Below are 57262 nucleotides of genomic sequence, written 5' to 3'. Positions count from 1 at the left end.
GTGTTGCTGCACAAAGATGGCCTGGCGCCTGATACCTTATTGACCGGCTTGTTGTGCCACGAGATTGGCGCAGCTGACACTCTGCAGATCGTCAGTCATTTTATGCACGCCACACCTACTGTGTATGCCCGTTATGCACCGCTGGTGTTTACCGCCGCCGAGCAGGGCGACACAACAGCCCTTGGCATAGTGGCACAAGGTGCAGCTTTTATTAATCAGATAGCGCTGAAACTGTTTGAACTGTCGCCACCACGTTTTTCGATGATTGGTGGTTTGGCTTATAAGCTGGTGCCTTATCTGGACAACAAGGTGCAGCAGGCGTTAACACCGGCTTTGGCAGCCCCCGAATTTGGTGCTGTCTGGTTTGCCAGACAACAACAAAACTTATTACCTGCCGCAGCGGCGGCGCAATCCTAAACAAGAGCCCTAAAACAGCATCCTAAAACAGAATCCTGAAACAGAAGTGAGTAGCAGATGAACAGTACCATTATGGCGCAGGAAGCCGCCGAAGCTCCAGCCCGGATCCGTGAACAACTGGCCGCCAACAGCGGCACTATTGCCGGTATTGTGCAGCAAATTCAACAACGTGCGCCTAAGTATGTCTATATGGTTGGCCGTGGATCTTCTGATCACGCCGGTGTATTTGCCAAATATCTGATTGAAATCGAATTGGGTTTACCTGTGGTGCCTGCTGCGCCTTCTATTGCCAGTGTTTATCACAAACAACTGCAGTTGCAGGACGCGCTGGTGCTGGTGATTTCGCAGTCGGGCCGCAGCCCGGATATTCTGGCGCAGGTTGAAATGGCCAAAATGGCCGGTGCTTATGTGGTGGCTTTGGTGAACGACACCAGCTCGCCACTGGCCGAACAAGCGGACGCTGTGGTGCCACTGTTTGTCGGACCGGAAAAAGCAGTTGCAGCTACCAAGAGCTATCTGGCCACTTTAAGTGCTTTATTACAGCTGGTGGCGGTATGGTCGGCGCAGCCGCAGTTATTGGCAGCAGTTGAATCTTTGCCGGCCTTGCTGGAACAAGCGCAACAATTACCGGCGCAGTTAACACCAGAGTCTGTTGCTACTGTAAAACATGGGGTAGTGCTTGGCCGTGGCCCTGGTTATGCCATAGCACGTGAAATTGCGTTAAAACTGAAAGAAGTTTGTGGTATTCATGCCGAAGCTTTTTCCAGTGCCGAGTTTTTACATGGTCCTGTGACTTTGGTAAAAAACCAGTTTGCCATTATTGATGTTGCTGTTGCTGACGAAGCGCTGGCAGCGCATCAGGCGCAGGTGTTGGAAGTACAAAGCCGCGGCGCTGCTGTGGTGCATTTAAATCACGGTGCTTTAACTTCTCATCCAAGAGTATTGCCACTGCTGGTATTACAACGTTTTTATCTGGATGTGGAAGCTGTTGCGCGTAGCCGTGGGGTGAACCCTGATGCGCCTCCTGGCCTGAATAAAGTGACTAAAACAGTGTAATTCTTTATAAAAACAGTAGTTTGCTAAGAATAAAAACAGAGAAATGTGGCAGCCATTTTTTGGCTGCCAGTGCTAAAAGCAGGTAGGTAACAAGTGACAATACAACATCTGGCCGTAGCAAAGTTGTTTGACGGTGAACATTGGTTGCACAATGTGCAGGTCAGTTTTGAAAACGGCAACATCAGCCAGATTGTTGCCGCTGATGCAGCTTCTGTATTACCGCTGACCTTAGCGCCTGGTTTTATTGATATTCAGGTGAACGGCGGTGGTGGTGCTTTGTTTAATACAGCACCCACTTTAGAAACGCTCAGAACCATGGTCAAAGCCCATGCCGGTTTTGGCAGCACCGCTTTATTGCCAACAGTGATCACCGATTCTGTTGCCCTGATGCAGCAAGCTGCTGATGTGATAGCAGCTGCTATTGCTGCTAAAGAGCCGGGTGTGTTGGGTGTGCATTTTGAAGGACCACATTTATCGGTACCAAAAAAAGGCGTGCATCCACAGCAACATATCCGGCCTTTGTCTGAAGCAGAACTCGCAATTTATCGCCGCACCGACCTTGGCGTGAAGCTTGTTACAGTGGCGCCGGAAAATATCAGCGCCGCACAAATCCGCCAGTTGGTGGAGCTCGGTGTGTTGGTGTTCTTGGGCCATTCCAATGCCGACGCTGCCACTGTCAACGCTGCTTTAGCGGCCGGCGCTTGTGGTTTTACCCATTTATACAACGCCATGTCACCACTGACCTCGCGTGAACCCGGTATGGTCGGTGCTGCTTTGGCAAGCCCGGATGCCTGGTGTGGCATTATTCTCGATGGTCATCATGTGCATCCGCTGGCGGCCAAACTGGCGCTGGCAGCCAAACCACGCGGCAAGTTGCTGCTGGTCACAGACGCCATGTCGCCGGTAGGCACCACCGACACTGAGTTTGCCTTTTTTGACGGCAAAGTGTTTCGCGATGGTAATAAACTCACCATCGAAACCGGTCAGCTGGCAGGTTCAGTGTTAGATATGGCGGCAGCTGTGCAATATGCCGTGGCTGAGCTTGGTGTGGCGCAAGGCGAAGCACTACGTATGGCGTCTTTATATCCGGCGCAGTGTATTGGCACAGAACTTCATATGGGCCGGATTGCGCCGGGCTATCGTGCTGATCTGGTGCTTTTGAATGAACAAGGTTTAGTACAACAATGCTGGATTGGCGGCGCCGCTCAGCTGTAATAGCGCGCTGCTGCACAATACAAAAACACACAACGATAAATCAGGTGCAGCTTTTAGCTGTAACCGGATAACAATAACAGCAACAAACAACAGAGGTAGATATGGAAATGGCGATAAACAACACACAGGGCAGAAATACCTTGTTGCCGATGGTCATCATCGGCACCTTGTTTTTTGTATTTGGGTTTGTCACCTGGTTAAACGGTTCTTTAATACCGTTTTTAAAAATTGTCTGTGATCTCAATGAGTTTCAGGCGTTGTTGGTGACATTCGCCTTTTATATTGCTTATGTAGTGATGGCCATTCCGATGTCGATGGTATTAAACCGCATTGGCTATAAAAACGGTATGGTGGCGGGTTTGGGCATTATGGCGGTTGGCGCTGTGCTCTTTATTCCGGCGGCACAAAGCAGCTTTTATGGTTTGTTTTTAATAGCTTTGTTTACCTTGGGTACCGGCCTCACCATTTTACAAACCGCTTCTAACCCTTATATCGTTTGTATTGGCCCACGCGAAAGTGCCGCTATGCGTATCAGTTGTATGGGGCTGGTGAATAAAGGTGCCGGTATTGTGGTGCCTTTGGTATTTACCGCATTAATTTTAACCGGCATGGACCAGTTTACCCCTGAAGCTTTGGCTGCGTTAACGGCAGAAGAAAAAGCCAGCCGTATTGCCGAGTTATCGAACCGTCTGGTGCAACCTTATATCTATATGACGGCCGCTTTAGTGGCCTTAATGGCTTTCGTAAAATTTTCGCCGCTGCCAGAGCCGGATCTGGAAGACGCTGTCATTGGCGACGCCAAAGCACAACCTCAAACCTCAGTGTTGCAATTCCCACAGCTGGTATTGGGTGTGATTGCGTTGTTTTTTTATGTGGGTGTTGAAGTCATTGCCGGTGACACCATAGGTTTATATGGTCAGAACCTGCAGGTGGCAAACTTCGGTACTTTAACTTCTTATACCATGGCTTTTATGGTGTTGGGTTATCTGGTGGGTGTGAGCTGTATTCCGAAATATTTGTCACAAGCCCGTGCTTTACAAGGCTCGGCAATTTTTGGTTTGTTGTTCACTTTGGGGGTGATGTTTGGCTCCGGTGACAGCCATCTGATTGCGCAGCTGTTATTTGGCTGGACTGGTATTCCAACAGTGCCGGACACTGTGCTTTATCTGGCGATGTTAGGTTTTGCCAATGCGCTGGTGTGGCCTGCGGTTTGGCCTTTGGCGCTGGATGGTTTAGGTAAATTTACCGCCACAGCTTCAGCTCTATTGATTATGGGTATTGCCGGTGGTGCTTTGTTGCCGCTGCTGTATGGTTATTTTGCCCACAGCTCAGGCGACAGCCAGCTGGCGTATTGGGTGATGTTGCCTTGTTATGCGTTTATCCTGTTTTATGCTTTTAAAGGCCATAAAATCCGTCAGTGGTAACATTTTTGATTCAACAACAACGCCAGTGGAAACACTGGCGTTGTTGTATTTAAAGCAGGCCGCTTTGGCGCTGCTTTTTTCTAAACCCAGCCTTGCTAAAACCAGCTTTACCCTATTGATAAAAAAGAGAAGTTTTGATGACCACCACACGTTTTGTCGCCCTTGATGCACTGCGCGGTTTAATTTTGGCGCTGATGATTCTGGTCAATACACCAGGCTCCTGGTCGGCGGTGTATAGCCCGCTGTTACATGCCGACTGGCATGGTTTTACTTTTGCCGATCTGGTGTTTCCGGGCTTTTTATTTGTAGTGGGCGCGGCGATGTTTTTTGCGTTAAAAACTCAAGCCTGGAGTGCGGCTTCAGTTAAAAAAGTACTGCGCCGCACGCTGCTGATGTTTGTGCTTGGCCTTGGTTTAAATTTTTTATGGACACCGGATTTGAGCCAAATGCGGCTGATGGGGGTATTGCAGCGTATTGCTTTATGTTATGGCTTGGCGGCTTTATTGGTGCTGGCATTAAAACCCTGGTTTACCGGTGCTAAACAGCAATATCTGATGCCTTTGTTTGGTGCTTTGTTGTTAGCGTTTTATTGGTTGTTATTACAGCTTGGCGGCCCAGCGCCTTACAGTCTGGAAGGCAATATTGTTGGGGTGATAGACAGGGCTTTATTGGGTGAACATCGGTTATATCAGGGTTTTGGTATGCCCTTTGACCCTGAAGGTTTACTCAGTACTTTAGGCGCTGTGGTGAATGTGCTGCTGGGTTATTGGGTAGCGGGTGAACTCAGTCAACGCCAGCCCAAAGCAGGGATGTTGTGGTTATTGGCGGTTGGCGCCTTGATGTTGCTGTTATCGCAGTTGTTAGCACCAATCTGGCCGGTGAATAAAGCCTTATGGACCGGCAGTTATGTGCTGCAAAGCACTGGCTTGTTATTGGGGCTGCTGGCGTTAATGGTGTGGCTGGTGGATATCCGCAACTTTGCTTTTATTGCAGAGCCGCTGCGGGTTTACGGTTCTAACCCTTTGTTTATTTACATTTTGTCCTGGTGCTGGACAGTGCTGCTGAGCAAAGTGCTGGTATGGCAGGTCGCTGGGGTTGGGAGTACGGGCGGCACAGAAAACACCATGTCGGCTTATCAGTGGTTGTATCAGCTGTTACAAAGCGGCCTTGCCGACAAACCGGCTTCGTTGCTGTTTGCGTTATTGCATGTCGGCTTGTTCTGGTTCATTTCTTATGTTTTGTATCGCAGGCAGATTTTTATCAAAATCTAAAAAAACAAAAGGCGCTTGAAAGCGCCTTTTGTTTGAATCTTGCGAAGCTTTAAACAGCACCAGTTAATAGCGGTATTCCCAGCTTGCTGCAACACTCAGGCTTTTTTCCTGCTCTGGCCGCAGTGGCGATTTTTGCAAAAACCTGGTTTGTAACTGCAATAAACCGTTGAACAAAGGCCGGCGATGTTCCAGTTTTAACTGCCAGCTACTGTCGTTTTGCAAAGCCTGATAATAGGTGGCATATGCCAGCTGTGCCGCAAAGCTTTGGCCACCAGGCAGCTGATATAAATAACCTGAACTCAGCACTTTGGCGTCCGCGCCATAACCACTGCCAATAATACGGCCATAACGGCGGTAACCTTCAGGGTACAAGTTGCCCTGATAAGCACAGTTGCCGGGCTCCAGACTGTCTTCACATTGTAAATAACTGTCGCTGTATTCCAGGTTCAGACTGTGCAAAACGTCGTTTTGCCCCCAGAAGGTACGCACGCCATACAGTTGCAAGGCTTTATCCGGCAGGCCTGAACTGTTGTCATCATCAGCAATTTCGCCATACAGCGTCAGTGGCAGGCCAAAAGTATTCAGGTGATAACTCAGGTCCACCGCCGCTCTTTGGTCGGCCGGAATTTCGTCTCTTTTGTCGTAGCTGACTAAATCCCATAAAGTGCTGAATGAGTTGCTGCGGCCTTTGCCACCCCATTGCAAAGTGCGGCTGACACCAAGCTCCAGCGCGCTAAAAGGCCGGATGGTGGCGCGGCCACCCCAATATTTGATGCTGGCAATCTGGCTACTGTGTTGCCCTTCAGCAACAAAGGTGCTGATGTTCCATGGGCCCAGCCAGTTCAGCCATGGACGTTCGTCGGCGCGCCAGCTGTGGCGGCTTAACCGCACAGAAGGCATAGGGCGGGCGTTATTGCTCAGCAATAAACTGCTTTGTTGGCCCGGCCCCCACCACTGTGAATTTTGATCAAAAGACAACACCCAGTTGCCCATAATGGCCGCCAGATAACTGCCGTCATAAGTGGTTGTTTGTTCTGCTCTACCGTCTTGAGCCTTGCCATCTTCAGTTTTACGTTGATTCAGTTGTAACCGGCCAGCCCAGCGGTCGTCCTGATATTCACTGAAAAAAGACACTGCGGCTTTTTCAAAATAATCTTCACCGAAGTTTTGCGCAGGACTCGCTGCTGAATTCAGCTTCAGTTTGAGCCCATTGGTTTGTTTAGCTCGGTTGGCGGCCAGAGCTGATGTTAAATGCAAAGCCGCAAAACGCAGTTCCGGGCTTAAGGCATTGATATCCAGTTGATTTAAATCAATGGCGATGTTTTTCCACATAATAGGGTAGGTGTTCACCGGCCCTGTCAGTACACCGGCTTGTGCCAGAGTTTGTAAACTCTGCCGCAAGCTATTATCCGAGGTATCCAGCCATGGTGTGGCCGCCACTGAACCGCTAAGCGCTAAAGCGCAGGCAACAACAAGTTTTTTCATGGTAGCAATTTGGCCTTTAACGCAACATCAACATGGGCGGGTACAAAACGCGACACATCACCGCCATGTTTGGCCACTTCTTTTACTAAGGTTGAGGAAATAAAAGTGTTTTTTTCCGAGGGTGTCATAAACAAACTGTCCAGATCCGGGTTCAGCTGGCGGTTCATACTGGCCAGCTGAAATTCGTATTCAAAATCAGCAACAGCACGTACACCCCTTAATAAAATTTGCGCTTGCTGATCTTTGGCAAACTGCGCCAATAAACCGGAAAAGCCCAATACTTTGACATTGGGATAGGCTTTAAAGGCTTCTTCGGCCAAAGACACCCGTTCGCTCAGGCTGAATAACGGTTGTTTACTGGGGTTGGCGGCCACCGCCAGAATCACTTCGTCAAATAACCGGGCGGCACGTATCACTAAATCGGCATGACCATTGGTCAGCGGATCAAAAGTCCCTGGGTAAATCGCTTTAGTTTTCATAAAGATGAGTGCAATCCTATGGCTGTGTGCCGGGGTGTAAAGGCTGTGACTAGAGTTTTTCATCGGTTTGGCGTTACTATATCAAAATAATTCAAAAAAAAATAAGCCCATGCAGGTTATGGACAAGAAGCTACGCACCAAAGATAAAATTCTGCAGGCCAGTATTGAACTGTTTAATCAGCAGGGCGAACGGCAGGTGACCACCAATCATATAGCCGCCCACCTTGGCATAAGCCCTGGTAATTTGTATTACCATTTCAGGAACAAAGAAGACATAGTGCGGCATATTTTTAAAGAATATGCCAAGTTGCTGGATAGCAGATTACAACCACCCAGCCGGCCTTCTGAAGCGCTGGATGCTTTAGCACAATATCTGGATGTGGTGTTTGAGCTGATGTGGCGTTTTCACTTTTTTTACGCCAACTTGCCGGACATTTTAAGCCGCGACGACGCTTTGCAGCAGGATTATCTGCAGGTGCAAAAAGGTGTATTGAGCAAAGTGATTTCGGTACTCACAGCACTAAAAAATGCTGATGTCATTGCTATTGATGATGCCGATGTGCCGAATTTTGCCCACACTATCAAGCTAGTGGTGACTTTCTGGATCAGCTATTTAAAAACCCAGGCGCCGCATGCCGCTATTGACCAGCAGCAGGCTTATCAGGGCGTGTTAAAAATTCTGTTGTTGTTTAAACCTTATGCCACAACCCAGGCCATGCCACGGATAGATAAACTGCAGATGCATTATCAACAACTGGCCGGGCAGCCTTTGTTGGCTTGATTGCCTGATAGTGTTGGCTTGATAGCCTGATAGTGTTGGCTTGATAGCCTGATAGTGAAGGCCTGATAGAGACGGCCCGATAGAGTTACACTTCAGGTTTGGCGGTTAAAACCAAACCTGAAGTGTGGCGTTTTTCCTGTTTTCCCATCCAGACTTCCGCTTAAACCGCCTGTGCCAGCCACCGCTGCTCCGACCTTTGACAAAAAAACAGCATTCGCTGAAATAAAGGCAGCAAAAGGCGGTTTTCACTATTACAATGGCGGCGTTTTTATCAGATAGCCTCAACCCCCTACAGGAGGGCTTATGCGAACGACCTCTTTCCTTACCCATATCCAACAACAAATTGATGATGTAAAAAACGAAGGTTTATACAAAGCCGAACGTATTATTACCTCACAACAATTTTCTGACGTCACAGTTGGCGGCCAGCAGGTTTTAAACTTCTGCGCTAACAACTACTTAGGCTTAGCCAATTCCAAAGAACTGATTCAGGCAGCGCAACATGGCCTCGACAGCCATGGTTTTGGTGTGGCTTCAGTGCGTTTTATCTGTGGTACCCAGGACATTCACAAACAACTCGAAGCGAAAATCAGTGAATTTTTAGGCACCGAAGATACTATTTTGTACTCCAGCTGTTTTGACGCCAACGGTGGTTTGTTTGAAACCATTTTAGGCGCTGAAGACGCGGTAATTTCTGACGCGCTGAACCACGCTTCTATTATTGATGGTGTGCGTTTATGTAAAGCCAAACGCTACCGTTATGCCAATAACGATATGGCTGAATTAGAAGCTCAGCTTAAACAAGCAGATGCCGATGGCGCCCGTTATAAGTTAATTGCCACTGACGGTGTGTTTTCGATGGACGGTGTGATTGCCGACTTAAAATCTATTTGTGATTTAGCCGACAAATACAACGCCCTTGTGATGGTCGACGACAGTCATGCTGTTGGTTTTGTGGGTAAAAAAGGTCGCGGCACTCACGAATATTGCAACGTGTTAGACCGCGTCGACATTATCACCGGCACTTTAGGCAAAGCTTTGGGTGGCGCATCCGGTGGTTACACTTCAGGCAAAAAAGAAGTGATTGAATGGCTGCGTCAGCGTTCACGCCCTTATTTATTCTCCAACAGTCTGGCACCTTCTATTGTTACTGCTTCTATTAAAGTGCTGGAAATGCTGGCGCAAGGTGACGAACTGCGCGCTAAGCTGTGGGATAACGCCGCATATTTCCGTGAAAAAATGTCGGCAGCAGGTTTCACCCTGGCCGGTAAAGACCACGCCATTATTCCGGTGATGTTGGGGGATGCCAAAGTAGCGTCAGAGTTTGCCCGCCGTATGCTGGAACAAGGCATTTATGTGGTGGGTTTCTCTTTCCCGGTAGTGCCCAAAGGTCAGGCGCGTATCCGCACCCAGATTTCGGCAGCACACACGAAAGAACAACTGGATAAAGCCATCAACGCTTTTATCCGTATTGGTAAAGATATGGGCGTCATTGCCTGAGGAAAGCCCGATGAAAGCATTAGCAAAATTAAAAGCAGAACCGGGTATTTGGCAAACCGAAGTGCCAATGCCTGAAGTTGGCCCTAATGATGTGCTGATTAAAATTAAAAAAACCGCTATTTGTGGCACCGACGTGCATATCTACAAATGGGATGAGTGGGCGCAAAATACCATTCCACACGGTATGGTGGTTGGCCACGAATATGTTGGTGAAGTGGTTGGCATGGGCTCTGAAGTACGTGGTTTTGTTATCGGTGACCGGGTTTCAGGGGAGGGCCATTTAGTTTGTGGTCATTGCCGTAACTGCCGTGCTGGCCGGGTGCATTTATGCCGTAACACCATAGGTGTGGGTGTCAACCGTCAGGGCAGTTTTGCTGAATATCTGGTGATCCCGGCTTTTAACGTCTTTAAAATTCCGGACAATATCCCTGATAGCATCGCCGCTATTTTTGACCCTTTTGGCAATGCGGTACACACAGCTTTATCTTTTGATTTAGTGGGTGAAGATGTACTGATCAGCGGCGCCGGCCCTATTGGTATTATGGCTGCAGCTGTCGCCCGCCATGTTGGTGCCCGCCATGTGGTGATCACTGACGTCAACCCGTTCCGGTTAGCGCTTGCCAAAAAAATGGGCGCCACCCGCACTGTTGACGTCAGCAAAGAAGACTTAAAAACCGTGATGGCCGAACTTGGCATGACCGAAGGTTTTGACGTCGGCCTGGAAATGTCCGGTGTGCCTTCAGCGTTCAGGTTAATGCTCGATACCATGAACCATGGTGGCAAAATTGCCATGCTGGGTATTCCGCCTTCAGATATGGCGGTGGACTGGAACAAAGTGATTTTTAAAGGCCTGGTGATCAAAGGCATTTATGGTCGCGAAATGTTTGAAACCTGGTACAAAATGGCGAGTTTAATTCAGTCAGGTCTGGATTTAAGCCCAATTATCACGCACGAAATGCCGGTGGCAGAATTCCAGCAAGGTTTTGACATTATGTGTTCAGGCCAGTCGGGTAAAGTGGTTTTAAACTGGGATTAACAGTAAAGCGGCACGGCGTCTTTTGTTAAAGGTGCTGATCAAGCTAAAAATGCAAAAGCAGCCTAAGGGCTGCTTTTTTACTTTAGTCTCAGCCGAAAGGCTGCTTTTTTATGCCGTTGGCTTAGCCATAGCCGCTTTAAGTTCTATGGTATTGCCTTGTGGGTCTTTCACATACACCGAAGGGCCAAAACCAGTGGCGCCATAACGGATTTCAGGTTCGCTGATATCAATACCAAAGCGGGCAAAATGTTGTTGTAAAGCAGCAGGTTCAAAAGGGTTTATCAATAAACAAAAGTGCGCCAGATTATGGCCTTCAGTGCCTGGCGCCTGCCCTCCAAGCTTACCAAGTTCACCATCCACACTGATTAAATCAATCAGTTGTTGCCCGGCTCTGAGCTGATATAAACCAAGCTCCGGCAGTTCCCGTTCCAAAGTACAACCCAAAGCCTGCTGATAAAACATCAACATCAATTCGGGGTTTTGTACTCTGAGTACCAGATGATCCAGCTGCTGAATAAAAAACATAACATCACACCGGTTTGGGAGAGGCTGTATGCAGTGTTGTGCTTATTCAGCCAGCTGGCAAGGTAAAATCAGATGCTGTCTGGCGGTTGTAGCAGTGCCAGCCATGTTTCAGGTTCGGCCAGCAGAAACTGATAACTTTTATTGTCGGCTGTGGTTACTTCAATACCCTGAGTAGCCAGCGGAATAAAACCACCCCCTTTGCCATGGCACAATTCAGTTTTGACTATATCAGTGCGGCTAATGTGATAGGGGCCTAACGCAAAAGCCTGATTAAAAGGTTCAAAAGTGAGTGTGTGCGCATTGAGACTCAGTTTGCCATCACTATGGCCAACCCCTTGTTGAGCCGTGGCGACAATGGAATGAAGCTGCGGTGTTGGATTGCTGCTATACACTATTGTTCTTCCTGGTAAGGGTGAGGACTCTTGATGTTAATACGCAAGAGCCAAAGCAGCCAATGGGTAAAAGGTCAGCAGATGTTTCCGTCAGGCTTGCAACGCTGAAAGTGACTGTGCTGCCACAGCGAATATCAGAATGAACTATCCGCGGTGGTTTTTTGGGGTCCTTCAACCAACATCACATCCACATTGCCTTGTTCAATGGCCTGAGATAAATCAGTTTCCAGTTGAGTGGCAATATCGGTATAAGGTTTGTTTAACTGCACCAGACCATAAGCGCGATTGCGACCATGTACTTTGCCCAGATACAAAGCCATATCGGCCAGTTGTAAGGCTTTGGCCCAACCCATACTTTGTTCATTCAGGCTGGCAAAAGGATAAGTTAAAAAACCGGCGGAAGCCGTAACGCGGATTTGATGTTCACCAAAATGCACCGCTTTGTTGCCAATGGTATCCAGCACCCGCTGGGTAAAAGCTGCTAAAGCCTTAATATCAACCCGGCGTAATAAAATCAGGAATTCTTCACCACCCCAACGTAATACCATATCGTCATTACGGGTCAGGCTGGATAATCTGTTGGCTATTTCAACCAGCACAGCGTCGCCGGCGGCATGGCCAAAGTGGTCGTTGACATGTTTAAAGAAATCGACGTCCAGCAAAATAAAACCGTCGGTGGTCAAAGCGGCCAGCTGGCGTCTTTCTACCTGCCGCTGGCGTTTTTCCATCTGCTCCTGGAAAGAACGGCGGTTATATAAACCCGTTAATGGGTCGCGTAACGACTGATAAGCCAGTTGGTCGTTGGCCTCTTTTAACCGCTGATTTGCAGTTTGTACCTTGCGATACAACAAATACAATAAAACTGCGGCCAGAATAATCACTATACCTATCAATAAAGTGACATCTTGTTGTAGTTTTTGTCTTTCTATTTCAACAGCTTTGAGTTGGTTCTGTTGTTTCAGACCGGCAATTTCTTTGCTTTTTTCTTTGGCAGAAAATTCTTCCTGCAGTTGATTGATCTGCCGTTCGCTTTCGGCTTTAAAAATGTCTTTTGCCAGCGCCGCATGTTCACGCAGTGTTTTGGCTTCTTGCTGATATAAACCGGCCAACTGATAAGCGTCGGCCATTTCAGTCAGGTAATCCATGGTTTCGGCAGGGGCACCGCTTTCTTTGGACAGATCAATAATGCTTTGCATCACGTTCAGGCCGTCATCAAACTTACCTTCCAGCACCTGAACATAACCCAGATTAAAACGCGCCATGTTCTCGGTGTTTTTGTCTTTTTGCTCGATACCAAATTTCAGGCATTGTTCAAAATATTGTCTGGCTTCCGGCAGTTTGCGCTGGCGCATCGCAATATCACCCAGATTATTCAGCGCTGTCGTTTCAGCAAAAACCAGATTGCGTTTTTTCGCCCATTTTAACGCTTCCAGATTGGCTTTAGCGGCAGCTTCCAGATCCTCCAGCTCCACCAGGTTAAAGCCAAGCTGAATATAAATATCGGGTAAAAATGCTTCCAGATCAGGGTTTTGCAGTGCAACTGGCAGGCTTTGTTCCATCATCTGGTTTGATTTAACAAAGTTTTTTAAACTCGACTGTAAATTCGCCATGCGAAGTGCCAGATTCATCCGGCGAAATGGGGTTCTGGGGTTTTCGTCCTTTTCAATAGCGTCGTAAGCAGAGTGATAAGACTCAAGCGCCTGGTCATATTTACCTTGCCAGGTTTGAAAATTGGCGACGATATTAAAAGCGTAATAACGCACCCGGCTTTGTGTGGCCTGCGCCGCATAAATCAGGGTGGGTTCGAGGAAAGTGATGGCTTTGGCAAAGTCAGCCTGATCCCAATATTGCACCAGCATTTCTGCATTAATTTCGGCCAATACATCCGGATCCTGGCTGCTTTGTGCCAGTTCCTGCAGCAATGTTAAGGTTTGTGCTGCACCTTTGTGGTCTTTTAACCGGCGTTGTTCCGACACTTTATACACATAAAAACGCACCCTGCTATTGATGGGGGTCAGTGCAGAAACATCTTTTTCCAGTGAGAACAGAAACTTGCCAGCCAGATTTTCGTCTTTGTTGGCCTGCACCAGATATTGTTCAAGCTGCTGTTCAAGTTGGGTGTCCAGCTCTACAGCCGCAGTTGCGGCAAAACTGCCAAGCAGCAGCAACAGCCATAATCTGGGTAATGCTCTGAAGCAAAATATCAAGTGGAACAGGGCGCCGACTGCATTCATCTGGGATCTCTTTCACTGGGCTGTTTTATTGTAGTTATTGCGACAAGCTTAGCAGCCAGAATCAAAACAGGGCTGTCATTCACAATGCCGGTGAAATTTAAGACATTCTGTGCATAAAATAACTGATGCGGCGGCAAACTTCAAAAAATATTAGCGAATGTGCATACAAGCCAACTCTGGCTGTTGTTGATAAAAGCTTGTCGCAGTTAGAAAAGCTTCTGGTAAGATAACCACTTTCATCTTACCGGGGTCTGGCAGAGTTCATGCAGGCTGTGCATCATTTATTCCGGCAATTGCTGACGTTGTTGTTGGTACTTGTTGCCACACTTTCTTTTGCCGGCTGGTTGTTGCTGGACAGGAAGCCATTATTAACCCCATCCGGTCAGGTTAGTGCTGATACAGTACGGCATAGCAAACAATTACTGAATAACCTGAACCAATCGATCCAGAACCCCGATAGCGCAGAATGGGTGATAGCGGCCAATGCCGACGAACTCAATTCGGCTTTTAGTCTGGCCAGTCGTACTTTGCCTGGTTTTCAGGGGCAAGCGCAGGTAACTGAACTGGGCTTAACCACTTTGATGACAGTGCCGCTGCGGATCTTCCGTCAGCAGTATTATCTGAATGCCACAGTACAAATAAACCCATCCAGTGGTCCTTTGCAAATCGACAAAGTAAAAATTGGCATGTTAACTGTGCCGGGGGGCGCCGCTCTAACTCTGGTTGGTTGGGCCGCCGATCAGGTGTGGGGACCTGGTAAAGGTGCCGAATTAATGTTGATGGTGCGTTCGGTTCAGTTTGAAGAAAATGCGATGAAAGTAGAACTAACCAAACCCAGCGGTTGGAATTTACAACAGCTGAAACAATCCGGCCTTTCGGTGTACCGCGACTTATTCAGTTCACCGCAACAACGTGCTGACATCGAGTTTTATTATCAGATAGCACTGGACCATGCAGCCACCCAGCGCAGCAGCAGTCTGGTCAGTTATCTGCAATTGTTGTTTCGCCAAGCAAAAATACGCAGTGCCGGTGAACCTGGCCGTGCAGCCAACGAAAATCAGGCCGTGTTGCTGGCGCTGGCGCAGTTACTTGGCGGGCAGAATTTGCAGTTGCTGGTGAATGAAGTCAAACGTCCGACTGGCGTCAAAGCGCCTCGCGTGACTTTGGCGCGCCGGCCTGATTTACAACAACATTTTATTTATTCTGCAGCCATTCACCTGCTGACCAGCCGTAACGTTAGTAACACTGTGGGTGAAGCCAAAGAACTGCTGGACTCTATTAAAGGCGGCAGTGGTTTTAGTTTTGTTGATTTATTGGCAGACCGGGCCGGTGTACGTTTTGCCCGTCTTGCCACTGCTTCCCCTGAGTCAGCGGCAGCGGTACAACAGTTTTTTCAACAAGACAGAGAAGAAGCTGAAATTTTCCCAAGTAAAGCGCGGTTGCCTGAAGGTTTATCACAACAGCTGTTTGAACAAAGATATCAGTCGGTTGATTCGGCAGTGTATCAGCAGATGGTGCAGGAAATTGACCGTCGTTTAAACGCACTGCCGCTTTATCAATTGAATAACCTTGAATAACAGCTGCTGTTGCTGTGCTCAAGTAGCTGAATCAGCGTAAGCGTTGATTCAGCTGGTCAATCACTTCCACCCAATCTGCGTCCTGCTGATAGCTCTCACGTAAAAAGCTGGCTTGTGCCGGGCTCCAGAATTTGGCTTTAGACAAGGCTAAATCGCCTTGTAACCTGTGCTGACTGATAAATTGTTCAATACTGTTGCTGTCGCTGTCGAGGCCAAGCTGGTCAAACAGCTGGCTTAACGAATGATAACCGTTGTCCATACAAAAGGCTCCGCTGGTGGTTGACTACTTTGTAGTATAGAGCAGCAAATTTCAGTTCGCTGTGACCTGCCAACCAGAGGGCAATGCCGCTAAGCCTTGCGGTTATTCAGCTGTGCGCCTCGCCTTGCGGCGGAGCGTCATTAGCAATAATACCAAACCACTGAGTGTAAATAACAAAGCGCTGGCCGAACTTGCTATCAATAACAGGTGGTTAAAATTATCGCGGTTCTGATAATCCATAATGTGTAACATCCAGACAAAATCAAATAAACGCCAGTTGTCGGTGCGAACCCTTAATAATTGTCCAAGCATAGGATCCAGATAAAACACTGTATTTTCCGCGTCTTGAAACTGTACCTGCCACACCGGCAGTGGCAAACCCCGGGCTTCCAGCGGCAGTTCAGTCAGAAGTTGTGCTTTGCTGACAGTGCCTTCCCCTCTATACCAGGCTTGTGCCAGCTGTTGCAGCTCATTTTTTGTCAGCGGTAAAAGTTCTTTGCCATCCACAGCGCTAAAATATTGCTGTTGTTCATTTTGTTGTAACTGATAAACCGGCAGTTGACCACGTTGTTTCAGGCTTAAAAGAGGATTGGTGTAAGGATGCTGAATGTCAGCCGGGCTGACGCGGGCAAGTTGCCAGTGCGCTGGTGGAGCAGGGTTTTTCAGATGATCACCCCGTACTTCGGTAATAGGCAATATTGACATCACCAGGCCACTGCCAAACCAGGCCAGCAGCTGCAACGACAAGATCACACTGAACCACAGATGTAAGGTGCGCCAGAACCTGATGGAGCTGACTTTAGGCATGATGTTCATTTTTTAACAGCAGTGTTCGCAGAAGACTTGCCCGGCATCATAACAGACCTGCCCCCTCTTGTTGTTGTCACAAATTGTCGCCATAAAATAATCCGCAACTCTGGTTCGCCTGTTTTGGCTATTGCCAGCTATGCTCAATCAATCTGGTGTTTTTTGGAGCCTTAGCTATGGTTGTGCGCCCCTGGTTATTCGCTTTAATACTCTGTTGTACTCCGGTATTCAGTGCCGGTGCTCAGGCATTACAAGTGTTGGTGGGAATGAATAAACCACCCTATATTCAAATAGAAACCGCAGATGGTTATGAAATTGAGTTGCTCAGAGCTTTGGTTGGCCGTATGGGCGCCAAAGCAGAGTTTACGCATGTGCCTAATAAACGTATTCAGAGTTTATTGCAGCAGAATATCGGCGATATGGCGACCTTGCAGCCGTTAAAAGCTGCTGAGCCGGGCCTGTTTTATAGCTGCCCTTATATCCGTTATCAAAATGTGGTGGTTAGTCTGGAAATGCAACAACTGACCATTAATCAGCTGGCTGATTTAAAAAACTTGTCGGTTTTGGCCTTTCAGAATGCCACTGCTGTGCTTGGTGAAGAATTCCGTGCCCTGGCGCAACAATCTTTTAAATACCGCGAAACTGTAGAGCAGCGTACTCAGGTGGAGTCTTTGCATAAACTGCGGGTGCAGGCTGTGGTGATGGACATTAATATTTTTTATTACCACCACGACAAAATTGAACCACCGCAGGAAGTACAGGTGCATGCTTTGTTTCCTGCCAGTTATTACCGGGTGGCCTTTCGTGATAAAAAACTGGCCGATGCTTTTAATCAAGCCATGTTGCAATTCTGGCAAAGCCCCGAATATCAGCAGCTGCAACAAAGGTATTTAATCAGCGACCAATCCAGCTTACAGGCGCAATGCCCCACGACTTAACGCATATCGTTATTGAAAACAACAACCCCAGCCAAGGCTGGGGTTGTTGTTTTTAGCAACTTTAAATACCGCTGTTACATTTTTTGCGTGAGGACACCTGCTTTGTCGCCGGCAAAACCAATCAAAGAGGCGTTGGCCCAGTTGGCGCACACTTTGTTATTACCTGCCACTGTACGCAGGCTCAGCAGTTTGATACCACGGATATCCAGCTCAGGTTTTACCACCGCAGGTGCTTTGAGTGTGCCTGAGTCAAACAACAGTTTGTTATCACCATAGATCTGAAACTGTACAGAGCCATGCTGACGGCAGCTGTCGTTAATGCCCACATCAGCGCGGAATATCTGCCAGTGCCCAGCGAGCTGATAATCAAACCTGCTTTCACCTGCCACGGTAAACCCCTGACGGAATTTCAGGCCATTCATTTGCATCGGCGCTTTGGGGGTGATTTTGTTTTCACTGACCAGAGCTTTCACTTCCGACAAATACAGTTGCTGCCGTTCTGCTTTTGGCAAGTGCTGTTCCAGCACTTTAAATTCCGAAATGCTAATAGGGGTCACTTGTTTTGGCAGCAGCGCGTTATAAGCTTTGGCCACTGTGGTTTTTGTGGTGTCAGAGCCGTTTTCGGCCGCTGTCACCATGGGATCAAGGGCAGTGCCATCTTCAGCCTGATCCTGAGTGCTTAATACCCGAAAGCGAAATAAAGTACCGGCTTTGGCCGCAAACTCCACTTTTTGCGCTTTTTCCGCTTGTTTCAGCTGGCCTTTGTGCGCCGGCTCGCCCCATTCACCGTTATTGTCGGCAATATAGACTTCATAATCACGTACCTGACCATATTTCCAGTGTTGGTCATTGCGGGGTGCTATTTCAAAACCATTCACCATACGGCGCTCCCCCAAAGCCAGCGTAAACTCATGGGCGCCGGTTTTTAAGGCTTGATCTCTTTTGGTCCTAAACCATGTGGTTGGGTTGTCATCAAAGGCATTTTCCAGCACATGGCCTGACTCTTCGGCTGGCCTATTCAGCACCAGCAAACTGTCGGCGGCAATGGCATTGCCAAGCTCTGGCGCTTTGGGGTAACCGGCAGTTGGTGTAAGCGCTAAAGCGCTATTGATGCTGATATCAACTTGCAAAGCTTGCCGGATTGAGGTTTTTGGCGTTTTTACCAGAATAACACCGTATTTTTCCGGGCTGTACAGCCAGCCGCTGTGGGCTTTTTCAAAAGATAAAGCGTCTTTAAGCTCAGGTAAGTTCTTGTCTGTAAGCCTTACTTGCTCTGGTTTTATTCTGCTGTGCACTTGCAGCTGATACACCCGCTCTGATTCCTGGCCCTGATATTCTCCGGTTACAGCACCAATAGTGACACTGATATCCCCGGCTTTGCCTTGTGGCGCTGTCACTTTAAATTGCTGTTGGCTAAATTTGCCCTGCTGATATTGGCGGGTGTTGCCGTCGTCCTCATACATGCTGTAACTGCTGTCGCCATAAGGATAAATATCCAAAGTCAGCACATCTTTTGGTTTTTCGCCGTCATATAAAGCAGCAGGGTACATTGGCAAAATAGCACCGGCACGCACAAACAAAGGTATGGTTTTTAAATCCACTTTGTAGTCCAGGCTGATGCCCTCAGTTGGCGCATCGACCACCCGGCCATCCCAATAATCAATCCATTGGCCTTCTGGCAAATACACATCTTTACGCCAGCCTTTAGTCGCCGCCATGGAGCGGTACACCGGCGCTATTAACAAATCTTTGCCGAGTAAAAACTGGTATTTATGGGTTTCGGTCAGCGCGGTTTTATCCTGCGCATAATCCCACATCAGGCCCCGCACTATAGGCGCGCCTGTGGTTTCGGCTTGATAAGCCGTGCTGTACATATAAGGCGTCAGCCGCATTTTTAGTTTCAGATAATCGCGGTTGATGCTGCGGTAAGGTTCGTCATACCACCAGGGGTGTTTACGTGCTGCTTTGGCCCAGCCCGACATGCCCATCAGCACTGGGGTAAAAGCTTTCCACTGTAAATCACGGGTGTAAGTTTCGGCGCTGCCGCCAAAAATAGCGTCCACATCACCAGTGGCATAAGCCTGACCCGATAAACCAGAGCCAATCAGGGTGGGGATATGCCAGCGGATATAATCCCAGCTGGCGGATTGATCGCCTGTCCAGGTGACGGCATATCTTTGCACACCGGCCCAGCCCATCACTGTCCATAAAAATGGCCGTGAGTCTGAGTTATTGAGAATGCCGTCAGCTGCAGCTTTATTGGCATCCAAAGCAAACTGATAACCCTGACCTGTCCAGGCCACATCCAGTTTTTGCGCGCGTGAACCTGCAGTGCCCACTTCCCAGGCAATTTTATCTACACCGTTTTCGGTCCAGAGGCCGGTTTTAAAACCATATTTGGCAAGGCCAGCCACCACTTTGGGTAAGTCGGTGTAACCACAACCATAACCGTCGTTCGGCAAAATCCAGCCGCCAGGCATGTCGTGTTCACGGTATTTTTTGGCAACAGTTTCAATCACATCCGGCGTGGTGCCTGTGGGGCCGTCACTCCAGCCATCCGGCACTGTGCCCGGTTTTTTAATGTTGTCACCGTCGTTGTAGCAGTCGGCATCACCATATTCAAAAGCCCAACGTGGAATAAGGCGGGCGCGGCCTGTTAGCTCGGTATAATCAGCCAATACATCCTGAATGGAGTCGCCGACAAAATAATAAGCATCAAAACGGCCTTCGTTATGGTTTAAGTTAATGTATTCACTGGAGCGAAAATCATAACTGCCGTTGGCCCAGCTGTTACGCAGCACACCATAACCTTTGCTCGACATATAAAAAGGCGCCGGGCTGGGTCTGTCGCCTTCTTCCCAACCACCGGAATAAGAAATTTCCATGGTTTTGCCTTTAAATTCAAAAGCACCATTTTGCTGGCCACCGCCAAAAAAACGTTCATTGGCATCTGTGCTCAGCGTCTGGAAACTTTGTGTTTTGCCAAGCTCCAGCGGTTGTAATTCCTGCATGATCAGTTGTTGGTTGTCGGCTTTATAAAGCGCAAATTTCAGCGGTTTGGCATATATGCGTAGTGCAAATTTTTGCGTTTGTAATAGCTGGTAAGCGCCTTTGTCGCTCAGCTGATAATTCACCTTGTTGTATTCTTGCGCCAATACAATAGTGGCGGCTTTGTCACCGGCGTCCGTCAGTTTGCCATGTAAACCGGCCTGCAGCCGGAACAGGTTGTCTTTCAGCAGTTCGATGTGCAGCAGCACCTGTTGATCGGTCTGGATCTGAATTTGATTGTGCTGGCTCTGGATATTAAGCAGGTTACCAACAGGGGCTGCCTGTAACTGCAACGAAAACAAAACGGCACTGGCGAGCGTGGCAAGACAAAACGGAAGGCGCATGGGTTAACCTCATGATGAATATGCAAAAATGCTGCCTGAAAACCAAAGCCACAACAAGGGAGACAGGCGCAGCGCTGCTGTTATTGGTCGCGGGCGTTATGGCAGAAACTAAGGCGCATAGCTCAAGCCGGGTTTTATTGGCTATTGAAGGTAACACAGCGGTTTTGTCTGTTGGTCGGACAAGCAGTGATATTGTGATGCAGAAAGTGCCGGTGTTGTTTATCCCTAACGCCGGTTTTTCCCGACTTTATCCATAATGCTGTGGTACAAAACTTCGTTGGCATCGTCGCCGCAGTTGACAGGTTTCATGCTGCTGATATCACGGCGAAGGTCTGCTCCATCTTTGGCTTGATAACAATAATCACCAATTTTTTCGATAAAACTGCCGTCATTCAGCACTTCCAGCACATTGTCAGCGGCATAAGAAGGTTTGGGGCCGCTGCGCACTACCGAACTTGTTTTGTCTGGCGCGGTTTTTTGCTGTAATGCATGAATTTCAGCACTGCTGAGTTCTGTTGCCTGTTGCTGCTGCCGGGTTGCCACTGTGGCTAAAATGCGGTCGGCAAGGCCTGGTTGTCCAATTGCTGCCTCTGCTGTGCCTGGCTGCGGCTCGGCTTGCTGGGTATTTTGCTTCTGAGCTGTTTTTAGTGTGGGCGCGGTGAAAGCTTTTGCCGTTTTTGTGGTGTTGTGATGTTTGGGTATAGCTGGTTTTTTGCCTGGTGCAGCCTCAGCGCTGTGGTTTGCTTTTCGATTTTCCGCCGCTGTTGTGCCGGAACTTGTTGCAGGCGGCTCTTTGTTTTTATTGCTGCTTGTAGCAGGGGCTGGCGTTTTGGGCTTTGGCCTATTGATGATTTGTACTGTCAGTGGCGCCGCCTTGACGGTAGTTTTGGCCGGGGCAGGGACAGGCTGCAATAACAACAGCGCCAGCAATAACAAATGCAGCAGCAACGAAAGTGCAATGGCAACAGACAAGCGGGAATACAACAAAGGCAGTCTTAAAACTGAGGAAAATGATGCAGATACAGACTAAAGCTGCCTGATGAAGTTCCGGTGTTTTTAAGAAAAACCACAACAGCCTGGTGCTCAGAAAGCCTGCAGCCAGCTATGCCGCCTTCCTGTTATGGTTGTAACCTGGACTTTTTAGCGCAGGTTACAGCTCAGGTTAAAGCGCACTTTCAATTAATTCTGCGCTGAGCCACTGCGCAAATTCGCGCATGGCGCTGCTTTCGGGTTTGGATTGTAGCCGGGTCAGCCAATAACTGCCGAGGCTGATTTCGGTATGAAAAGGCCGCACAATACGCCCATTTTGTAACAAATGGCTAAACATCCGCGCCGGTGCTATCGCAACACCTATGCCGCTTTGTGCGGCTTCCAGCATAGTGACGCTGGAGTCAAACACCATCACCGGATGGGTGGGCGGAAGCATCGGCCCGCCTGCTTGTTTCAACCAGAGTGTCCATTCGTCGCGCCGGTAAGAGCGCAGCAGCCTGAAGTTCAGTAAATCGGCCGGTTGGCTAATTTTGGCCGCCAGTTCCGGTGTACATAAAGGCGTCAGCGGGCTATCGCATAAATACAAAGCAGCAGTGCCATGCCAGGCACCGCTACCAAAACGAATGGCATAATCCAGCCCTTCGGCAGCCAGATCCACTCTGTTGTTATTGGTGGAAATTTGCAGTTCGATATGCGGGAATTTCTGATAAAAAGCCGCTAGACGCGGCAGCAAAAAACCGGTAGCAAAAGTGCCGACCACACCAATTTTGAGTTTTTCCTGCACTTTACGACCGGCAAAATAATCTAACAGCTGTGCAATACGGTCAAAAGATTCGTTGAGCACAGGCAACAAAGTTTCACCTTCAGGCGTCAGCATCAGGCCACGTGGAATACGCAAAAATAACGGGCAATGTAACTGATCTTCCAGCAATTTTACTTGCTGACTGACGGCCGAGTGCGTCACGTTCAGCTCAATGGCAGCATGGGTAAAACTTAAATGCCGGGCTGCTGCTTCAAAAGCGCGCAAAGATTTTAACGGGATATAACGGCGTGTCATGCGGCTTCCTGCTCTGTTCTGTAAGTTTTTCTAACAGCTGCTATGCAAATTAACCTTTTGTCCGGCGAAGTCAACTGCGGCAAGCTATGGATAGTGCGGGCCCGGCACTTTTATTTAACCATTCATTTTGCAAAGGAACATTTATGCACTTATTAAAAACCAGAGTGGCCCAGGCGTTTAAAGTAGCGCTGGCGTCAAAAATGGCGCTGGCACTTATGCTGTTCAGCACAGGCCCGGCGCTGGCGCAAAACGGCGCAACTTTTACCGAAACTCCTAACAAAATTCCCAACCTCATTCACAACGAAGCAGCATTAAAAGCTGCTGTTGGCAACGAAGTTCAGCAGCTGATGCAGCAGCAACAAATTCCGGGTATGGCTGTGGCGGTGTTGTGGCAGGGCAAGACTTTTTATTACAGCTTTGGGATGGCCGATATTGCCAACCAAAGCAGCGTAACGCCGGACACTTTGTTTGAGCTGGGTTCTATCAGCAAAACCTTCGCCGGTGTCATTGGCGCCATGGCGCTGCAGCGGGGTGATATCAAACTTACAGATAGCGTGGCAACCCACTGGCCGCAGCTTACGGCAAAACCATGGCAAAACATCAATATGCAACATTTGGCCACTTACACCGCAGGTGGGCTGCCACTTTTTATGCCAGACAGCGTGACCGACAAAACCAGTTTGCTGCAGTATTACCAGGAGTTTAAGCCCGCTTACGCGCCAGGCACTCAGCGGGTCTACGCCAATAGCAGCATAGGTTTATTTGCCCACCTGGCAGCAGCTGCCGCTGGTAAAACTTATGCTGATGAATTTGCTGAGCTGACTACCACACTGAAGCTTGGCAGCACTTATTTACAGGTGCCTAAAGAAGCGCAGGCGCAATATGCCTGGGGTTATAAAGAAGGCAAAGCTGTGCATATTGGCACTGGTGTATTACAGGACGAAGCGGGTGGCGTGAAGGCCAGTGTGCGTGATGTGGCAAGCTGGGTGCAGGCCAATATGCAGCCGCAGCAGGTGCAAGCGCCAGTGCTGAAAGCAGCTATTTTAAAGGCGCAGTTGCCCTATGCCAAAGCGGGGCAGATGTATCAGGGGCTGGGCTGGGAAATGCTCGACTACCCGGTGCAGTTGCAAGCGCTCGAAGCTATGACAGACCCGGCTTTTGTTGCCGGCAGCGCCGCCAGTTTAATTTTGCAGCCTGCTGCTGATAAAACAGCGGGCAAAACTGCCAGCAAAACAGTCAGTAAAACAAGCAGCTGGGTGCATAAAACCGGTGCCACCGGCGGTTTTGGCGCTTACGCCGCTTTTATCCCGTCACGTCAGGTAGGCATAGTGATGCTGACCAATAAACGTTACCCCAATGCACTCAGGGTAAAGCTGGCTTACCAGATTTTGGAAGGCTTGCAGTAATAGGGGTATTTGACGCTGGCTGGAGTTAAAGCAACAAAGCCCCGTTGTGCTGGTATGGCGTGATGGGGCTTTTTCTAATTGGGCTGCTTTTTTATTTGCCCAAAGCAGGAAAAAAACGGCCTGGCATAAACCACCACCGGCAACTACTGCGTTCGCCCGTTCGCCCGTTCGCGCTCACTGTTGAATGCCTACTCCGCAGCTGCCGGTGTTGGTTTGGCGGTTGATGGGGCTCTTGGATTTTGAGGGAACGGACCTGGCAGAGGTCATGTCAGGCAAATTACAGGACGCGCCCATCATTTTCACGGCACGCATTCTCACGGCAGACATTTTCACTGTAGATAGGGCAGGGCATCTATTTAGCTGATGTGCTGCTTGCATTTGCGCCTGTGCTGACATGTAATGGCGCCGTTTTGTCGTCATCATTCAAAGGAAAACACATGAAAAAGGTTGTCAGAGATATTGGGTTGTTTGCTGTTGCACCAGTTGTGATTCTGGGCGCTCTGGTGGCCTGGATGTTTGCGGCCACCACACAATCCTGCACCAATGGCATCACAGCGCAGCTTGCTTCACCTGACGATCGCTTTAAAGCCGTGGTGTTTGTCCGCAGTTGCAATAATGCCCCCGGTTTTAGTAGCAATATTTCCATTCTGGCCAAAGACGGCATGCTGGCAGATGGCCCGGGCAATTTGTTTGCCAGTGAAGGCCACCCGGAACAGCTTGGCATTGATGTGCAGTGGCAAAGCATTGATAAAGAACGTTTGCAGCTGAATATTGCCAGTCAAAACCGCGGCGCTCTGATACAAGCCGATCCGGTCTGGTCTGCCAATCCCAATATCACTGCAACTTACCAGTTAGGCACTTTGCCAATCAAAGCCGGGCATTGATGCGACCGGCACCTGTCTTTGGTGCTGTGTGTTGCACGGATTCAGTTTGGCAAATGGCAATCGCGACCCCATCATTTCATGTTTGGTAGTGAGCTTGTGTCCGGCTACCGAAATTCTCAGCTGTTGTCTGATGATGCTCTTTGATTATGTTGTCTGATTGCTCTGCTGAGGTTGAATCGGCCTGGCACGAACCACCACCGGCAACTACGCCGCTCGCCCGTTCGCGCCTCCCGCGCTCACTCTTGAATGCTCACTGCGCAGCTGCCGGTGTTGGTTTGGTGGTTTATTTGTGAATATGGGTTTTGGGGAAAAACCGACGTAGCACGGATTAAGTTTAGTAAATGGCAATCGCGACTCCATCATTTCATGCTTGGTAGTGAGCTTTTGCCAGGCTGCCGAAATTCTCAGTTGTTGTCTGTTGGCCGTGCTGAGGTTAAATCGGCATGGCACGAACCACCACCGGCAACTACGCCGCTCGCCCGTTCGCGCCTCCCGCGCTCACTCTTGAATGCTCACTCCGCAGCTCCCGGTTTTGGTTTGGCGGTTTAATTTAGGAATATAGGTTTTGGATGCAAAACTGGCATAACACGGATTAAGTTAGGCAAATGGCAAGACGCGACCCCGTCATTTTTGCTTTGAGCTAGATACGGTCTTACAAATCTGGCGGCCATAAAAAACGAATCCATGCTTTGCCTGAATTGTGTAGAGTCGGTTTTGCGTCAACCCAATGGCATTAGCAAAGACATCGGGTAAAACAAAGCCCCGGTAAAGGGGCTGTCATTCAACAACTATTTTTCACGCGGTGTAATACAGGTTTTCCACTGGTCCAGATGCGGTTGAATTACCTTATCCAGTTCAGCTAGGCTGCGATATCTTTCGGGTTTAAAGGTCATCATATACCACAGATCATGGCTGTCTTTTACATAAGAGCAATCAATGCCTGACTGCCCACCAGAACATGAACCAACGGCCCATTGTGCATCAGGGTTTGCCGGTGGCTGCGGAGCATTAACCAAAAACCATACATTCAGGCGCTTCCCTTCATATTCCATATGATAAAACCGATACAACCCAGCCAAATTGGGGTCTGGTGCAATGGCATTTCCCCCCATTTGCTCAAACGCTGGCTTCGCTTCAGTATCTGCACCATTTCTTCGAACAGCATATTTGCCCCAAAGCTCTATAGATAACTCATTCCCTTTACTGTCGGGTAAAACAACCACCTGCATCCCATTGGCTTTGTCAAACTCCATGCCCGGTACTTTGACAAAACTACTGTTGCCGGGCATCAGGAATTTTTTAGGAATATAAATATCCTGAAACTGCACACAGCCGGATAAATCCGGCGGCAGGTAAGATGACAAATTCCACAGTGCTAAACCGGCAAGGCCAGCGACAAAGATGTTTAGTTTGTAGCTCATCTGTCACCTGCCGGAGATAAATACAGTGGAGAAATGGGTGTGCTCTTTCGGATTGAGTTTTTGTTTATCCATAAAATGCCTCCCTTCAAGTTGCAGGCAGATACTGCAACGATAAGTTACATTTTTGCAACCATTAAGAGTTAAAACTCCCTGAAATATAAAGCCTTTACTTCCGTAACCTGATCAGCTTTTTTGACCGGTTTTGACGTTATCAGTCGCCAACTATTTAAAGCGGTTGAATTTTGCAGTATCTATTTTGCACAAATAGAAGTGATCACATCATCAACTTAATGCTTTTCCATCCCCGTTTATAAGATGCGATGGGGTCGTAAGATGCGATGGGGTCGTGTCTTGCCTTTTGTCTTTGTTAGAAACAAATGGTGATGTTGAAGTCTTAGTTTTACTTTTAAACAAAATGGTCAAGTTGTAACCGCTCTTGGCCCCGTCAAGCGAGCCGTTGTTTTGGCCGGTTTTGAGGTTTTAAGCCGACAACTGTTTGAGGCGAGCGACGGTAGCGCTCGCCGAGTTTTGGCGGCGCCTCAAAATTGGTCAAAACAGCGGGCTTTCGAGCGATCTCGGGGTGATTTCTTTGTGTCCCTTTCTTTGTCAGCAAAGAAAGGGACTCGCCCGCCGGGGCGAAACCCGGCATCCGCGCCATGCCGCAGGCATCAAAAAACCATATATAAACAGCCGCTTACCCCCTTAAGCCTAGGGAGAACGCCAAGAGTCACCCATCTAGTTGAAGTGCAGTGTCACCTATGTAGTTAAACTTCAACGCCAGTAGCCAGCAAAGCAAAAAAAGCCAGCCCATCAACCTCAGATCCAAAAACCGCCCGACTACGTTAATAACCCCATACAACATCAGAGCAGCAAAATGCTGTAACAGTCGCCAAGCCATAGGTGGCAGCACCAACAAAGGGGCATGTGATTGAACAACACCACACTAAAAGTGCTATACGACGGCAGTTGCCCACTGTGCAGCAGGGAAATTGCGTATTACCAAAAGCTGCAGGCGCGGGAACCGCTGCTGTTTATTGATGTGTCGGACACAGTGCAACCACTGCCGCAAGGCATTAACAGATGTGATGCGCTTAAACGTTTCCATCTGGTGGGCCAAAATGGCCAGGTGTGGCAGGGGGCGCGGGCTTTTTTGCGGTTGTGGCGGGCTTTGCCTGGCTGGCGTTTTTTGGGTTATCTCGGTGCTATACCGCCTTTGCCCTGGTTATTTGAAGGCGCTTACCGGCTGATTTTACCGCTTAGGCCCAAACTTGCGCGTATGTTTGGCAAGGTCGGCAAAGTCTGAAGAAACAGCATCAGCAAGTAGTAGTGCAGGTTTACAGCAGTTGCTCAGGCTTATTCGTCTCGCTCCTTTTTGCGGCGTTCAAAGAGGTTAGGCAGAGCCAAAAAAGCAAAAGCCTGCTAAATGCAGGCTTTGTAGAGGCGAAGCGGTCTATCCCGCTTAATTCGACATTAATACTGATAATAATCCGCTTTTTTCAGCAAAGTCTCAGCTTTTAACTTACCGCTGACACACTGATTAATATCAGATTTTTTAAAGACCCAATAAATATCTTTGCTGTCGCGGCCTTGTGAGGTTTCCAGCTGTAAAGACACAAACTCGTTGTCTTTAATTTCGCGCAGGCTGGCACCGTAGTCACATAAAGTGTTGGCAAAGTTTACGCTGATGCTGGTAATCAGCTCAGCTTGTTTTTGCGCTGCTAACTTGGCCTGCTCGTCACGTTTTTTCTGGAAATCCTGCTCCCAGGCCGCATATTTTTGTTTGGTATCGGCCAGACGTTTTTGCAGCTCGGCATTTTTGTTGTTGAGCTGCGTCAGTTGTTTTTGCTGCTCAGCGTCTTCTTTACCCACTTTACGGGCAAATTCAATGTCGCGTTTTTCCCGCTCTATATCCCTGAGTTCCCGTTCCAGATCGCGGCTTTGCTCCCGCAGGTCGCGCATCTGATCCTGCATTTGTTCTTGTTGTTCCATCATCTGTTCAGCCTGAGCTTCGGCCTGTTCAGCAATATCTTCAATATCGGCTTCCGAAATATGGCCGCCTGCCATCGCAGTATTCGCTGCCGCTGTCGCCCGTGCGCTGATGGCCGCAATAGCTGCATGGTCAATAGGTGGCATAGGTGCTGCCGGTGGCATAGGCGCCATGGCAAAATAATGACCAAACTGACCGCGGGTGCCGGTGCGGAACAACACGCCCTGGCCTGCCAGATAGCTGTGGCTGATGCGGCTGACATTCGAGTGTTTGCCTTGTTCTAACGACGTTTGCAGAATATTGCGCATGATCTCCAGATTTTGCTTCAGCTTAGGGCTCACTTCAGTGGCGGCCAGGCTATTGCCGCTAAAAAGCAGGGCGGCCAGTGCTGTAACGTAAAAATTCAGTTTCATGGTTTGTTTACTCCGTTGATGGTTCGGTTCGGCAGATAACTGCTGCTACTGTAATCAAGCCGGGCCTGGCTTGGCTGGGCATTGTCCTGCCAGTATTGCCAGTCGGCTTGTCGTTGTTGATTCAGGTATTCAACCAGCTCCAGCATGTCGCCACGCCGCGCTTTTTGTTCATTTTCAGACAGATAGTCTTTTAGCATCACCAGCTGAGTGGCTTGTTGTTGCTGCTGGTTTTGCAGTTGTTGCTGCAAATATTGCTGCTGCTCCTGCTGAAAACTGGCCAGCATGGTTTGCAACTGCTGTTGTTGCTGTGCACTGTCATATTGCTTCCAGCTTAACGCCAAAGCGCCGTCCTGCAGTTGCAGCTGCAAAGGTGAAATACTGATAATCAGTGCCATGGCCGACATGCCAACACTCAACCTCGGCCACCAGGCCGTTTTAGTGGTTTTGTGGCCCCATTGCTGGCGGAACATCTGACTGGTGTCTATTTGCGGCACCGCATCAAACATCGGCGCTCTGGCATCTTGTTGGATGCTGCTTGCCGCCAGAAAACGGCCATACCACTGGCTATCTGAACGAAGTTGTTGCTCACATTCAGCAGCGGTTATTTTGCCCGCGAGCCAGGCTTCAAAAATTTGCTGATTGTCCAACATCTGTTACCTCCAACTGCACACGCAGTTTATCTAATGCTGCGTAAAATCTTGATTTGACGGTGTTACTCGACAGCGCCAGCTGCTCGGCAATTTCGTCAAAAGTAAACTGCTGATAAAAACGTAATTCCACCACCAGCCGTTGTTCCGGCGCTAAGGTTCTAAGCTGCTGCTGCACCAGTTTTTGCGTCTGGCTGCCGTACAGCTGCTGCTCATGGCTTTGTTCGTCCTCGTTATACAGTTCCGGTATATCATCCAGATCCTGGCTGGGTTTGCGCTTGCGCAGCATATCCATAGCGCGGTAATTGGCAATGCCAAAAAGCCAGGTTTTAAAGCTGCTGTCGCCGCGGAACTGCGCCAGATTGCGGCACAACACCATACAAACGTCCTGCAGCAGATCACGGGCATCGTCCGGGTTGCCCATCAGTCGCAGGCCGTAATAATACAGCACCGACTGATAACGGCTGATCAGCTGCTGCCAGGCGCGTTCGTCGCCATTCAGCGCTTTGTTGATTAAGGATTCATCACTGCGTTTAAACACTTTGTTTTTATTCTCAGGTTCTGATGAGCATTGGTCGTGGCCTGACGGAATTTAGTTGGCCATTTGGCGAAAAAACTGCAAATTTTTTTAATACTAATTCAGTTCATTGAATTTATTCATAATTTTATTGCCAGTTTTTTCATCTTTGACTGTTTTTTTATGCACCAATCCGAAAGTCTTGTGCAGCCGTATCTGTTGTCATTGCAGTTATGGCGGAATTTCACAGATGCGCAGAACTTTATGGTTAAGTATGTTGGCCTTGTTTGGTTGCAGCCAGTCGGTGCAGGACTATCAGGCTATACAACCACAGCTGAGGTTGTCAGAATTTTTTGTTGGTTCCAGCGAAGCTTTTGGGGTGATGCACGACTGGCGTGGCAAGCAGAGTCTGCATTTTACCGCTGAACTTTGTGGTCAGTGGCAAGGCGAAAAAGGCGATTTATTTGAGATTTTTAGTTTTAGTGATGGCCGTATCGACAAAAGGCACTGGCAACTGCGGCAGAATGAAAAAGGCGAAATATCCGGTACTGCTGAAGATGTGGTGGGGCAGGCCACGGGTCAGCTCGCAGGCAATACTTTGTATTGGCAATATGTGCTGCGGATACCGCAGGACGGCGACTTTATTGATGTGACTGTCAAAGACTGGCTGTATCTGGTAAGCCCTCACCAGTTGATCAACAGATCCACCTTACATAAATTTGGCCTGACAGTAGGGGAGCTTACCCTGGCGATTCGCCAGCTCGACAAAACAGCAGATTGCGCCGCTTTTATTCGTCGTTATCATCAGACGGAACGTACAGTGCCGCTGGCGCCACAAGGATAATGTTGTATAAAAAAGGCCTGTGTTTACACAGGCCTTTTGCAGCAGTTGTTATTTGTGGTGAAGGCTGCCATCAGCCCTTATTGCAAATCAGGGTAAGCGTCGCGGATGGCAATAAACTCGTCCAGATGACTGAGCAGAATATCCACCAGCACAGGGTCAAATTGTTTACCTTTTTCCTCAGCCAGATACTGCAACACCTTTGGCATAGGCCAGGCTTCTTTGTAACAACGTTCGCTGGCAAGGGCGTCAAACACGTCGGCCAGTGCCGTGATACGGCCGGCAATATCAATTTCTTCGCCTGTTAAACCCCGTGGATAGCCTTTGCCATCCCAACGTTCATGATGTTCATACGCAATAATGGCGCCTTGCTGCAGAATTTCATTTTGGGACTTTTGCAAAATCTGATAACCAATTTCAGCGTGCTGACGCATGATGTCCCATTCTGCCGCGTCGTGTTTACCTGGTTTATTCAGAATATGATCCGGAATAGCAATTTTGCCGACATCGTGCAGCGGTGACGCCAGTTTAATTTTTTCCGCGTCATAGTTGGATAAACCGTATTTTTGTGCCAGCAGGAAACTGAAATTGGCCACTCTTTTAACGTGGCTACCGGTTTCTTTGGAGCGGCGTTCCACAGCTTCACCGAGGATATAAGACAATTCACGTTGGCTTTCTTTAATCAGTTCGCGCAGCCGGATATTTTCATAAGCCACGGCAATATTGCTGGCAAAATAACTCAGCAGATGATGGTCAACCTGGTCAAACTTACTGTCTTTACTGACATACAACAGGTTTTCCAAGCCACGACTGGTGGTGAAATAACCAACAAAATAATCGTCGCCATGAAAAGTGTGTTTCAGCTGATGTACTTTTCTTAGCCGGTCCACCACATTGTCCGGTAGTTGGTGATCCGGTGTGGTTTCCTGACCGGTCGCGGCAATAACTTCCAGTTGCAGTTGTTGCTGACGTGGGTCACCTGTGGCGGCACAACAATAAATTTGTTGATGATCAAGGCCTAACAAATGGGCGGCCTGCGCCAGAATATTGGAAGCAAATTCAGTCAGGCTTTCACATTCGAGAAAACTGACAGTGGAAGCAATAATTTTTTCCAGGCCTTTTTTGTTGTCGTCGATAATGCAGATATCACGGTAAGAGCGTAACGACGAATACAACAGCGTTTTTAGTTTGATGGCCGTCACTTCGGTTTTGTTTTTGTAATCGTTAATGTCGTAATCGCGGATCACACTTTCTTCCGGTGCTTCGCCGGGTTGACCGGTGCGCAAAATCAAGCGGATTTGATGTTGCTTCAGTTCGGCTCTGATAGTTTTGATTAAATCCAGACCCGCGTGGTTGGTTTCCATCACCACATCAATAATGGCAACCGCGATATCCGGATTGTTTTCCAGCACAGATTTGGCTTCACGGGCGCTGTAAACATGGATCAAATCGACATTGCGGTGTTCAAACTGAAAGCCGCGCAAAACCAGACTGGTGATTTGGTGAATGCTTTCATCGTCGTCGACTATCAGTACCTTCCAGGGTTTTTGGGTGACCTGGGATTTGTCCGGTTCAGTTGCCCAACTGACGGCAGTGTCCTGACTGAATAAAAAGTCTTGGTTGCTCATAGGCTCAGCTCAATACAAAGTTACTGTTAACTATGGCTGACAATTAAAGTATTGGCAGCTGTTGCACCGCAGAAAAATGGTTTTCAGCGATTTTCCAGTGATTCAAGTTCAATATTAATAGCGTGACAGGAAATCTGAATTTCATATAACGAAATCAACAGACTTAACAGCAGGCAAACCAGGCTTGCGCCAAAACACCATTGGCCGGCTAAAGTCCAGTTTAAAAATAAACTGAACATCGACAAGGTACAAAGTAAAAAACTAATCACGCCCCAACGTTGCATAGAGCGGATCAGCACAATCCGCTGGCGCAGATTTTCAATCTGGCGTTTGGCCAGATCCCGCACCTGATCACCTTCTCTGTCATTCAGCTGGCGGATCAGCTGGGCCAACACCAAAAACCTGTTGGTGTAAGCCAGCAATAACAACGAAATGGCTGGAAACAACAAAGCCGGTGTGGTGATGGTCATCATATCTGCTCCTTTGCTGATGGATTTTACAGCAAAGTTGCTGCAACAAATTGATTCGCTTGAAATCTGAACTCATATTACACTGACTTCAGACAAAAAAAACCGCACAGGAGTAACAGCATGGCAGTTGATCTGTGGAGTGCAATGCTGACGTTATTTTTGATTATGGATCCACTGGGGAACCTGCCGGTTGTGGTGGCTATTCTAAAAGATTTAAAGCCAGAGCGCCGCCGTATTGTCTTGATTCGTGAACTTATTTTGTCGTTGATTATTTTGTTATTGTTTTTATACGGTGGCCAGAGCTTTTTGGCACTGCTTGGTGTCAAAGAAGAAGCGGTCAGTATTGCCGGCGGTATTATTCTGTTTTTAATTGCCATCCGGATGATTTTTCCGCCACCGGGTGGTCTGGCTGGTTTAAAAGAAGGTGAAGAGCCGTTTTTATTTCCGCTGGCTGTGCCTATGATTGCCGGACCTTCTATTCTGGCGGCGTTAATTCTGCTGGCGAATCAACAACCAGGGCAGATGATGGACTGGACTCTGGCGTTAGTAGGCGCCTGGCTGCTCAGTTCTGCCATTTTATTATTTGCGCCTTTGCTGCACAGAGTGCTTGGCGAACGTGGTCTGACCGCGATGGAAAGATTAATGGGTATGATTTTAGTGATAATTGCAGTACAAATGTTGTTAAATGGCATCAGCCATTATTTTAAATGGGATTAACAGATGCAAGCCGTCGTCAAAAATAACACAGAGCACCCTGAACAGACTCTGGTCCAAACCGCACAACAACAACTTGAAACCGCTTTGGTGGATTTTTCAGGTCAGTTATTGAGTCAACAACAACAGCTGCTGGAGCAACTGACACAGTCGGTACGCCTGCAGGTTGAACAGCAGTGGCAGCAAAAACTTGAACAACAACAGCAACAATTAAACTCGCAGCTGAATGCCGCCGATGGTGCCACCGCACAGCAACAGCAGTTAGAAGCAGATTGTGCCGCGCTGAAGCAGCAGTTAGCCGCCGCTGAAAAACAACAACAACAGACACAACAACAGCTGCAACAACAATTACGGCAGTTTCAGGAAGAAAAAGAAGAAGCGCTTGCTGCGATGCAACGTTTAGCTGTGCAGCTGAAACAAAGCCAGGACGATTATAAATCGGAAAAATACCGGGTGCTGGAGCTGGAGAAGCAGCAGCAACAAGCAGGTGAATCCGGTCATCAGTTGCTTGAAACTGCGTTACATCAGGTGACTTCTGAGCGGGATGCCATGCAGTTGCAATTGCAACAGCTGCGCACCGAGTTGCAGGATGCCCAGTTGCAGCAAGCCAGTGTGACGGGTCAGTGGCAACAACAACTGGAAAAACAGCAGCAACAATATAACCAGCTTAAAGCTGAACTGGCACAAAGTCAGCAGGCGGCTGGTGAAGCGCAGCAGCTGCAGAATGCGTTGCAACAGCAACTGGCACAAAGTCAGGCCGCATTACAACAAAGCCAGCAACAACAGCAAGGCGCTGTCACTGATCTGCAGCAACAACTGCAGCAGAGCAAAGCAGAACTGCTGGCAACTCAGCAACAGTTGCAACAGGCAACACAACAGCAGCTGACGTTGCAACAACAGTTGGATCAACAGCAACAACAAAGCAGTGCTTTGTGGGCCGCGCAGCAGCAAACCTCCGAAGAAACTCTGGCTCAGGCACTGGCACAACAGGCTGCCGAATATCAGCAGCAACAACAACAATTGCAACAGCAGTTGGATCAATATCAGCAACAAGTGAATGCGATGGCAGTGCAGCTGAATCAAATCACTGTAATTGACCAACAATTACAGCAGGAGCTGAAGATACGTTTGCAGCAGTTTGAGCAGCTGGAACAGGAAAAACAGCAGCTCAGCAGCGCTCTTGCCGAACAACAACAACGCCAGCAGTCGGGTTCTGCAGAACTGCAATCGGTGAGCGATGCGCTGGCGCAAACGCAGCAGCAGCTTGACGCTCTGCAGCAAAAAGAGCAGGAATGGTCGGCTATCCAGCACAAACTGGAAAGTCAGTTGTTCCGGGCGCAAAGCCGGCAACAGGCATTGGAAGAACGGCAACAAAATGAAGGCGATCAGTCCAGGGAAACCATCAGGGTGTTGCGTCAGCAATTACAGCAGCTGGAACTCGACAGCCAGCAACAACAACAGACACTGGAGCAACAGCTGACCGAATACCGGCTGAAGTTTGAGTATGCCCAGCGTCAGCTGAATGCAACTTCGGGTTGAACCGGCAGTGATGCTGGTTCTGCCGCCAAGCCTTGTGTATCATAGCGGCCTTTCAGGTTGCCACAATGGCAACTGCTTGTCAGATAAGAGAATTGCATGAATATAAAAGCCAATAATTTCCAGCGCATGCGTGATTTAAGCTTTTATCAGCAAGCCGCAGTGGCGGCCACTTTGCTTGAACGGATGATCCCCAGTTACCAGCTGTTTGCGGAAGTTAGTGCTTTTGGTGATGCCGCTTTGCCACGTCATGTACTGGACTTAGTCTGGGAATGGCTGCAGGTCAAACGCGCCAAAATTAACTTTGACCGGCTACAGGAAGAACTGGAACTGGTGACTCCTGAGGTCAGCCATTTTGATATTTTTGGTGTATATCCTGCGCTGGATGCCATCACAGCGCTGGATACCATGCTCAATGGCATTACCCAGCAGGACAGCACCGAATTTATTAATGTGGCCAAAATATCGCAGGCCTCTGTGGCAAGGCTGATTGAACATGAGTCCGCTGATTTGGACATTACCACTGAAGCTGAGCTGAAAAAGGTGGTGCGTGAGCACGAGCTGATGTGCTACGAAATGGACTGTCTGGCCGAACTGATTGATATCTGTAGTGAAATTAACGAGTTTGGCCGTGCCGAAATACAGCAGCTCAGAGGCTGGGTGGTTGAGCAGGGTGTGACTAACCTGGGCATGGAGCTGACAGTACCACACAGCTGATACAGCGCAGCCCGTTCTGCTGTATGCGCCGCAGCATGGCACAAGCTGCAGTTGCGCTTGCTTTTGTAGCCCCAATTTTTGATGTCCCACACTATGTTGTTTTGAGCCGCGTTTTAGTGCCGAGCCATCATTTGTTTTACCCCGTCATAAAACACTGTCAGCAGCAGCAGCTGCCGGTGTTTTGCTGCAAAAAATTTATCTTCGTCAATCAGCGGTTTAAGAATTAAACAACCTGTACCTTTTTGTAACTTTTTCGTGTCAATATGTTTTACATGAGTTGTTTAGTTTCTTTTATTCTTGTTTTATTTCCTTTTAAATCAATGGTTTATTTTTGTAAATTGTTGGCCTTATTTTTGCTAATCCACTGCAGCGTAAGGTGATTTGAGGCTAAGGTGCATCTGGAAAATCAGAGCAAAGCTGCAATACCTGCGATCCGGTCAGCGCTGCTGGCATTGCTTGGTGTAATTCAAAGAGTTCTGGAGAACTTCAACATGACGTATAACTTTGGGAAATTGTTTGCTGGTTTTGCAGCTGCTGTCACTTTAATGTCTTCTGCTGCTTTTGCTGCGCCTATTACTGATGTGCAGGAATACAGCAACAACAGCGCAACTGAATATTTTGTTGACTCTGATGCGAATAAATATAGCCAACCGACTTTTTGGCGTGACCAGAACCAGGACTGGGAATGGATCCACAACCCACTGGCTGGCGTGTTCAGCAGTATCAAACTGAGTATTTCTGCGTTTGACGTGGATTTTGCCCAAGGTGAGCTGGATGCCATTTCAGTTTTTGATGGTTCTTCATGGTTGAGTCTGGGTAACCTGGCTGGCGGTGATGGCATTTGGGCCTTCACTGACTTTGATTTAGGTGCATTTAGCTGGGCGCAAAGCCAGGTGAACGCTGGTTTAAAAGTCCGGATGAATATCGATCAGAACAATGCTGGCTGGTTAGTGACTTTAGGTAAATCAACCTTAACTGTAAACGGTGGTGATTTGGCTTGTGTGCCAACTCCGGGTGTTCCTTGTACCTCAATTGATGTGGCTGAACCTGGTATGTTTGGTTTATTTGGTCTGGCTTTTGCTGGCCTGATGCTGCGCCGCAGAAAAGCAAACAAAGCTTAATCGGCAGCTGAGTTCCGGTCTGATCCGGAATTCAGTGTGTTGTTGCTTACAAAAAGCCCGGCTGAAAAGTCCGGGCTTTTTGTTATTGTTGCAGAAGCTCTGCACCACATTGTTGTGCTTGAGGTTTCCCTCGCTAACTGGTGGCTTGAGCTGCGGCTGAAGTCAGAGCTGCCGGCTCCGGCAGCTGACGCTGATAAAGCCGGTAAGCAAGCTGACCCGCCACACTTTCTTTATATAAACTCCAGTTGGCAGGCAATTGAGATACAAGCAGTTCTTTTTCACATTCAACGTAAATCAGCGCATCGTCGCTTAACCATTGTTGTTGTTCCAGCAAGCTGGCGCAAGGCAACAATAAGTTTTGCCGGAACGGCGGGTCTAAAAATACTAAATCATATTGCCTTTTAGGCTGTTGCTGCAGATACAACAAGCAGCTGCCTGCTATCACTTCGGCATTGTTGCATTTAAGTGTTTGCAGATGTTGTTGCAGTTGCCGCACCGCTGTTTTATCCAGTTCCAGCATAGTGGCAAAGCTGGCATGGCGTGACAAAGCTTCCAGCGCCAGACTGCCGCTGCCACTAAAACAATCCAGCACAGTGCGGCCCGCGGTGTCCTGCATCAGCCAGTTAAACAAAGTTTCTTTGACTCTGTCTGTGGTGGGCCTTAACCCTTCGGCATTGAGCACAGGTAAACGCCGGCCACGCCATTGGCCGCTGATAATACGGACAAAACCCGGGCCATTGTGGGTAGGAGCATTTGCTGCAGGGCGACGCGCTTTCATCTGGAGTTTATGCCTGAATAATAAAGGTGTTAGTATAAGCGGCGATTTTACCTGAGTTTCAGTATTCTGACAGCGAACCCTATGACAAAACCTAACAAACTCTTTTCCTGGCTTGGCTTTGGTAAAAAACCAGCAGCTGCGCCTGATGCAAAAAATACCACTGAACAGGCGGTAGCGCCTGCTGTGGCAGAGCCAGAGCTGTTGCCAGTGGCAGCACCTCAACAAGCACCGGTTACAGCACCAACTGAGCCGCAACTGGCAACAGAAAACAGCACAGTAGCAAGCACGCTCAACACAGTGGCAGAACCTGTGGCAGAGGCTTTGATACCTGCGGCTGAAATAGTGCCAGAGCCGGCGCCAGAAGTGCTGACAATAGCACAGCCAGCAGCAGAGCCTATAGAGACAACGGTGGCTGCAGAACCAATTGAGCCAGCGACAAAGTCTTCAAGCCCGGTGGCTGACAAAGTAGAAGCCCCACAAGCTGAAGATAAAACCCCGGAAACAACAGCGGTAGCAGCAGATAAAAAACCAGGTTTTTTTGCCCGCCTCAAACAAGGTTTAAGCAAAACCAGCCAGAACCTTGGCAACGGTTTAGCCAGTTTGTTCTTGGGCAAGAAAATAGATGACGATTTATATGAAGAGCTGGAAACCCAGCTGCTGATGGCTGATGTGGGTGTTGAAACCAGTCAAAAGCTGATTAAACAGTTGGTGCAACATGCCGACCGGCGTCAGTTAAAAGATGCCGACAGCCTGTATGAAAAATTACAACAGGAAATGGCTGAGCTGCTGGATGTGGTGGAACAACCACTGCAAATCCACAACAATGACGGCCCTTTTGTGATTTTAATGGTGGGTGTGAATGGTGTGGGTAAAACCACCACCATCGGCAAAATGGCGCAGCAGTTTAAATTACAGGGTAAATCTGTGATGTTGGCGGCTGGTGATACTTTCCGCGCCGCTGCTGTTGAGCAGTTGCAGGTGTGGGGTGAGCGTAACCAAATTCCGGTGATTGCCCAGCATTCAGGTGCTGACAGCGCTTCGGTGATATTTGACGCTTATCAGGCCGCTAAAGCGCGCAAAATTGACGTGCTGATAGCCGACACCGCAGGTCGTTTGCAAAACAAAGCCCATTTAATGGAAGAGCTGAAAAAAATTGTCCGGGTGATGAAAAAAATCGACGGTGCAGCGCCACATGAAGTGATGCTGACTTTAGACGCCGGTACTGGTCAAAATGCCTTGAGTCAGGCAAAGTTGTTCCACGAAGCTGTTGAACTGACAGGTATTTCACTGACCAAACTGGACGGCACCGCCAAAGGCGGCGTTATTTTTGCCATTGCCGACCAGTTTAAGTTGCCTATCCGTTACATCGGTGTGGGTGAAAGCATCGACGACCTGCGGGTATTTAACAGCAAAGATTTTATCCGGGCATTATTTAATAAGGAATTCTGAACATGCTGCGTTTTGAGCAGGTCAGCAAAGGTTACAGTGGCGGTTTTGTGGCATTGGACAGGGTCAGTTTTGAACTGGCCAAAGGTGAAATGGCATTTTTAACCGGCCACTCCGGCGCTGGTAAAAGTACCCTGCTTAAACTCATCAGTTTGATTGAACGTCCATCGGCCGGAAAAGTATTTATTAACGGTGTGGATTTAAGTGCAGTCAAAGCCAGACAAATCCCTTATGTGCGCCGTGACGTTGGCATGATTTTCCAGGATCACCGGCTGCTAATGAACCACAGTGTGTTTGACAATGTGGCTTTGCCGCTGGTGATTGAAGGTTTTACCGGTCGCGAAATGGCCAAAAGGGTGCACGCGGCCCTTGATCAGGTTGGGCTGCTGGATAAAGCCCGCTGCCTGCCAGCCACTTTATCCGGTGGTGAAGCACAGCGGGTGGGTATTGCCCGTGCTGTGGTGAATAAACCACCGCTATTGCTGGCTGACGAACCGACCGGCAATCTGGACCCTGATTTATCCAAAGACATTATGCGGGTGTTTGAAGCATTTAATCAGGCCGGTGTTTCGGTGTTGGTAGCAAGCCACGACCTTGGACTCATTGCCCGGATGCGCTACCGCACTATGACACTCAAAGGCGGCAAGATGATCAATGATGGTCTGACGCATCAGGAGGACGGCGAATGAGTATGTTGTTTGCCGGCCGTGCTGTCGGTGCCACTGCCAGTCAACCAAATTTGCTGCAAAAATTGCTGCGTGCTGTGCTCACCCATGTGCGTCAGGCGGTCACTAGTTTAGGTGAACTGTGGCGTAGCCCACTTTGGGCTTTGATCACAGTTGCCGTGCTTGGTATCAGCATGACCTTACCTACCACTTTGCATTTGCTGGTCAAAAACGTACAGCAGGTGAGCCGCAGTTATGACCAGTCTTTTGAAATTAGTTTGTTTTTAAAAAATGACGCCAGTGCAACCGATATCGCCACCCTAGTGACCTTATTGCAAGGTGACAATCAGGTCGCCAAAGTGCGGTTAATTGATAAAGCTGCTGCTATGGCTGAATTTAAACAACAATCGGGTTTTGGTGAGGCTTTAGCCTTTTTGGATCAAAACCCTTTGCCTGATGTGCTGCTGGTCACGCCAAAATTAAATCAGCCAGCAGCTGCCGAAGCTTTAATGCACAAGCTGGAAAAAGAACGTTTTGTTGAACTCGCCAAACTCGATATCAGCTGGCTGGAGCGTTTAGCCGCACTGATGAACCTGATGCAACAAGCGGTTTATACCATTGCTGTTTTGTTGTTAAGTGCTGCTTTGCTGGTGATAGGCAATACCATCCGTTTGTCGATTATGGACAAAAAAGCCGAAATTGAAGTGATGAAACTGGTGGGCGCCACCGACGCTTTTATTCAGCGACCTTTTTTGTATACCGGTATCTGGTTAGGTGTTTTTGGTGGTTTTTTGGCTTTTGTGGTGGTCGAACTGATGCTCTGGTGGCTGCAAGGCGCTATTGCGACTGTCACTCAGCTGTATCAAAGTGATTTTGTATTGCGCTCCCTGAGTCTGCATGAGTTTGCTTATCTGATGCTGATAGCGGTGAGCCTGGGGCTGGTCGGTTCTTATATTGCAGTGCGTAGTCATATTAAGGCGATTGAACCTTAATTTGCAGCGCTCAGAGCTAAAATTCTGAGCGCTGTTTGCTTTATTTAACTGCTTCTTTGTTGTCTTCGTCTTTGGCCGTTAACATCAAGCCATGCGCCCACTGCACTGCTTCCAGATAAACCGGACTTAAATCTATGGCCTTGTTGAGAACTTGCCTGGTCAATTGTTGTTGTTTTTCCCAGTTGGCCTGTTCAAAAGCTTTGGCCAGTTCCAGATATTTGCCAAGTCTGCCGCTGTGCTGCAATAACGCATTTTTTATTTCCGGTAAGATAGGTAAGTCATCCAGCAATTCGGCCAGCGGCTGCTCTAATAAAGCGTCAACCAGCGAAAATAAACCTGTTAAAAATGCTGTTGGCGGATTCGCCGGATCCTGATTTAGGTTTGCCAGCTGGTCGCAAAATCTGGCGCGCACCACTGACATATTTAACAGTTCACTGCCGTTGTTTTCACTTAAGTTGGCCAAAGCCAATAAAGCGATAAATTTTTTCAGCTCAGCTTCGCCCATATACACCATGGCGTGTTTTAACGAACCAATAGGTTTTTCGCGGGCAAAACTGGCACTATTCACAAACCGCAGCAGTTTGTAAGACAAACCTAAATCCCGCTCAACAATTTGTGATAGCTGGTCAAAATCCAGCTCAACTTTGCTCGCTTCTGCAATTAACAACATCAGATTCAGTTTGCTGCTGGCAATTTTTTTATGTTTCAGCATTTCTGGACGGGCAAAAAAATAACCCTGAAACAAATGAAAACCCAGCTGGCGTAGTTTGTTAAATTCGGCGGCGGTTTCGACTTTTTCTGCAAGTAACACAACGTTGTAGTGTTTTATCCTTGAGATGTATTTGCTGATCTGCAGCAGATTAAACTGCTGTACATCCACTTTAATAATGCTGATATAAGGCAGGAAAATGTCCCATTTGGGGTCAAAATCATGGTCGTCCAGCGCCAGCTGATACCCCATACGGTGCAGTTCACGGCAGGCTGTCAGTAATTCCCTGCTGATAGGCACTGTTTCCAGAATTTCAATCACCATACTTTTAGGGTTAATAGAAGTCGGGAAGTGATGGATCAGCGTATCGGCGGAAAAATTAATAAATGCCAGCTGGCCACCGGTGATTTTTTCCACCCCCATCAGAAGATGGTGTTCAGTGATGAGTTTTGAAGTGGCTTCGTCATCGTTGATATTGGGAAAAGCATTGGCTTCACCGTCCCGGAATAACAACTCGTAACCATATAAATTTTTGTTGTTATCCAGAATCGGCTGACGTGCCATATAACAATACATGCTGCAACTCCTACTTCACCTTCGATGTTGCCAAAGGTCATGCGATTAGTGGCTGATGGATCAGGGTTTTGTGGCAAAAGATTGGGCTGATGAGCTGAGCATATCGTAAAAATCTAAAGTAACTTATGCTTTGATATTCTGAAAAATGGTCCTTTATAAGATTCGGATCTTAAAATGATGGAACTTCGTTTAGCACTCTCAATCAAAGAGTGCTAAGATGATTCCACTTAAATCCGAGCAGGAGCTGTTTATATGACAAAAGCATCCCAACTTATGACACTGTCTGTCGCTGGTAGCGGAAGCCTGGAGGCTTATACCCATGCGGTCAGCAGTATTCAGATGCTGTCTGCCGAGGAAGAACGCGCGTTAGCCGAACGCCTGCAGCAGCATGGTGATTTAGAAGCCGCCCGTCAGTTAATTATGTCGCATTTACGATTTGTCGTGCATATAGCCCGCAGTTATTCAGGTTATGGTCTGCCTATTGGTGATTTAGTGCAGGAAGGCAATATTGGCCTGATGAAAGCGGTCAAGCGTTTTGACCCTACAGTGGGTGTACGTTTGGTTTCTTTTGCGGTTCATTGGATCAAAGCTGAAATTCATGAATTTGTGTTAAAAAACTGGCGCATCGTGAAAGTGGCCACCACCAAAGCACAACGCAAGCTGTTTTTTAACCTGCGTAAAGCTAAGAAAAACTTAGGCTGGTTTAGTCAGGAAGAAGTGAAAAACGTGGCTGAGTCTTTGGGTGTACCAGAATACGAAGTGCGTGAAATGGAATCGCGTATGAGCAATCACGATATGCCTTTTGATGCTCAGGACGACGATGACGAAAGCAACTTTAATGCGCCGGTATTTTACCTCCAGGATAAATCTTCTGACTTAGCCAACAACTATGAAGAAGATCAGTCAGAAGGTGCCGCAGTTGATCGTTTGCAAGCGGCGGTCCGCACTCTGGACGAGCGGAGTCAGGATATTATCCGCGCCCGCTGGCTGGATAACCAGAAATTGACATTACAGGAGCTGGCTGACCGTTATCAGGTTTCTGCTGAGCGGGTACGTCAGCTGGAAAAAAATGCGATGAAAAAGTTGCATGCCGCTATGGTGGATGCTGCTTAAGTTAGCAGTGAGTGGCAAAAACAAAGGCAGCTTCGGCTGCCTTTGTTGTTTTTTATACCAGGCCCAATATCAGCGCAGCAATAACAAGCCGCTCAGTGGTGCCACATCAGCTTTATCTGCTGGCAGAGTGAATAAAAAACGCCAGTCGGCTTGGGTTGTTGCTGTTGTAGGTTGGCTAAAACCAGGCAAGTTAATACGATAGGGCGGGTGCCACTGCAATGCTTCTGCAGTTATTGGGTCGGCTATTGATACATCAACCGCCGTTCCTTCCGGCAGTTTTAACCTTTCATCTGCAGTTGGATAGACCAGACTGACTGAACCGGAGCCTGCAATACCTGCAGCGCTGGATGGAGCTTGTGGTGATAACTTCAGTTGTCGTTTAGTGCTGCTGGCGACATAAGCTGTGCTGCCCGCTATTTTTTCTGAAATGACAACTTTGTCAGGCGTATTCACTTTGTCTGAATGAACAACTTTGGCTGGCTCAGCAACCCCGCTATGTTTAGCCAGAGTTACAGGTGCTGGCAGCGCCAATAATTGTGACACCGGCACCAGTTCAATACCTTCGGCTTTAAGCCTGGCGAGATTTTTCCGCAAATATTGATAAGTTTCAGGGTAGGGATGGCCAATGGCAATAGCGCTGCCTTGTTGTTTTGCCAGTTTTAACAACTGGGTAAACTGCCGGTCCAGTGCCTGATACGATTTGTCGTTATCCAGAAAAATATCCCGGCTGCGGCTTTTGACACCATGCTGCTTTGTGGCGGCAGCAACGCTACTTCGGTTGGTAGTTTTGCTGTCGATAAAATACAGTTGCCGCTCTGCCATCACCTGCATAGTCCAGTCCATAGGTGCGCTCAGACTGGTATACAAACTTCCCATATGGTTGTTCACACCAATGGCTTGCGGTACCTCAGCCAATGCCTGCTGTAAGGCTTGTTGCACCTGGATTTTCGACATTGTTTTGCGCAAAGCACCTTTACCCAACAGATGATTTTGCGCTACGGCTTCCATTGGCATATGCAACATCACTTCTTTTTGTTGTGCTGCGGCAAGTTGTGCCATTTCTTTGCCCTGAGGGGTAAAAGGCATCACGGCAAAAGTCAGCTGATAAGGCAGGCGGATCAATAAAGGGTCGGCTTTCTGAAAACCGATATCATCAATAATAATGGCAACTTTGGGTGGTAAAGTTTGGGCAGCAACACTGACTGAAAAAAGCGCCAACAAGGATAAAAAACGGAATTTACACACAGAAGGTTATTTCACCGCCAAAACGCTGCACAGCTGCAGCAGGACCAAAGATACGCTGCTTATTATGCCTGACTAAGGCGCACGCAACCAGCGTAAAGGATTGACGGCAGAACCTTTTTGTCTGATTTCAAAATAAAGCCCCGCATCATTTTGTCCGCCACTCTGGCCCACCAGCGCTAAAGTGTCACCGCTTTTTACCACTTCTCCCGGTGTTTTTAACAAAGACTGGTTATTACCATACAAACTCATCAAGCCATTGCCATGGTCAACCACAGTGACCCAGCCATAACCTTTGAGCCAATCGGCGTAAATCACCTGACCATCGGCAATGGCTTTTACTGCAGTGCCTGTTGGTGCCTGAATAATAACGCCACTTGCTGTCATACCGCCGCCATGACGAGCGCCAAACTGCTGGCTGATAGCACCTTTGACTGGCCAGGGCAAAGAACCTGCTTTACCTGTATTTTTTAATCTGCGGTTGGCAGCCTGGGCTTTTAACTTGGCAAGCGTTGCCTGCAGGCTTTGTTCGTTGCTTTTTAAATAATCCAGTTGTTGTTTTTGATCCTGCAATAAAGCCTGTAACTGTTGTACTGAATCATGTTGGCTTTTACGGGCAGCAGCCAGTTCTTGCTGCTGAGCGGTTAACTGAGCCAACCTTTGTTCTTGTTCAAGTTGGTTGGCTTCGCTTTGTTGTTTTAGTGTCGCCAGCTCGTCAACCGTGGTTTTAAGTGCCGTCAGCTGTTGCATTCTGGCATTATTAAAATACTGGTAATAAGTTAACAAACGTTCGAGTTTGGTGGCATCTTGTTGATTTAACAACAGTTGAGTGTAGTCATGGCCACCTACCTGATATGCAGCTTTCACCTGAGAAGCCAATAACTGCTGCTGATGTTGCCGTTGGTGTTCCAGTTGCTGTTGCTGTTGTTCCAGCTGTTGTTGCTGTTGCTGCAAAGTTTGCAGCTTGTCTTGTTCTGTCCGGACTGCATTGCTGGCATCGGCCAGCACCTGATCCGCTTTTTTCAGCTCTGCCTCAGCCCGTTTTAACGCCTGACGTTGGTTGCGGCGCTGGCGTTCTGTCTGTTTAATTTCCTGCTGCAAAGACTCCAGCTCTTTACGGGCGCTGGCGGTACTTTGTTGTGCCTGTGCTTCAGAAACACTGACTGTGCTGAGCAATAACAGGCTCAGCAGCAGCGGTGCAGAAAACAAGGATCGGATAGGCATTTTCAATTGAGTTTAAACAACAATTTACCGGTCATTTCGGCTGGAACCGGCATGCCCATCAGTTGCAGCATGGTCGGCGCTATATCACTTAAAATGCCACCTTCAATCGCTGCGGCCGGCCGGCCAACATAAATCAGCGGCACAGGACCACTGGTATGGGCCGTATGCGCCTGACCTGAATCATGGTCAAGCATTTGTTCGGCATTGCCGTGATCTGCGGTAATAATACATTCACCACCAACAGTGGCTAAAGCATCCACCACCCGGCCAATACAATGATCAACAGCTTCCACCGCTTTAATAGCAGCCGACAAAATACCGGTATGACCGACCATATCGCCGTTTGGATAGTTACAGATAATCACGTCGTATTTGCCGCTATGAATGGCTTCCACCAGTTTGTCTGTGAGCAAAGTGGAGTTCATCTCGGGTTGTAAATCGTAAGTGGCGACCGAAGGTGAAGGCACCAGAATACGTTCTTCCCCCTGGAATACCTCTTCACGGCCACCGCTGAAAAAGAAAGTCACGTGGGCATATTTTTCTGTTTCAGAAATACGCAGCTGGGTTTTTTGATGTTTAGCCAGCCATTCACCCAACACGTTGTTCAGGCTGGTTGGCGGGTAGGCCACCGGGGCTTTAATATCAGCGGCGTATTCGGTCAGTTGTACAAAAGCAGCCAGCTTTGGCTGACGGTTTCTGTTAAAACCCTGAAAATCACTTTCGGTAAAGGTGCGGCTGAACTGGCGGGCGCGGTCGGCACGGAAATTCATAAAAATCAGCGCGTCACCATCCTGCAGCAACACCGGCTTGCCGTCTTGCCCCAGAATCACACTGGCCTTCACAAATTCATCGTTTTCGTCGCGCTGATAAGCGGCATCTAAAGCGCTGATAGCGTCGTTAAATTGATAATCTGCTTTGCCATCAACAATTAAATCATAGGCTTGTTGCACTCGGTCCCAGCGTTTGTCGCGGTCCATTGCAAAATAACGACCAATCACAGAGGCAATCTGACCTTTGCCAAGTTCAGCAAATTTTTGCGCTACCAGTTTTAGTGATGCTTTTGCACTGCGTGGTGGGGTGTCGCGGCCATCTAAAAAGGCGTGCAGGTAAATAGCGCTGGCGCCTTCACGGGCAGCCAGTTCAATCATGGCGATTAAATGTTCTTCGTGGCTGTGTACACCACCTGGCGACAACAAGCCCATTAAATGCACGGCTTTACCGGCATTGGCGGCGGCGCGTACTGCGTTCAACAGCACAGGATTCTGATAAAAATCACCATCCTGAATGGCTTTAGTAATGCGGGTAAAATCCTGATACACCACCCGGCCAGAGCCCAGATTAACGTGGCCCACTTCGGAATTGCCCATCTGGCCTTCAGGTAAACCAACGTCCATGCCTGAACCGGAAATCAGGCTGTGTGGATAATCACGCCATAATCTGTCCATCACCGGTGTGTTTGCCTGCAGTATGGCGTTGTCTGTTGGATCTTCGCGATAACCCCAACCGTCTAAAATCAGAAGTACCAAAGGTTTAACCGACATTGTCATCACTGCTCCGCGTCTTGTTGCTTGATCATCATTTCAACTTCATCTTACCGAAATTTGCCGGCGACTCCAATCGTCCTTGTTCAGTTATTGTGCAACCAAAGCATAAAGAGCGGTAAATTCGGCCTGAGGCACAAAGCACAGGGCTGTTTTTGGCCCTGAAAGCCGTTATACTCGGCGCCAAATCATCGCATGACGGAAGCTAAATTTATGCAACAGTACCTCGAATTTGCCGGTAATCATCCTTATCTCAGTCTGGCCTGGGCAGGTATTTTAGTCGCACTGCTGGTTAGCTGGGTGCAGTCATTAGTGTCAAAAATTCAGTTTGTTACACCAACTGAGTTGACCATTAAAGTGAACAGAGAAGATGCCCAGCTGCTTGATATCCGCAGTGCCGACGATTTTAAAAAGGGTCATATCACCGGTGCCCGTAATATGCCACTGGCGCAATTTGCCGCTCAGCTGAATACCCTTGAAAAAAATAAAGACGCACCCATTATTGTCATCTGTCAGGCCGGTATGTCGGCACAAGGCGCAGCAAAGCAGCTGATTCAGGCTGGTTTTAGCAAGGTGGCGGTACTGCGTGGTGGTATGGGTAAATGGCAAGAAGCTAACTTACCTGTGGTGAAAAAATAACAGGATTTGCAGTTATGACTCAGGCCAGCGTCACTATTTACACTAAAGCTTATTGCCCGTATTGTGTTCGCGCAAAAGCACTATTAACCGCTAAAGCTGTGCAGTTCCAGGAGTTCAAAATTGATGAACAACCTGAACTTCGCCCGGACATGATCAATAAAGCAGGTGGGCGCAGCACAGTGCCGCAGATTTTTATTGATGAACAACATATAGGTGGCTGTGACGATCTCCACGCGCTTGAAGCGCAGGGAAAACTGGACACTCTGCTTTTTAAATAACAACATTCAATTCAGCTAGGACACATCATGGCCGACGAACAAAACACTTTAGCTGCAGATGCGCAGCAGGCTCAATTTGCAATTCAACGCATTTATATCAAAGACGTTTCTTTTGAAGCACCAAACTCTCCGGCTATTTTCCGTAAAGAATGGACGCCTGAAGTAAAATTAGATTTGGACACCCGCAGTGAGAAACTGGATGACAACACTTTTGAAGTGGTGTTGTCGCTGACTGTGACTGCCACTATCGGCCAGGAAACTGCCTTTTTGTGTGAAGTGCAACAAGCCGGTATTTTTTCAGTGCCTGCATTAACTGATGCACAAATGGCGCATATGCTGGCAGCCTTCTGCCCGAATATCCTGTTCCCTTATGCCCGTGAAGCGGTATCAAGTCTGGTCAACCGTGGTACTTTCCCACAACTGAACCTGGCTCCGGTCAACTTTGACGCTCTGTTTGCGCAATATATGCAACAGCGCCAGGCTGAAGCGCAAGCTCAGCTGCCAAACTAATACTGCCTTTTTATGTCTGCGGCTATCACAGTTCTAGGCGCCGGTTCATACGGCACAGCGCTCGCCATTTGTCTGGCGCGCAATGGTCATCAGACCCTGTTGTGGGGCCGCAGCCAACAAGATATTGCTGCGATGCAACAAGATCGGATCAACCACAAGTATCTGCCGGATATTAAATTGCCGGATACTTTGGCGGTGACATCCGATTTGGCTTCGGCCGTTTCGGCCAGTCAGAATGTGTTGGTGGTGGTGCCAAGCCATGCTTTTGCCGACACCTTAAGGCAAATTAAACCTTATTTGTTGCCGCATGCCCGGGTGGCCTGGGCCACCAAAGGTTTAGAGCCGGATACCGGTCGTTTATTACAGGATGTTGCCCGCGACATTCTCGGGGACGATGTGTCTTTAGCCGTGTTGTCAGGCCCTACTTTTGCCAAAGAGCTGGCGCAGGGTTTACCTACAGCAATTTCTCTGTCGTCCACCGATCCTGAATTTATTACTGTGCTTTCTGATTTATTGCATTGTGGCCGTACTTTCCGGGTTTATACCAATCCCGACTTTATTGGGGTGCAATTGGGTGGCGCTGTGAAAAACGTCATTGCTATAGGCGCCGGCATGGCCGATGGCATTGGTTTTGGTGCCAATGCCCGCACCGCACTCATTACCCGTGGTTTGGCCGAAATGTGCCGTTTAGGTTGCGCTTTAGGTGCACAAAAAGAAACCTTTATGGGCATGGCCGGTTTGGGTGATTTAGTGCTCACTTGCACTGACAATCAATCGCGCAACAGGCGTTTTGGTTTGTTGCTCGGGCAAGGTGCCGGTGTTGAAGAAGCGATGGCTTCTATCGGACAGGTTGTTGAAGGTTACCGCAATGCCAAAGAAGTCTTTAACCTGGCGACCCGTGTGGGTGTTGAAATGCCTATTACGGAGCAAATTTATCAGGTGTTGTATCAGGGCAAAGATGCCCGCGCAGCTGCGATTGATTTGCTTGGTCGGGAAAAACGCGATGAATAACAAAAAACCGGCTGTTAGCCGGTTTTTTGTGTGTTCTGTTCAATATGCAGAATTTTGCTGATTTGGCTGGCATTTTGCGCCTGACCAAATAAATCTCCGGTGCCAAACTGGCAACCCATCACATGTAATAAATAGCCTTGCATCTCGTTGTCAATCTGTTGCGCCGACACCTTCAGCTGCTGCGATGCTGCCAGACGGATCAGGCAACTGCATAAATGTCGTTTTTGATCATCAGTTTCCAGTTCAGCCACTGCGCTGGCGGCGAGCACCACCCCTGTCCAGTATTGCTGTTGCATTAAAAACAGCGGTGTCTGACCACTGCCAAAATGCAGCCACCACAACGAAAAACCAGCTTTAGCCAGGGCTTCCATTTGTTTGAGTGCCAGACCGGGTTGCTCCAGGTAGTGCGCTTCGTCGATCAATAACGAAAATAAAGCCGGATCCAGCTGCCATTCCTGTAAATGGTGCAACAGATAAGCCACCAGATCGGGTTGTTGTAATTGCAGCGCCGATAACTCCAGCTGCACTGCAGGCACAGTTGTGCCTTGTTGACGCCATTGCCAGAGTTGCTGGCACAGTTGCTGAAATTGCCAGCGTTCTATTGCCAGTAACTGATGGCTTTGCGCCGCCACTGCGGCAAATTGCGGCAACCACAATAAACCACGTTTTGGCGAATGCCAGGCCAGCTGCACTGTTAAAGCGTGCAACATGTGCTGTTCCAGCTGGTAACTGGGCAAATAACAAAGTTCAAACTGATATTGCCGCAGCGCCTGTTCCAGTTCATCGGCAGTTTGCCAGTCTGCCGGAGCCGCCAGTCCGGGTTGTTGCCAGAAAGTGATGCATTGTTGTTGTTCAATCCCTTGTTGCAAAGCCCAACTGGCATGATGCACCAAAGTTTCGCTGTCTGTGCCGGCCTGTGGATAAACAGCCAGTCCGATATAACACTGCACTGACACTTCAAAGTCGGTTAAAGGGCAGGGGTTCTGTAAACTTATTTGTAATTGCCGCGCCAGTTGCCACAGTGCTTGTTCTGCCTGTTGCTGGCAATGTTCAGGTTTAAAGATTAACGCAAAACGACGTTCGGAAAATTGCCCAAGCACTGCTGAAGGAGGCAGATGTTGTTGTAATTGTTCAGCAACCCAACATTCGAGGATCAAGGCCTGCTGATTACCAAATTGCTGCCGGATCTGATTAAGTTCAGTCAGTTCCAGCAAAGCAACAGCACAATTGCGCTGACTGGCCTGACATTGTTTTAACACAGGTTCCAGCTGTGCCAGCCACAAAGTGCGGTTTGACAGCCCTGTTAAAGCGTCGTGTGTGCTGAGTTGTTGCAGCTGGGCTTGTTGCTGTTGTTCGGCGCTGATGTCATGTTGCACCACCAGATAACGGGGGGCGTCTTTGTCAGCGAGTCTGGTGATCCAAAGTTGCATGGCTCTGGGTTCGGGTTGGGTATTAAGCCAGACCACACCATGCCAGTGCTGCTGATACTGCAGTTCGGCGGCAATGTCCGGCCAGGCAGGCTGCTGACAATATTTACTTTGATAATACTGGGGTCTGTTGCCTTCCTGCCATTGCAGTTTGGCCGCGGCCGGATTGGCCTGTTGTAAGTTAAAATCCGCATCTGCCAGCCAGACAGCACAAGGACAGTTGCTGAAAAAACTATCCAGCGACAATTTTTGTACCGGCGTTAACCTTTGTTGTGACCAACGTTGGATCAGCACCAGTGCCAGGATCAGTACCAAACCTATACCTGGTGCCGACAAAACAAAAGAGCTGGCAAACTCCGTGTAGCTACTGTGCAACATAACGCTTTCCCTGCTTACATATGTCCCGAAATTATTGGTGACACTAAGCTAAATTACCAGCACAGTACCTTTTTATAATTGTGCTGTTTTGTGACAGGCTGGCAAATTTGGGTATACTGCCAGCCTTCTAAGCTGGCGTGCCTGAACGCTTTATTTTTTAGCAACGACATTTGTAGCAGCGGAAATCTTCTTTATGTTTCACATCGCCTTGTTTGAACCTAAAATTGCGCCAAATTGTGGCAACATTATCCGGCTGGCGGCCAACAATGGTTGTACTTTGCATTTAATTGAGCCTTTAGGTTTTGATTTTGAAGAAAAAAAGCTGCGTCGGGCCGGTTTGGATTATCATGATTTAACCAGAGTCAGCCGCCATGCCAACTATGCCGATTTTTTACAGGCGATGGGCGGCAGACGAATTATTGCCTGCACCACCAAAGGCAGCAGACCGCATACCGAAGTGCAATATCAGGCTGGTGATGTGTTGTTGTTTGGCTCTGAAACTCACGGTTTGCCGGACGAAGTGCGCAATGCTATTGCGCCTGAGTTTCGTATCCGGATCCCGATGATGGCCGATGCCCGCAGTTTAAATCTGGCCAATGCGGTGGCCATTATCAGTTATGAAGCCTGGCGCCAGCAGGGGTTTGCCGGCGCGGTTTAATCAAGTTGCGGGAGAGATGATGAGCAAAGCCGATTATCAGTTGTGGGTCAGGCGTTCAGGTTATCTGACGCTTTTGACTGCCCTTGCCATTGTCGCTTTAAAACTGACAGCGGCCATTATGACCAATGCAGCTTCAGCGCTGGCATCTTTTATGGATGCGTTGCTGGACGTGCTGGTGTCCACCCTGAATTTTATCGCCTTGCGTTATGCACTTAAACCCGCTGATGAAGAACACCGTTTTGGCCATGGCAAAGCAGAAGCCATTATGGCGTTATTTCAGGCGGCGTTTTTAACAGGTGCTGCTGTGTTGTTGTTGTATCAGGGCGTGAGCCGTTATTTCAGCCCTGAACCTGTGGGCGCGCTTAATAGCGGTATAGTACTGACACTTATTTGTACCGGTTTAACTTTGACGTTGGTGCTGGTGCAACGCTGGATCATCAAAAAAACGGCCTCCCTGGCCGTCAAAGCTGACTCTGCACATTACAGTGGTGATGTGCTGATGAATCTGTCGGTCATTGCTGCATTGTGGCTGGTCAGTAACAGTGTGCTGTGGGCTGATGCCGTGATGGCTGCGCTGATTGCGTTATATCTGCTGTGGACGGCCTGGCAATTGGCGCAAGAGAGTTTACGGCATTTGCTGGATGAAGAGTTGTCAGAAAAAGAGCGTGCACAAATTGTGGTTGTGCTGCATCAGTTACCGGAAGTGTTTGGGGTGGACCAACTGAAAACCCGTCAGGCCGGTGTGAAGGTATTTGTGCAGTTGCGGTTATTGTTGTCTGATCAACTGTCGTTGTTGCACGCACACGATATTGTCGACAATGCAGAGCACAAAGTGGCGGCTTTGTTCCGTGATGCCGAAGTCATTATTCATGCTGATCCTGTTTCTGTGGTGCCTGTGCCGGAATATCCGCGACCTGCAGCAAAAACTGATTCACAGCTGTAAACCACAAAGCGCGGATCTCGTCAGTTTCAGTTAAGAGTTCATGACGGGCGCCAGCAATAGTAACTGCAGGTAATAACGGCTGTTGTTGTTGCCATTGTTGCCACAGCAGCAGTTGTTGCCTGTTATCAATCACAGTGTCTTCTGCACCCCTTAATAAAAAACAAGGGATCTGCGGTGCCCGCCGTTGTTTGAGCTGAGTGCAAGCCTGTAATGCTTCGGCCAGCCAGTGCCAACTGACGCCGCCAAGCTGGTAAAGCGGATATTGCTGATACAGCTCCCTAAACCATTGGTAACGCTCAGCACAATGACTTAAATCATTGTTTAAAAAAGGCCGGTTCTGATAAGGCCCCTGACCCGGCAAATACCAGGGCTTATTGCTTAATGTACCGTTCACAGCGCACATCATTTTGACCACTAAGGGGGCTATTGCCGCTGGCAGTGGGCTGGTATTGATGCCCCACATGGGGGAGCTGAACACTGCAGCTTTAACCGCTGTTACGCTCTGTTGTTGCAGATAACGGGCTAAAATGGCGCCGCCCATCGAATGGGCAACAGCCAAAAGTGGCAACGAGCAGGCAGGTTGTATGATGGTATCAACAAACAATTTTAAGTCGCTGGCATAGTCGTCAAAGTTGTCGACATAACCCAGCTGACCGTCGGGCAATAATCGTTGTGAAGCACCCTGACCTCTGTGATCCAACACAAAAACCTGATAACCGCAGCTCAGTGCATCGGCAATAAATTCTGCATATTTGTGGCCTGCTTCAATACGGCCGGGCACCAGCAATAAAGCTGCCCTGGCAAGTTCAGGTTGCCAGCAGCTGTAATGCAACCGGCAGCCGGCTGTGCCGACAAACTGCTGATGTTGCCCTTGTTGCCATAATAGCTTGAATGCCGTATCTGCCTGACCTGAACTGAAATCAGTCTGATAAAACGTGGCTTTCAGTGCCGGGAATAAACTCAAGAAATACTCCTGTTGTTCAAGGTCAATTCGATGCAGAGCCCACCCGCAGCAGGCAGACTGGCGCTGATAAAACCACCATGCTGGCGCGCAGCCTGAGCGGCAATTGCCAACCCAAGACCTGTGCCGCCGGTGGCGCTGTTGCGGCTGTCAGACACCCGGTAAAAAGGTGCAAAAATCTGCTCCAGACAGTCTGGCGGAATGCCGGGCCCCTGGTCACAGATCTGTAACCTGGCCTGTTCTGCGTCCTGTTGCAAGCTGAACATAATAGCAGCGCCATTCGGGCTGTATTTAATGGCGTTACGTAACACATTTTCAATAGCACGGCCTATCAGTCTGCTGTCACATTGCAACAGACAGCGTGGTGGCGCATGCAAAGTCAGCTTTAGTTGTTTTTGTTCTGCATCTAACTGATTTACTTCAAATATTTCTTCAATCAATTCCACTAAATCCAGTTCCTGCCACTGCAGTTGGTACTGGCCTGCGTCCAGCCGGCTAAAGGTTAACAGCTCGTCCAGCAGCTCATCAATACGTTCCAGCTCCTGTTGTAACCTTGGCAATTGTTGGCCGCCGCCCTGGCGTTGTTCCAGTGCAATAGCCAATTGGGCACGGGTTAAAGGTGAACGCAGTTCGTGTGAAACGTCACGTAACAGCCTTTGTTGGTTCTGTAATAAGTCACTGATTTTGCTGGCCATCAGGTTAAAACCCCGGCTAAGCTCGCCAATTTCATCAGCACGGCGCGCCGGTGCTTTAACGCGGGCCTGTAAATCGCCGGCGGCAAAATCGAGGTTTTTTTGCTTCAGCAAGCGCAGTGGTTTGGTAATGCTGAGTGCCAGCACAATACTGGCCAGTGCCGACACCAATAACAGCAGCAGCGGCAACAGATATTGTGGTAATGCCATTAAATCCAGGCCGGGGCTTTGTGGTCTGGCTCTTTGTTGATACAACGCCAGCGGCGTGCCTTTAAAATTGACTAAAAATGGCCCGGCCAGCAGTGTATTGCGGTGTAATAACAATCTTGGTTTATCCAGTTGTGATAGTTCTGTCAGCCAATGCTGATCAAAATTGCGCGGCAGAATTTCGCTGTTCAGCACCTGATTGGTTTGCGGGTCTACCACTAGCCAGCGATTACGATCCCTGCGGTTGATACGTCTGGATAAGTCTTCAATGGAATCGGCCCTTTGTAAGGATTTAAACAAAGGTTCCAGCTGATGAGCGGCGTCATGCGGCAGGCGTCGTATTTCTGTATTGTCACTCAGGCCGCGGGCCAGCAGCCAGGCCGCGCCCATCGTCAGCAACACGACCAGCCAGAACCAGGCAAAAATGCGGACTGCCAGATAACGCATTGGATTGAGTGACATCAGCGTCATGATTGCTCCAGAAATAAATAACCACTACCGCGCAGGGTCTGAATTTTTTCTGTGTTATCGGCCACTGCGAGTTTTTTGCGGATATTGCTGACATGCATATCCAGGCTGCGGTCATATTGTTGCAAAGGCCGGCCCAGTACTTCTTTACTTAAGTCTTCTTTGGTAATCACTTTGCCGGCGTTTGTCATCAGGTGATCCAGCAGCTGAAATTCGGTGGCGGTCAGCAGTATAGTGATTCCGGCACAATGCACCTGACGGTTTTGCCGGTTCAGCTGCACATTGTTCAGTTCCAGCAGGTTAGTGACATGAAGGGCGGGGGGCTGTTGTGCCAGTTCTACCCGGCGCAGAATGGCCCGGACTCTGGCGCTTAATTCCCTTGGGTTAAAAGGTTTGGCCAGATAATCGTCGGCTCCAAGCTCCAACCCGACAATACGATCTATATCATCACCGCGGGCGGTCAGCATCAGCACAGGGCAATAGCTTGACTGGCGCAACTGTCTGAGTAACGACAAACCATCGAGCCCTGGCAGCATCACATCAAGCAAAATCAGCTGATACTGGCCGCTTTGTGCCAGTTGCAAACCAGAAACGCCGTCGGCAGCTCTGTCGAGGCTAAAACCGTCCAGCGTCAGATAATCAGTGACCAGCTGACTGAGCTCATGGTCATCATCAATAAGCAGGATTTTTTGGTTCATTGCGCATCCTCAGTACCACTTCACTGGCAGTTTAAAGGCCTGACACAAAGCGACAATGCTCTTTACACAACCTTTACCCATGCTTGGCGTTGCTTTGCATTACACAGAGTATGCTTGTTTCATCGCTGTTTAGTCCAGCAGGAACACAGCGCAACCAAACCAGACAAGTGGAGTGTAAAATGAAAAAATTCAATCTGTTAGCCTTAGTTTTATCATCAGTGTTGTTGACCGGTGTCAGTACTGCTGTTGTGGCTGGTGATCATCAGCGTGGCCACGGCGGGCATCTGTTTGCCGATGGTAAAATGTTTAAAGGGCTGGATTTAACCGATGCACAAAAAGTGCAGGTGGAAACTTTATTAAAAGCCCATCGTGAGCAAATGATTAATAAAACCGAACGTTTTGCCATGCATGAAGAATTGCAGGCGGCCTTAAACAGCGACACTTTTGATGAAGCCGGCGTCAGGGTGATTCTGGAAAAACAACAAGCGAAAAAGCTGGAACAGGAAGTGGCGAAGCTGAAGTTACAGCACCAGTTACGTGCTGTATTAACACCAGAGCAAAAAGCCAAACTGGATGAACGTAAAGCTAAAATGCGTCAGCGTATGCAGGAACATATGACCGAGAAAAAAGCTGAGTCTGGTAGCGAATAATGGCAAAACCCGGCTTGGGGCCGGCCAAAGTCAGTTGGCAGCACGCCAGGTTTATCTGGTCGCACTTCAGACACCTTGTCAGCACAAAACCGGCTTAGCCGGTTTTGCTTTTTCTGCAGCAAAAAGCAGCACCGGCTTTGCTGCTGTTTACCGGCAATCAACATGAATCAGCCATAGATGCAGCAATGACAGTGTTCGCTATGGTCACAATTGCCCAGCTTAAATAAAATCTTGCTGGTTAAATGTTAAAAAAATCATGGTAATAGAAAAATAATTGGAGTAATCACTTTAAACGACAACTGTCGTTTTGCTGCCGTCG

At 48.5% G+C, this 57262-nt stretch carries 54 protein-coding genes (1 of these 54 cut by a window edge); 29 read left to right on the top strand and 25 right to left on the bottom strand.

The genetic code is table 11. The annotated features are described in order from the left end of the window. The 5 genes from nagK to RCH83_RS15385 all read left to right on the top strand — a co-directional run. Window positions 1-417: the 3' end of an N-acetylglucosamine kinase gene (gene nagK, locus RCH83_RS15405; protein ID WP_306523671.1), read on the top strand. The gene continues 504 nt to the left of window position 1, outside the view; only the last 417 of its 921 coding nucleotides appear in the window; its start codon lies beyond the left edge, outside the window; the stop codon is at window positions 415-417. Window positions 418-474: 57 nt separating this feature from the next. Continuing rightward, window positions 475-1473, top strand: coding sequence for a glucosamine-6-phosphate deaminase NagB-II (gene nagB-II, locus RCH83_RS15400; RefSeq protein WP_306523670.1), 999 nt, complete (start codon window positions 475-477; stop codon window positions 1471-1473). A 93-nt stretch (window positions 1474-1566) separates the two neighbouring features. Further along, window positions 1567-2688 carry an N-acetylglucosamine-6-phosphate deacetylase gene (nagA, locus tag RCH83_RS15395; protein ID WP_306523669.1) on the top strand — a complete coding sequence of 374 codons (1122 nt, stop codon included), beginning with the start codon at window positions 1567-1569 and terminating at the stop codon, window positions 2686-2688. 101 nt (window positions 2689-2789) lie between these two features. Then, window positions 2790-4112 carry a sugar MFS transporter gene (locus RCH83_RS15390; protein WP_306523668.1) on the top strand — a complete coding sequence of 441 codons (1323 nt, stop codon included), beginning with the start codon at window positions 2790-2792 and terminating at the stop codon, window positions 4110-4112. A 137-nt stretch (window positions 4113-4249) separates the two neighbouring features. Next, window positions 4250-5383, top strand: a complete 1134-nt coding sequence (locus RCH83_RS15385) for an acyltransferase family protein (protein ID WP_306523667.1) — start codon at window positions 4250-4252, stop codon at window positions 5381-5383. Window positions 5384-5446: 63 nt separating this feature from the next. On the opposite strand, the gene RCH83_RS15380 is transcribed toward RCH83_RS15385, so the two are convergent. Together RCH83_RS15380 and coaD are read right to left on the bottom strand one after the other, a co-directional pair. Continuing rightward, the gene (locus RCH83_RS15380; protein ID WP_306523665.1) at window positions 5447-6868 is read right to left on the bottom strand and encodes a capsule assembly Wzi family protein; all 1422 of its coding nucleotides are present in this window, start codon (window positions 6866-6868) and stop codon (window positions 5447-5449) included. Continuing rightward, window positions 6865-7347 carry a pantetheine-phosphate adenylyltransferase gene (gene coaD / locus RCH83_RS15375; protein ID WP_306523664.1) on the bottom strand — a complete coding sequence of 161 codons (483 nt, stop codon included), beginning with the start codon at window positions 7345-7347 and terminating at the stop codon, window positions 6865-6867. The genes RCH83_RS15380 and coaD overlap by 4 nt, the downstream gene beginning before the upstream one ends. A 118-nt stretch (window positions 7348-7465) precedes the next feature. On the opposite strand from coaD, the gene RCH83_RS15370 reads away from it, so the two are divergent. From RCH83_RS15370 to tdh, 3 genes are all read left to right on the top strand, one after another. Then, window positions 7466-8128, top strand: coding sequence for a TetR/AcrR family transcriptional regulator (locus RCH83_RS15370; protein WP_306523663.1), 663 nt, complete (start codon window positions 7466-7468; stop codon window positions 8126-8128). Window positions 8129-8431: 303 nt separating this feature from the next. Then, window positions 8432-9628 carry a glycine C-acetyltransferase gene (locus RCH83_RS15365; RefSeq protein WP_306523662.1) on the top strand — a complete coding sequence of 399 codons (1197 nt, stop codon included), beginning with the start codon at window positions 8432-8434 and terminating at the stop codon, window positions 9626-9628. A gap of 10 nt (window positions 9629-9638) precedes the next feature. Beyond that, window positions 9639-10664 (top strand): L-threonine 3-dehydrogenase, encoded by a 1026-nt coding sequence (tdh, locus tag RCH83_RS15360; protein ID WP_306523661.1) that lies wholly within the window; start codon window positions 9639-9641, stop codon window positions 10662-10664. A gap of 108 nt (window positions 10665-10772) precedes the next feature. On the opposite strand, the gene RCH83_RS15355 is transcribed toward tdh, so the two are convergent. From RCH83_RS15355 to RCH83_RS15345, 3 genes are all read right to left on the bottom strand, one after another. Continuing rightward, window positions 10773-11189: a VOC family protein gene (locus RCH83_RS15355; RefSeq protein ID WP_306523660.1), complete on the bottom strand. Its 417-nt coding sequence runs from the start codon at window positions 11187-11189 to the stop codon at window positions 10773-10775. Between the two features lie 68 nt (window positions 11190-11257). Beyond that, window positions 11258-11581, bottom strand: a complete 324-nt coding sequence (locus RCH83_RS15350; RefSeq protein WP_306523659.1) for a hypothetical protein — start codon at window positions 11579-11581, stop codon at window positions 11258-11260. 134 nt (window positions 11582-11715) lie between these two features. Then, window positions 11716-13815, bottom strand: coding sequence for a tetratricopeptide repeat-containing diguanylate cyclase (locus tag RCH83_RS15345; protein ID WP_306523658.1), 2100 nt, complete (start codon window positions 13813-13815; stop codon window positions 11716-11718). A 263-nt stretch (window positions 13816-14078) separates the two neighbouring features. On the opposite strand from RCH83_RS15345, the gene RCH83_RS15340 reads away from it, so the two are divergent. Next, complete coding sequence (locus RCH83_RS15340) at window positions 14079-15392, top strand: hypothetical protein (protein WP_306523657.1); 1314 nt, start codon at window positions 14079-14081, stop codon at window positions 15390-15392. Between the two features lie 31 nt (window positions 15393-15423). Here RCH83_RS15340 and RCH83_RS15335 read toward each other — a convergent pair whose 3' ends face one another. Beyond that, entirely contained in the window at window positions 15424-15651 is a 228-nt protein-coding gene (locus RCH83_RS15335) for a DUF2789 domain-containing protein (protein WP_306523656.1), read from the bottom strand. 102 nt (window positions 15652-15753) lie between these two features. Then, on the bottom strand, window positions 15754-16467 hold the full coding sequence (locus tag RCH83_RS15330; protein ID WP_306523655.1) for a PepSY domain-containing protein: 714 nt from the start codon (window positions 16465-16467) through the stop codon (window positions 15754-15756). 167 nt (window positions 16468-16634) lie between these two features. Here RCH83_RS15330 and RCH83_RS15325 point away from each other — a divergent pair, with 167 nt between their 5' ends. Beyond that, window positions 16635-17396 carry an ABC transporter substrate-binding protein gene (locus tag RCH83_RS15325; RefSeq protein WP_306523654.1) on the top strand — a complete coding sequence of 254 codons (762 nt, stop codon included), beginning with the start codon at window positions 16635-16637 and terminating at the stop codon, window positions 17394-17396. Between the two features lie 74 nt (window positions 17397-17470). On the opposite strand, the gene RCH83_RS15320 is transcribed toward RCH83_RS15325, so the two are convergent. The 3 genes from RCH83_RS15320 to RCH83_RS15310 form a co-directional block, all read right to left on the bottom strand. Further along, entirely contained in the window at window positions 17471-20788 is a 3318-nt protein-coding gene (locus RCH83_RS15320) for a TIM-barrel domain-containing protein (protein WP_306523653.1), read from the bottom strand. Between the two features lie 225 nt (window positions 20789-21013). Next, the gene (locus RCH83_RS15315; protein WP_306523652.1) at window positions 21014-21775 is read right to left on the bottom strand and encodes a hypothetical protein; all 762 of its coding nucleotides are present in this window, start codon (window positions 21773-21775) and stop codon (window positions 21014-21016) included. 175 nt (window positions 21776-21950) lie between these two features. Continuing rightward, window positions 21951-22835 (bottom strand): LysR family transcriptional regulator, encoded by an 885-nt coding sequence (locus tag RCH83_RS15310; protein ID WP_306523651.1) that lies wholly within the window; start codon window positions 22833-22835, stop codon window positions 21951-21953. Window positions 22836-23050: 215 nt separating this feature from the next. Between RCH83_RS15310 and ampC the strand changes: the two genes are divergently transcribed. Further along, window positions 23051-24241, top strand: a complete 1191-nt coding sequence (ampC, locus tag RCH83_RS15305; protein ID WP_373689783.1) for a class C beta-lactamase — start codon at window positions 23051-23053, stop codon at window positions 24239-24241. Window positions 24242-24678: 437 nt separating this feature from the next. Next, window positions 24679-25125 carry a hypothetical protein gene (locus tag RCH83_RS15300; RefSeq protein WP_306523649.1) on the top strand — a complete coding sequence of 149 codons (447 nt, stop codon included), beginning with the start codon at window positions 24679-24681 and terminating at the stop codon, window positions 25123-25125. A gap of 788 nt (window positions 25126-25913) precedes the next feature. On the opposite strand, the gene RCH83_RS15295 is transcribed toward RCH83_RS15300, so the two are convergent. Then, the gene (locus RCH83_RS15295; protein WP_306523648.1) at window positions 25914-26546 is read right to left on the bottom strand and encodes a hypothetical protein; all 633 of its coding nucleotides are present in this window, start codon (window positions 26544-26546) and stop codon (window positions 25914-25916) included. 928 nt (window positions 26547-27474) lie between these two features. Here RCH83_RS15295 and RCH83_RS15290 point away from each other — a divergent pair. Beyond that, on the top strand, window positions 27475-27849 hold the full coding sequence (locus RCH83_RS15290) for a thiol-disulfide oxidoreductase DCC family protein (protein WP_306523647.1): 375 nt from the start codon (window positions 27475-27477) through the stop codon (window positions 27847-27849). A gap of 167 nt (window positions 27850-28016) precedes the next feature. On the opposite strand, the gene RCH83_RS15285 is transcribed toward RCH83_RS15290, so the two are convergent. The 3 genes from RCH83_RS15285 to RCH83_RS15275 are packed head-to-tail and all read right to left on the bottom strand — an operon-like array spanning window position 28017 to window position 30134. Further along, entirely contained in the window at window positions 28017-28946 is a 930-nt protein-coding gene (locus RCH83_RS15285) for a hypothetical protein (protein ID WP_306523646.1), read from the bottom strand. Further along, window positions 28943-29596 (bottom strand): hypothetical protein, encoded by a 654-nt coding sequence (locus tag RCH83_RS15280; protein WP_306523645.1) that lies wholly within the window; start codon window positions 29594-29596, stop codon window positions 28943-28945. The genes RCH83_RS15285 and RCH83_RS15280 overlap by 4 nt, the downstream gene beginning before the upstream one ends. Next, entirely contained in the window at window positions 29571-30134 is a 564-nt protein-coding gene (locus RCH83_RS15275) for an RNA polymerase sigma factor (RefSeq protein ID WP_306523644.1), read from the bottom strand. The genes RCH83_RS15280 and RCH83_RS15275 overlap by 26 nt, the downstream gene beginning before the upstream one ends. A 226-nt stretch (window positions 30135-30360) precedes the next feature. Here RCH83_RS15275 and RCH83_RS15270 point away from each other — a divergent pair, with 226 nt between their 5' ends. After that, on the top strand, window positions 30361-30954 hold the full coding sequence (locus RCH83_RS15270; RefSeq protein WP_306523643.1) for a DUF3833 family protein: 594 nt from the start codon (window positions 30361-30363) through the stop codon (window positions 30952-30954). Window positions 30955-31031: 77 nt separating this feature from the next. On the opposite strand, the gene RCH83_RS15265 is transcribed toward RCH83_RS15270, so the two are convergent. Further along, entirely contained in the window at window positions 31032-32579 is a 1548-nt protein-coding gene (locus RCH83_RS15265) for a DUF3369 domain-containing protein (RefSeq protein ID WP_306523642.1), read from the bottom strand. 83 nt (window positions 32580-32662) lie between these two features. Next, window positions 32663-33052 carry a DUF2721 domain-containing protein gene (locus RCH83_RS15260; protein ID WP_306523641.1) on the bottom strand — a complete coding sequence of 130 codons (390 nt, stop codon included), beginning with the start codon at window positions 33050-33052 and terminating at the stop codon, window positions 32663-32665. Window positions 33053-33169: 117 nt separating this feature from the next. Here RCH83_RS15260 and RCH83_RS15255 point away from each other — a divergent pair, with 117 nt between their 5' ends. From RCH83_RS15255 to RCH83_RS15240, 4 genes are all read left to right on the top strand, one after another. Beyond that, entirely contained in the window at window positions 33170-33766 is a 597-nt protein-coding gene (locus RCH83_RS15255) for a YhgN family NAAT transporter (protein WP_306523640.1), read from the top strand. 3 nt (window positions 33767-33769) lie between these two features. Further along, window positions 33770-35302, top strand: coding sequence for a hypothetical protein (locus tag RCH83_RS15250; RefSeq protein ID WP_306523639.1), 1533 nt, complete (start codon window positions 33770-33772; stop codon window positions 35300-35302). Window positions 35303-35398: 96 nt separating this feature from the next. Next, window positions 35399-36016: a YjaG family protein gene (locus RCH83_RS15245; protein WP_306523638.1), complete on the top strand. Its 618-nt coding sequence runs from the start codon at window positions 35399-35401 to the stop codon at window positions 36014-36016. Between the two features lie 491 nt (window positions 36017-36507). Then, a complete protein-coding gene (locus RCH83_RS15240; protein WP_306523637.1) occupies window positions 36508-37137 on the top strand; it encodes a PEP-CTERM sorting domain-containing protein in 630 nt (209 codons plus the stop codon). A 133-nt stretch (window positions 37138-37270) separates the two neighbouring features. Here RCH83_RS15240 and rsmD read toward each other — a convergent pair whose 3' ends face one another. Then, window positions 37271-37915, bottom strand: coding sequence for a 16S rRNA (guanine(966)-N(2))-methyltransferase RsmD (gene rsmD / locus RCH83_RS15235; RefSeq protein WP_306523636.1), 645 nt, complete (start codon window positions 37913-37915; stop codon window positions 37271-37273). Window positions 37916-37996: 81 nt separating this feature from the next. On the opposite strand from rsmD, the gene ftsY reads away from it, so the two are divergent. The 3 genes from ftsY to ftsX are packed head-to-tail and all read left to right on the top strand — an operon-like array spanning window position 37997 to window position 41018. Beyond that, the gene (gene ftsY / locus RCH83_RS15230) at window positions 37997-39364 is read left to right on the top strand and encodes a signal recognition particle-docking protein FtsY (protein ID WP_306523635.1); all 1368 of its coding nucleotides are present in this window, start codon (window positions 37997-37999) and stop codon (window positions 39362-39364) included. A 2-nt stretch (window positions 39365-39366) separates the two neighbouring features. Further along, on the top strand, window positions 39367-40050 hold the full coding sequence (gene ftsE, locus RCH83_RS15225; RefSeq protein ID WP_306523634.1) for a cell division ATP-binding protein FtsE: 684 nt from the start codon (window positions 39367-39369) through the stop codon (window positions 40048-40050). Then, window positions 40047-41018, top strand: a complete 972-nt coding sequence (gene ftsX / locus RCH83_RS15220; RefSeq protein ID WP_306523633.1) for a permease-like cell division protein FtsX — start codon at window positions 40047-40049, stop codon at window positions 41016-41018. Before ftsE ends, ftsX begins: the two co-directional genes overlap by 4 nt. Window positions 41019-41058: 40 nt before the next feature. On the opposite strand, the gene RCH83_RS15215 is transcribed toward ftsX, so the two are convergent. Next, window positions 41059-42303, bottom strand: a complete 1245-nt coding sequence (locus RCH83_RS15215) for an EAL and HDOD domain-containing protein (protein ID WP_306523632.1) — start codon at window positions 42301-42303, stop codon at window positions 41059-41061. A 252-nt stretch (window positions 42304-42555) separates the two neighbouring features. On the opposite strand from RCH83_RS15215, the gene rpoH reads away from it, so the two are divergent. Then, window positions 42556-43416: an RNA polymerase sigma factor RpoH gene (gene rpoH, locus RCH83_RS15210; protein ID WP_306523631.1), complete on the top strand. Its 861-nt coding sequence runs from the start codon at window positions 42556-42558 to the stop codon at window positions 43414-43416. A gap of 69 nt (window positions 43417-43485) precedes the next feature. On the opposite strand, the gene RCH83_RS15205 is transcribed toward rpoH, so the two are convergent. The 3 genes from RCH83_RS15205 to gpmM form a co-directional block, all read right to left on the bottom strand. Further along, on the bottom strand, window positions 43486-44661 hold the full coding sequence (locus RCH83_RS15205; RefSeq protein ID WP_306523630.1) for a divergent polysaccharide deacetylase family protein: 1176 nt from the start codon (window positions 44659-44661) through the stop codon (window positions 43486-43488). 72 nt (window positions 44662-44733) lie between these two features. Further along, window positions 44734-45882 carry a murein hydrolase activator EnvC gene (locus RCH83_RS15200; protein ID WP_306523629.1) on the bottom strand — a complete coding sequence of 383 codons (1149 nt, stop codon included), beginning with the start codon at window positions 45880-45882 and terminating at the stop codon, window positions 44734-44736. A gap of 2 nt (window positions 45883-45884) precedes the next feature. Beyond that, window positions 45885-47429 carry a 2,3-bisphosphoglycerate-independent phosphoglycerate mutase gene (gpmM, locus tag RCH83_RS15195; protein ID WP_306523628.1) on the bottom strand — a complete coding sequence of 515 codons (1545 nt, stop codon included), beginning with the start codon at window positions 47427-47429 and terminating at the stop codon, window positions 45885-45887. Between the two features lie 207 nt (window positions 47430-47636). Here gpmM and RCH83_RS15190 point away from each other — a divergent pair, with 207 nt between their 5' ends. Genes RCH83_RS15190 through gpsA form a run of 4 tightly spaced genes read left to right on the top strand, consistent with a single transcriptional unit; the run spans window position 47637 to window position 49861 of the window. Continuing rightward, complete coding sequence (locus tag RCH83_RS15190) at window positions 47637-48062, top strand: rhodanese-like domain-containing protein (RefSeq protein WP_306523627.1); 426 nt, start codon at window positions 47637-47639, stop codon at window positions 48060-48062. A 14-nt stretch (window positions 48063-48076) separates the two neighbouring features. Next, window positions 48077-48340 carry a glutaredoxin 3 gene (grxC, locus tag RCH83_RS15185; protein WP_306523626.1) on the top strand — a complete coding sequence of 88 codons (264 nt, stop codon included), beginning with the start codon at window positions 48077-48079 and terminating at the stop codon, window positions 48338-48340. Window positions 48341-48367: 27 nt separating this feature from the next. Further along, window positions 48368-48850 (top strand): protein-export chaperone SecB, encoded by a 483-nt coding sequence (gene secB / locus RCH83_RS15180; protein WP_306523625.1) that lies wholly within the window; start codon window positions 48368-48370, stop codon window positions 48848-48850. Between the two features lie 12 nt (window positions 48851-48862). Further along, the gene (gene gpsA / locus RCH83_RS15175; protein WP_306523624.1) at window positions 48863-49861 is read left to right on the top strand and encodes an NAD(P)H-dependent glycerol-3-phosphate dehydrogenase; all 999 of its coding nucleotides are present in this window, start codon (window positions 48863-48865) and stop codon (window positions 49859-49861) included. A 14-nt stretch (window positions 49862-49875) separates the two neighbouring features. Here the strand turns inward: gpsA and RCH83_RS15170 are convergent, their stop codons facing one another. After that, a complete protein-coding gene (locus tag RCH83_RS15170; protein ID WP_306523623.1) occupies window positions 49876-51666 on the bottom strand; it encodes a bifunctional diguanylate cyclase/phosphodiesterase in 1791 nt (596 codons plus the stop codon). Between the two features lie 193 nt (window positions 51667-51859). Here RCH83_RS15170 and RCH83_RS15165 point away from each other — a divergent pair, with 193 nt between their 5' ends. Together RCH83_RS15165 and RCH83_RS15160 are read left to right on the top strand one after the other, a co-directional pair. Further along, the gene (locus tag RCH83_RS15165) at window positions 51860-52324 is read left to right on the top strand and encodes a tRNA (cytidine(34)-2'-O)-methyltransferase (protein ID WP_306523622.1); all 465 of its coding nucleotides are present in this window, start codon (window positions 51860-51862) and stop codon (window positions 52322-52324) included. 19 nt (window positions 52325-52343) lie between these two features. Further along, window positions 52344-53267 carry a cation diffusion facilitator family transporter gene (locus tag RCH83_RS15160; RefSeq protein ID WP_306523621.1) on the top strand — a complete coding sequence of 308 codons (924 nt, stop codon included), beginning with the start codon at window positions 52344-52346 and terminating at the stop codon, window positions 53265-53267. Here the strand turns inward: RCH83_RS15160 and RCH83_RS15155 are convergent. From RCH83_RS15155 to RCH83_RS15145, 3 genes are read right to left on the bottom strand one after another with little or no spacing between them, the layout of a single operon-like run. Further along, entirely contained in the window at window positions 53188-54231 is a 1044-nt protein-coding gene (locus tag RCH83_RS15155) for an alpha/beta fold hydrolase (RefSeq protein ID WP_306523620.1), read from the bottom strand. The two genes, RCH83_RS15160 and RCH83_RS15155, sit on opposite strands and share 80 nt — an antisense overlap. Further along, window positions 54228-55598 carry an ATP-binding protein gene (locus tag RCH83_RS15150; RefSeq protein ID WP_306523618.1) on the bottom strand — a complete coding sequence of 457 codons (1371 nt, stop codon included), beginning with the start codon at window positions 55596-55598 and terminating at the stop codon, window positions 54228-54230. The genes RCH83_RS15155 and RCH83_RS15150 overlap by 4 nt, the downstream gene beginning before the upstream one ends. Then, window positions 55595-56293 (bottom strand): response regulator transcription factor, encoded by a 699-nt coding sequence (locus RCH83_RS15145; protein ID WP_306523616.1) that lies wholly within the window; start codon window positions 56291-56293, stop codon window positions 55595-55597. Before RCH83_RS15145 ends, RCH83_RS15150 begins: the two co-directional genes overlap by 4 nt. A 179-nt stretch (window positions 56294-56472) precedes the next feature. Here RCH83_RS15145 and RCH83_RS15140 point away from each other — a divergent pair, with 179 nt between their 5' ends. Beyond that, window positions 56473-56943 carry a Spy/CpxP family protein refolding chaperone gene (locus RCH83_RS15140; RefSeq protein ID WP_306523614.1) on the top strand — a complete coding sequence of 157 codons (471 nt, stop codon included), beginning with the start codon at window positions 56473-56475 and terminating at the stop codon, window positions 56941-56943. Window positions 56944-57262: the final 319 nt, after the last annotated feature.

The organism is Rheinheimera sp. (assembly GCF_030824435.1).
Taxonomy (GTDB): Bacteria; Pseudomonadota; Gammaproteobacteria; order Enterobacterales; family Alteromonadaceae; genus Pararheinheimera.
The sequence above is the reverse complement of the archived record's forward strand: the minus strand, read 5'-3'. Positions and strand labels throughout refer to the sequence as shown.

Bases quoted from the DNA above. Each gene is read 5' to 3' on its own strand.
- RCH83_RS15335 (WP_306523656.1), bottom strand. From the start codon at position 15,651: ATGGACAACGGTTATCATTCGTTAAGCCAGCTGTTTGACCAGCTTGGC.
- RCH83_RS15325 (WP_306523654.1), top strand. From the start codon at position 16,635: ATGGTTGTGCGCCCCTGGTTATTCGCTTTAATACTCTGTTGTACTCCG.
- RCH83_RS15190 (WP_306523627.1), top strand. From the start codon at position 47,637: ATGCAACAGTACCTCGAATTTGCCGGTAATCATCCTTATCTCAGTCTG.
- RCH83_RS15200 (WP_306523629.1), bottom strand. From the start codon at position 45,882: ATGCCTATCCGATCCTTGTTTTCTGCACCGCTGCTGCTGAGCCTGTTA.
- RCH83_RS15260 (WP_306523641.1), bottom strand. From the start codon at position 33,052: ATGATGACCATCACCACACCGGCTTTGTTGTTTCCAGCCATTTCGTTG.
- RCH83_RS15165 (WP_306523622.1), top strand. From the start codon at position 51,860: ATGTTTCACATCGCCTTGTTTGAACCTAAAATTGCGCCAAATTGTGGC.
- RCH83_RS15380 (WP_306523665.1), bottom strand. From the start codon at position 6,868: ATGAAAAAACTTGTTGTTGCCTGCGCTTTAGCGCTTAGCGGTTCAGTG.
- rpoH (WP_306523631.1), top strand. From the start codon at position 42,556: ATGACAAAAGCATCCCAACTTATGACACTGTCTGTCGCTGGTAGCGGA.
- RCH83_RS15150 (WP_306523618.1), bottom strand. From the start codon at position 55,598: ATGACGCTGATGTCACTCAATCCAATGCGTTATCTGGCAGTCCGCATT.
- RCH83_RS15250 (WP_306523639.1), top strand. From the start codon at position 33,770: ATGCAAGCCGTCGTCAAAAATAACACAGAGCACCCTGAACAGACTCTG.
- ampC (WP_373689783.1), top strand. From the start codon at position 23,051: ATGCTGTTCAGCACAGGCCCGGCGCTGGCGCAAAACGGCGCAACTTTT.
- RCH83_RS15140 (WP_306523614.1), top strand. From the start codon at position 56,473: ATGAAAAAATTCAATCTGTTAGCCTTAGTTTTATCATCAGTGTTGTTG.
- RCH83_RS15215 (WP_306523632.1), bottom strand. From the start codon at position 42,303: ATGTATTGTTATATGGCACGTCAGCCGATTCTGGATAACAACAAAAAT.
- RCH83_RS15345 (WP_306523658.1), bottom strand. From the start codon at position 13,815: ATGAATGCAGTCGGCGCCCTGTTCCACTTGATATTTTGCTTCAGAGCA.
- RCH83_RS15355 (WP_306523660.1), bottom strand. From the start codon at position 11,189: ATGTTTTTTATTCAGCAGCTGGATCATCTGGTACTCAGAGTACAAAAC.
- gpsA (WP_306523624.1), top strand. From the start codon at position 48,863: ATGTCTGCGGCTATCACAGTTCTAGGCGCCGGTTCATACGGCACAGCG.
- RCH83_RS15170 (WP_306523623.1), bottom strand. From the start codon at position 51,666: ATGTTGCACAGTAGCTACACGGAGTTTGCCAGCTCTTTTGTTTTGTCG.
- RCH83_RS15265 (WP_306523642.1), bottom strand. From the start codon at position 32,579: ATGAGCAACCAAGACTTTTTATTCAGTCAGGACACTGCCGTCAGTTGG.
- RCH83_RS15340 (WP_306523657.1), top strand. From the start codon at position 14,079: ATGCAGGCTGTGCATCATTTATTCCGGCAATTGCTGACGTTGTTGTTG.
- RCH83_RS15310 (WP_306523651.1), bottom strand. From the start codon at position 22,835: ATGACACGCCGTTATATCCCGTTAAAATCTTTGCGCGCTTTTGAAGCA.
- tdh (WP_306523661.1), top strand. From the start codon at position 9,639: ATGAAAGCATTAGCAAAATTAAAAGCAGAACCGGGTATTTGGCAAACC.
- nagB-II (WP_306523670.1), top strand. From the start codon at position 475: ATGAACAGTACCATTATGGCGCAGGAAGCCGCCGAAGCTCCAGCCCGG.
- RCH83_RS15320 (WP_306523653.1), bottom strand. From the start codon at position 20,788: ATGCGCCTTCCGTTTTGTCTTGCCACGCTCGCCAGTGCCGTTTTGTTT.
- gpmM (WP_306523628.1), bottom strand. From the start codon at position 47,429: ATGACAATGTCGGTTAAACCTTTGGTACTTCTGATTTTAGACGGTTGG.
- RCH83_RS15390 (WP_306523668.1), top strand. From the start codon at position 2,790: ATGGAAATGGCGATAAACAACACACAGGGCAGAAATACCTTGTTGCCG.
- coaD (WP_306523664.1), bottom strand. From the start codon at position 7,347: ATGAAAACTAAAGCGATTTACCCAGGGACTTTTGATCCGCTGACCAAT.
- RCH83_RS15145 (WP_306523616.1), bottom strand. From the start codon at position 56,293: ATGAACCAAAAAATCCTGCTTATTGATGATGACCATGAGCTCAGTCAG.
- RCH83_RS15330 (WP_306523655.1), bottom strand. From the start codon at position 16,467: ATGAACATCATGCCTAAAGTCAGCTCCATCAGGTTCTGGCGCACCTTA.
- RCH83_RS15255 (WP_306523640.1), top strand. From the start codon at position 33,170: ATGGCAGTTGATCTGTGGAGTGCAATGCTGACGTTATTTTTGATTATG.
- grxC (WP_306523626.1), top strand. From the start codon at position 48,077: ATGACTCAGGCCAGCGTCACTATTTACACTAAAGCTTATTGCCCGTAT.
- RCH83_RS15245 (WP_306523638.1), top strand. From the start codon at position 35,399: ATGAATATAAAAGCCAATAATTTCCAGCGCATGCGTGATTTAAGCTTT.
- RCH83_RS15285 (WP_306523646.1), bottom strand. From the start codon at position 28,946: ATGAAACTGAATTTTTACGTTACAGCACTGGCCGCCCTGCTTTTTAGC.
- secB (WP_306523625.1), top strand. From the start codon at position 48,368: ATGGCCGACGAACAAAACACTTTAGCTGCAGATGCGCAGCAGGCTCAA.
- RCH83_RS15160 (WP_306523621.1), top strand. From the start codon at position 52,344: ATGAGCAAAGCCGATTATCAGTTGTGGGTCAGGCGTTCAGGTTATCTG.
- RCH83_RS15280 (WP_306523645.1), bottom strand. From the start codon at position 29,596: ATGTTGGACAATCAGCAAATTTTTGAAGCCTGGCTCGCGGGCAAAATA.
- RCH83_RS15270 (WP_306523643.1), top strand. From the start codon at position 30,361: ATGCGCAGAACTTTATGGTTAAGTATGTTGGCCTTGTTTGGTTGCAGC.
- rsmD (WP_306523636.1), bottom strand. From the start codon at position 37,915: ATGAAAGCGCGTCGCCCTGCAGCAAATGCTCCTACCCACAATGGCCCG.
- ftsE (WP_306523634.1), top strand. From the start codon at position 39,367: ATGCTGCGTTTTGAGCAGGTCAGCAAAGGTTACAGTGGCGGTTTTGTG.
- ftsX (WP_306523633.1), top strand. From the start codon at position 40,047: ATGAGTATGTTGTTTGCCGGCCGTGCTGTCGGTGCCACTGCCAGTCAA.
- RCH83_RS15300 (WP_306523649.1), top strand. From the start codon at position 24,679: ATGAAAAAGGTTGTCAGAGATATTGGGTTGTTTGCTGTTGCACCAGTT.
- RCH83_RS15295 (WP_306523648.1), bottom strand. From the start codon at position 26,546: ATGAGCTACAAACTAAACATCTTTGTCGCTGGCCTTGCCGGTTTAGCA.
- RCH83_RS15370 (WP_306523663.1), top strand. From the start codon at position 7,466: ATGGACAAGAAGCTACGCACCAAAGATAAAATTCTGCAGGCCAGTATT.
- RCH83_RS15385 (WP_306523667.1), top strand. From the start codon at position 4,250: ATGACCACCACACGTTTTGTCGCCCTTGATGCACTGCGCGGTTTAATT.
- ftsY (WP_306523635.1), top strand. From the start codon at position 37,997: ATGACAAAACCTAACAAACTCTTTTCCTGGCTTGGCTTTGGTAAAAAA.
- RCH83_RS15365 (WP_306523662.1), top strand. From the start codon at position 8,432: ATGCGAACGACCTCTTTCCTTACCCATATCCAACAACAAATTGATGAT.
- RCH83_RS15240 (WP_306523637.1), top strand. From the start codon at position 36,508: ATGACGTATAACTTTGGGAAATTGTTTGCTGGTTTTGCAGCTGCTGTC.